Below are 56,827 nucleotides of genomic sequence, written 5' to 3'. Positions count from 1 at the left end.
GAGGTTAGGCAGGATTGATTTCTAATATATTGATTAATATAGGTATATTAACAAAAAGTAACTTTAGCAACAAAATCTTTACATTAAGATATTTTATTGTATACAATGAATGTATGAAGTTGATGTGGCGTAGCCATCACGCCGAGCTTTTTAAGGAGAGCCTGAATGGATAAGGATTATTCACGAGATCTTGTTGGCTATGGGGCAAATCCTCCCCACCCCAAATGGCCGGGCGGTGCTCGTATCGCAGTGTCATTTGTGTTGAATTATGAAGAAGGCGGTGAGCGCTGCCTGTTGCACGGAGATGACGAGTCCGAAGCTTTTCTATCTGAAATTCCAGCAGCTCAGCCGATCAAAGGTGAGCGCCATATCAGTATGGAATCTATCTATGAATATGGTAGTCGTGCTGGCGTATGGCGCGTATTACGCCTGTTTGATGAATACGAAATCCCCTTAACTGTTTTTGCGGTGGCGATGGCGATTGAACGACACCCTGACGTGGCAGAAGCTATGATGCAAGCAGGCCATGAAATTTGCAGCCATGGTTATCGCTGGATTGATTATCAGTATATGGATGAGTCACAAGAGCGTGACCACATGGTAAAAGCGATTGAAATCATCAAAGCAATCACAGGTAGCAGACCACTTGGCTGGTATACAGGTCGAACTGGGCCAAACACCCGTCGTTTAGTGGCGGAAGAAGGCGGATTCTTATACGACTCCGATGCCTATGATGACGATTTGCCGTATTGGCACACCGAAGCGGGTCGTCCGCAACTGGTGATCCCATACACTTTGGATGTCAACGACATGCGTTTTGCTACCGCTCAGGGATTCAACTCTGGCGAGCAATTTTTCCAGTACCTGAAAGACACGTTTGACACTCTCTATGAAGAGGGTGAAGTGGCACCGAAGATGATGTCGGTTGGGTTGCATTGTCGCTTGATTGGCCGACCTGGTCGTCTGGCCTCACTCAAACGCTTTCTTGATTATGTAAAACAGCACGATGATGTGTGGCTATGTCGCCGCATTGATATTGCTCGACACTGGCATGAACACCACCCATACACACCAAAAAAGGAGAAGTAATATGACCGAATTTCGTACCTGTAAACCATCGGAGATGGCTCGCGCGGAATTTGTCTCGCATTTTGGTGATGTCTATGAGCACAGTCCATGGGTCGCTGAAGCTGTATATGACAAAGGGCTGAGCGTCGACGATAACAAGATTGAACATCTGCATCAGCGTATGGCTGAAACTTTACTGGGTGCAGAGAAAGCACAGCAGTTGGATTTAATTAACGCTCACCCGGATCTAGCCGGTCGTGCAGCCGTCAATGGGGAACTGACCGCCGCCTCTACTGCTGAACAAGCAGGGGCGGGCATTGATCAATGCTCTGCGGAAGAGTTCGAGAAATTTACCACTTATAACAACAGCTACAAAAGTCGCTTCAACTTTCCCTTCATCATGGCAGTGAAAGGGGCCAATCGTTACCAAATTCTTGAGTCGTTCGAGATGCGATTAGGAAATGATAGTGAAACTGAGTTTGCTACTGCGATTCAGGAAATCAACAAGATTGCCTTGTTTCGCCTACGAGATATGTAAGTCACTGAGCTGGCGACTATCTCGTAATAACGCTCTTTAGGAGCAGATAACTGACTCACTTAACCTATTTTTGATTAATTGGAAGGATGAAGGAAATGTCCTTAGATTTTGAACAATACATTAACCTTGCTGATGACAAACTGGGCGCACAAGCTATCTACGCGACCGATGATTTCTTTGCGGATAAAAGCCGCCTTTTACGCCGTGAAGCGCCGGAGTGGAAGGAAGGTGTTTATGACGACAATGGAAAATGGATGGATGGCTGGGAAAGCCGCCGTAAGCGTGGCGAAGGCTACGACTATTGTGTGATTCGTCTAGGCTTAGCTGGCACGATTGCAGGCGTTGATATCGATACCTCTTTCTTTACGGGTAACTTCCCACCATCGGCATCCATCGATGCGTGTTATTCACCTGATGGCGACCCAACGGATGCCACTGAGTGGCAAGAAATTCTGCCGTCAATGAGCTTGCAAGGCGACCATCATCACCTTGAGCAAATTGAAAGCGACGAAGTGTTCACTCACTTACGTCTTAACATCTATCCAGATGGCGGTGTTGCACGTCTTCGTGTTTACGGCCGACCAAGCGTGGATTGGGACCGCATTGATGCTCAGCAGAAAGTGGACTTAGCCGCTGTTGAAAATGGTGGTCGTGCGTTGGCATGTAGTGACGAGCACTATGGTAATAAATCAAACATTCTTGGCCCTGGACGAGGCGAAAATATGGGGGATGGCTGGGAAACCGCACGTCGACGTACTCCAGGGAATGACTGGGTGATCGTTGCGCTGGGCCATGCTGGCAATATTGACCGTGTTGTGGTGGATACTGCGCACTTTAAAGGCAACTTCCCAGACAGCTGCTCTATTCAGGCGGCCTACGTTAAAGGTGGCACGGATGACCAAGTAGCGACACAAAGCCTGTTCTGGCGTGAACTTTTGCCTGCGCAGAAGCTCAAGGCACACGACATTCATGAGTTTGTCTCTGAAGTGAATGAACTGGGTGCTGTGACGCACGTTCGTCTGAATATCTTCCCGGATGGTGGTATTAGCCGCCTGCGTTTATTTGGAACTAAAGCGGAATAAGCGAGGGAAGCACAATGAGCAATGGAATTCGCCGATTAAAAATAGAGCCACTCACCAAAGAGACGTTTGCAGAATTTGGAGACGTTATTGAAGTCGAAAACAGCGACTACTTTATGATCAATAACGGCTCAACCCGTCGTTACCACAAGCTGGCGAGCACAGACGTGCAAGATCAAGGTGGTGAAGCCATCATCAGTATCTTTCAGGCCACGCCGCTGAGTTACCCTCTAACGATAAAAATGCTGGAACGTCATCCGCTTGGCTCACAGGCCTTTGTTCCGTTGCTTAGGCAACCTTATTTAATTGTTGTTGCACCGAAAGGAGATGACCCGCAGTTGTCGCAAAGCCGCGCCTTTATCAGCAATGGCCGACAAGGTGTCAATTACCACAAAGGTGTTTGGCACCATCCGGTGTTGGCGCTGACCGAGCGTGATCAGTTTTTGATCGTCGATCGAGGTGGTGAAGGGCATAACTGTGATGAAGTGTTTTTCGACACCGATTTGGTCTCTCTGCATCTGGAAGATATTCCAGGCAACAGCAGCACGGATGAAGAGCAACGCATGGAACAAGCGTTGTAATGCTGGCACTGACCATCAAAAGGTTCCCTTGTGATGGAAAGCGCTGGCAGTAAATAGGAGTTTATTATGGATCCACATATCACGGAGTGGTTGAATCTGGCGATTCGCTGGGTTCACATGATAGTCGGGATCGCCTGGATTGGCGCATCGTTTTACTTTGTTTGGTTGGAGAACAACCTAAACCGCGTTAACCCGAAAACTGGCCTGTCAGGCGATTTGTGGGCAATTCATGGCGGTGGTATCTACCACCTTGAAAAGTACAAGCTTGCGCCACCGGAAATGCCAGAGCACCTGCACTGGTTTAAATGGGAAGCATACTTCACTTGGATTACCGGTGTGTTGCTACTGGCGGTTGTTTATTACCTCAACGCAGAAATCTATCTGATTGCACCAGGCTCTGGCCTGTCATCTACTACTGCTATTGCGATTGGTGTGGGTGCGTTAGTCGCGGGTTGGTTCATTTACGATCTCTTGTGTGATTCGCCTTTAGGCAAAACCCCAATGTTGCTGGGACTGGTTCTGTTTGTGCTGCTTGTTGGTGCGACCTACGGACTGGCTCAGGTCTTCAGTGGTCGTGGTGCTTACATCCACGTTGGTGCCATCATAGGTACGATCATGGTGGGTAACGTTTTCCGCGTTATCATGCCAGCGCAGCGCAATCTGGTGAGTGCGATTGAAGAAAATCGCGAACCGGATCCGGCACTGCCAGCGAAAGGTTTACTGCGTTCTCGCCACAACAACTACCTAACATTGCCTGTACTGTTCATCATGATCAGTAACCACTTCCCGAGCACTTACGGTTCGGAATACAACTGGGCGATTCTAGCGGGTCTGGCGATCTTCAGTATCCTAGTGCGACACTACTTCAACACACGTCATGGCAGTCAGAAATTTGCCTGGACGATCCCTGTGGCGGCTTTGGGTATGATCACGTTGGCATTTGTGACTTCTCCTTATGCGAACCGACCAGCGGCTCCAGTGGCGAAAGCACCGGTCGTACAACAGCAGGCTGCACCTGTTGCTGAAGCCGCAACAACAGAAGCAAGTGAAACCGTATCGGCATCAACCAATGAGCAGGCTCCTCAGGAGCAAGCAGCATCTACAGCAGGTGGTGTCAGCTTTGCCGAAGTGAACAAGGTCATTCAGGAGCGTTGCTCTGTATGTCACTCTGCCACGCCAACGCACGCAGCATTTGCGGTTGCGCCAGCCGGAGTGGTACTGGATACCCCTGAAGAGATCTTAACGAACGTTCCACGCATCATTTCTCAGTCCGTTGCGACTAAAGTAATGCCGCTGGGCAACCTTACTCAGATGACTGATGAGGAACGATCCCTTATCGGAGTTTGGGTGGAACAAGGTGCAGTTATCCAATAACTGTCCTTGCGGGACTGAGTGTCAGCCTGACTTCCTGTCATCCTATGTTCAGGCTGACATAGACTCCTCATTCCCAGCTGTCTCCAGACAGTGTATTTCCCTTTCCCCGGAACGTGTTCCGGGGTTTTTTATAGGTGTTAAGAAGCAAGAAATGCAAGGTTGTTGAAGTTGTGATGTTTATCTTCAATCAACGCATGCAGAAATTTCGGCTGTGCTACGTTTACTATTGATAGGTAACACATTAGTTGTGAATGAAAGGCTGAGAGCGACATTTCTACCTTCTTTCTCTTTTCACGGGCTCATTAGATGGGCCCTACATTGGTCAATTATAAAAGGATTTAGATGTGACGAAATTAGCCATCAGCATCAGACACAAAACCATACTGGCGACAGTATTGGCAGTGGTTCTGGTGATCATCGTACTGATCAGTACCACCGTGAGCCAAGGTCGTAAAATCATTCTCGACCAAACCTATTCGCAGCAGCTTCCGGCTTCGTTGGGAGAAGTGAGTAACAAAATTAAGCTTGAGTTGGAGAAACCGCTGGTTATCGCAGATGTGATGTCAGAGCTTTCCCAACTGACCGAATTTACAGGTGAGGGTAGTGCAGAAATCGTCGGTATCCTTAGCCGCATTAAGCAGCAGTTTGGTGCTCTGACGGCGTTCTACGTTAATACCGTTGACAGTAGCTACTACATTCCGACCGGCAAATTGAAAGACATGTCGGCACAGTCTAACGATGACCAATGGTTTTATGGTTTTTTAGCCAGTGGCAAGAAGGTTGAGCTATCGATTGATGTTGATGACTCTAATGGTGTCGCGACTGTGTTTGTGAATCACGTGGTGATGCATCAGGGCAAGCGTATTGGTGTTACCGGGATTGGCTTGTCGCTACAAAATATGGGGAAAACCGTCGCCAACTACTCTCTGGGTGAGCAAGGTCAACTGATGCTGGTCGACAATCAAGGAGTAGTGAAAATTCACGCAGATGCCAATCTAGTTGGTAAATCACTCAACGACTTACAGCTAAGAGAATTGGCAGCGCAGCTGGGCAAACTCAGTGACACAGACTCACACATTATTGAAGCTGAAGTGAACGGCAGCGCAATGATTGTCGGGTTTATTGCCTTACCAGAGCTCGGTTGGACACTGGTTTCTCTTCAGCCCCAAAGTGAAGTGCTGGCGGAGCTGAATCAGTTTATTCAGACCATGACTTACATCGGTGTGGTGGTGGCCTTACTCTTTATTGTCATCAGTGCTTATATGACCAACACTCTGCTCAAGCCATTGTCGACCACGGCAGATTTGCTGCTGGAAATCGGCGGCGGTGGTGGTGACCTGACGCAAAGGCTGGACGAAAGCCGCAATGATGAAGTCGGCAGCATTGCCCGTGGTTACAACCAGTTTGTTTCTTATATGGGCAATGTCTTGCAAGAGATCGACCGCTCGCGCGCTGATTTGGTGGCAACCATTGATCATATTGATTCTCAAGCCAGTGAGATGAAACATCAGATCCAAGGGCAGGAGCAGAACATTGACCAAGTCGCGACAGCGATCCATGAAATGAGCGCTAGCTCGGAAGAGATCGCCAGCAATGCCAACAATACGTCAGACAATGTGCAGCAGGCGACAGTAGAAGTGAAACATGGTTTGTCATCGGTCAGCGACACATTTTCCCATACCGAAGCGATGAGTCGACAGTTGGATCAGAGTAGTCAGAGTATTGAGAAACTCTCTAATGATATCAACGCCATCGATACGGTACTGGATGTGATCAGTGGCGTGTCGGAGCAAACCAATTTGCTCGCACTCAATGCGGCGATAGAGGCAGCTCGTGCGGGAGATCAGGGGAGAGGGTTTGCTGTGGTAGCGGACGAAGTACGCACATTAGCGTCACGCACGCAGGATTCAGCCAGTGAAATTCGCACCATTATCGAAAATCTTCAGGGCCTCAGCAATACGGTGGTGAAAGAAGTTAGTCAGAGTCACAGTACTGGTAAAGCGTGTTTAACCGCCGCTCAGGCTTCAGAGAAGCATTTAGAGTCTATCAATCAGTTTGTGGACGAGATTCACCAACTGAGTAGCCAGACCGCCACGGCGACCAATGAGCAGTCTCAGGTTATCAATGAGATTGCTCCGCATGTTTCGAGTATTGCTGATGTGGCACGCAGCAACACTGAGATGGTGAATCAAACCTCCCATCATTGTGCCGATCTGAAAGACAATGTGAACTCTCTCAGCCAGCTGGTGGCTAAATTTAAATTCTAACGAGTGGTGCAAAAAAAATGCCCTATGCGTCAGCACAGGGCATTATTATTAGTGAGTAAGAAAATTAAGCGCCTGCTTTTTTCAGATTCACTTCTTCTTCTTTCACGCCGGCCATTGGATCGTTGAAGCGTGACTCATCCAGAGCCCCTTCCGACTTGGCAACAATGACGGTCACTGCACTATCACCTGTGATGTTTACGGCAGTACGGATCATGTCTAGTAGACGGTCAACACCCATGATAAGAGCGATACCTTCCAGTGGAAGGCCGACTTGGTTGAGTACCATCGCCAGCATTACCAGTCCAACACCCGGAACTCCAGCAGTACCAATAGATGCCAGTGTTGCCGTTAGGATCACCATCAGGTAATCACCCATGGTGAGATCAATATTGAAGGCTTGAGCGATAAAGGCGGTTGCGACACCTTGCATGATCGCCGTACCGTCCATGTTCACGGTCGCACCTAGAGGAACGGTGAATGAAGAAACACGGTTCTCTACACCCATGCGATTCTTCGCCGTTTCCATTGTGACAGGAATTGTCGCATTAGAAGACGCGGTGGAGAAAGCGAACATGATGGCATCTTCCATTTTCTTCAGGAAGGTGATTGGGCTAAGACCAGTAAAGCCTTTCAGCATCACACTGTAGGTAACCAGACCGTGAAGCACAAGTGTACCTGCTAGAACAACGAAGTATTCCGCTAGGTTTAGAATTGCACCCAACCCTAGGCCTGTGAATAGCTTCGCCATCAGGAAGAACACACCGTAAGGGGCTAGGTTCATTAGTAGCGCAACCAGCTTCATGATCACTTCGTTAAGGTCTGCAAATACAGCGGCAATACGCTCACCCGGTTTACCCGCAGCACTGATCGCGATGCCAAACAGCACGGCAAATACGATAACCTGAAGTGTTTTCCCTTCGGCCATTGCGCTGATTGGGTTGGTTGGGAACATGTCGATGATGACCTGACCCAAAGAAGGGGCTTCTGCCGATTTAAACGAGCTAGCGGCAGTGAGATCGGCACCAGCACCTGGTTGGAATAGGTTACCCATCGTTAAAGCAAGTGTGATCGCAACAGCAGTTGTCGCAATATAGAAAGCGAGTGTTTTACCACCCATTCGACCTAAAGTGGAGAGGTCTTTTAGTGAGCTTGTTCCGCAAACCAGTGAAACAAACACCAGTGGAACAACAAGCATTTTTAAGCTGGCGACAAATATCTGGCCACCCACTTCAAACAGTCCATTGACGATGTATGTGTCGACAAATCCGTTGTCGGCAAAGAGGCTGCGAATCGCAAACCCTGTCAAGATACCTGCTAACATGCCGAGAATAACGCGGCTGGTTAGCGACATCGGTTTCTTGGTATTCATAGTGAACACTCCTTATAGTTATGCACCTTGAGTTCACTTCAAGGCGTGCAGGAGGTTATCAGCCGAAGTGAAAAAAAAGAAAATAAAATGCGCTGATAGATTTGTAGATGTGATCTTTATCACTGGATCATATTGATGTTTAACCCTGTGGTAACAAAATTGGCAGGTTGTTTTATCTGAATGTTTTCAAATTTAACGTTTGAAGTGTTGGGTGTTAAAAAATAGGTCATTCTCATTACTTGAGAAATTAGATGCATATAGAGGTCGGATGACTCTATCTTTGCATAGATAATCAATGTTTATGCACTATCGAAGTTGTCACACTGGCCACAGCTCTCATCATTTTTCGACAATAATCCCAGTTTTTTTGCCGCTATCTACTCCCTGCTTGTCAGGCATTGATTACCCCTGTTAACGCATTCACTATGCCTTTGTAAATGCTAGCTACCTCATATTCAACGAGTTTCTCATTGCTTTGGCCGCGAATTTAGCTAATAACACCAATTTACCTAGGAGGGTTCCCCTTAGCATAGAAGCTCGACGTCTGAGACTACATTTAAATAAAGGAATAATTACAATGTCAGAGCTGAGCTATGCCAATACAGGTACGGTTTTAAAAGGCCATCCTGCGGTACTTAATAACTACAATTCATTTTCACATCATTCTGTAAATAGAAGTGGAGCAGATTACCCTCTGCTAGGCTTATCCCCTTCAATACAGAGAATTCAAAGTCAGATTGAGTTTGCTGCGCGAACCAGCTATCCAGTGTTTATTAGCGGAGAAAGTGGTACCGAAAAGCGTTCCATTGCTTCTCTTATCCATCTCAATAGACCGGAAGGTAAAGGGCGCTTCATTCTTATTCCGCCGACTATCCACAATCAATCGCAGTTTAAAGCGTATCTGGAAAGTAGCCTGAATCAAGCGAAACAAGGCACTTTATATTTGTCAGAAGTGGATGTTCTACCACAAGAGAAGAAAGACTACTTGACCACTTTATTCAGCCAAGAGGAGTTTCAACGCAGTTTGGCCGAAAAAAAAGTCCAGTTGATCATTTCCTGTACAGAATCACTGAATAGTGCTGGAGGGAATCGGCAATTTCTCGCCAAATTACTCGGTACAGAAATTCCTCATTTAGAACTCCATATCCCCCCTGTTAGAGAACGGAAGCAAGACCTTTCTAATCATATTGATCACATCCTCAACAAGATCCAGTCTTTCACTACAACCCGTTTTACTCCTGAAGCGATTCAACTGCTGCATAAATATCACTGGCCGGGGAATGTTGAGCAGTTACAGCGCGTTGTTGTGACGTTGGCTTCCTGCTGTGGTAACGACATTGATGTCACAGATATTCAAAATCTCGATCTTTTTCCAGAAAGTGAAACCTTCGACATTGTCGAAGCTGTGCTAAGCCAAGAGTTTAGTGGTTTTCGCCACCTCCATCCTGGGTTACTTAAAGCGCTCAATTATATGAGTAACAACTTCACTGAAGAGCTGACTCTCGCTGATCTCTCCAATTCGGCGTATACCAGCCAATCTCACCTGTCTTATCTATTCCGACAGCACATTGGATTTTCGTTCAAGTCGCTATTGGTGAAAGTTCGTATCCGCTATGCCAAGCAGATGATTGATGAATCACCAATGATGAAAGTGACAGAAGTGTGTTTGCAATCTGGGTTCGGTGATCTGAGCCACTTCGAGAAAATGTTCAAGCGTAATGTTGGCTGCACACCTCGCCAGTACCGTCAAAAAGAAAGAGACAAAGTACGCTTTTCTAACGCGACCTAAGTTGGTGAAAAGGCCGCAATTCTTGAGGGATTTGACCAAGTTATACAGCGGACTTCTTCCTAATATGGAAAGCATAGAGACGAACTTCAAGAGCCTCTGCAATGGAAATCAACATCGAGAAAATGCTGAGTCAATTTACCCCGACTACATCGCGCAATATGTATCTCAATATGGTGGCCGATTCGTTAGGGAAAGCTTCACAAAATGCCACACACGCTCAGCAGCAAATTCAGACCATAGTGGTCACTAATACGGCGTTAGGTTCCGGGTTGATTTATTCCATTGCAGCAAAAGGATCTTAGTCAGTTTTGAAGTGCAATGCTGCGCTTCTTAACCAGCAAAGGAGCATTTGATATGCCAGTAAATGATGCGGTCACTGATTCTGTGACGCAAGTAAACACCGAAGTAGTGGGCGACACCCCTGCTGTTGCGGGTGGAAACCTGTTGCTTTCAACCAGTCAGGCAATGGGCATCTCTGCTCTCAACAGTACAGGGGCAAACCAGCAAGCCACTTTGGTCCATCAGTCTTCGACAGTGCAGGGAGTGAATTCTTTACTCGCTACAGGTACCGCGGTTATTGGCCGTAGTGTCGAACTCATCCTAGAACCTAGCGCAAGCTAATTAACTGAAATTAGGAGCAAATTATGCCAGTTAATGAACAAGTAACAGACTCAGTAACACAGGTGAACACGAAAGTGGTTGGTGAAACACCCGCTATGGCCATGGGCAACCTGTTGATGTCTACCAGCCACGCTTTGAGTAATGCTGCTCACAACGCGACGGCTGCACAGCAGCAAGCACAAATCACTATGCAGGCTGCAACAGTACAAGGTGTGAACTCTTTGATGGCAATCGGTTCTTCGGTCATTGGCCGTGGTGCTGAAGGCATCATCGAAAAAGGCTAATTGATAGCCAAGTTGGAAAAACTAATTGTTAACAACAAATAAGGAACGAAACAATGCCAGTTAATGAACAAGTAACAGACTCAGTAACACAGGTGAACACAAAAGTGGTTGGTGAAACTCCGGCAATGGCAATGGGTAACTTGCTAATGTCTACCAGCCAAGCGTTAGGCACTGCTGCTCATAACGCGACAAGCGGTCAGCAACAAGCACAAATCACAATGCAGGCTGCGACTGTCCAAGGCGTTAACTCGCTTATGTCAATCGGCTCTTCGGTTGTTGGCCGAAGCGCAGAAGGCATCATCGAAAAAGACTCGTAATGCCGTACGCACCTTTGTCAGTCTAGTGGCTGGCAAAGGTGTCTTTGAAGGAGATGTGAATGAAAACGGTAAACACACCCCCTGAGCAGGCAGAGTCTGCATTCCATGCTGCGAATCAATCTGTGGCGCAATCCACTGCCATGGCACTTGCGGACGCAACAGATAATCTGCGCAACCTGAACACATTGAGCACCACGGCCATTGGTACAGCACTCAGTCAGCTATTGGAAACTGGGGATCCCAAATACATGGACATCATCAACCAAGCGCAAAAAGTGGTGACAAATGGCGCCGAGAACTTTGGTGTGGTAGGCGAAAAAGTCGCAACAGTGCTGCACGACCGCTCTCAGTAGATATCGCTGTTCTTCTCATTTCCATTTCAGGTTTGTGAGTTCAGCATCCGTTTCAGCGCCTGTTGAAGGCATCGCAAGGAGTGAACATGAAAGAGCAGGATACAAGATTCGAAAATGAGTTCGAACAAGAGCTCTCGCAAAATACGATTGACCAATTTAATACGCTGCAGGGGTTTTCGTCACAGCCAACCAGCCTGTTGGAAACCACCTTGGCTGATACGCTGGGTTTGTCTATGCATAACGCGGTTAGCACCCAACAGCAATCACAAATGACCACCGCGGCATCGGTAACCAACGCCTGTGCCCGATTGCTCCAGACTCAGACTCGACCGACGGTTGAGGCGAAAGTGGAGCCTAAAACCGAGCCCGCCATTTTTGTTGATGCCAGTCAACGACTGGGTAGAGAAGAAGGTGGCTCGGAAGACATTCAAGAAGGCGATGAAGAGAAGAAGCGTTCATTCAGTTTGCTGCGCTTTCTGAAGAGAGATAAAGGGGCGAGTGATGGCCAGCAATGATCCAATCAAGTTTGATGTCAATGAACAGCTTAAACAGATTGAGTCCTTTACCGCGCAGCAACAGCAGGATGTTCAGAAGCTTATTGCTGACTCGCAGAAGCGCTTTGGCTCCGGTCAGGTAAAAGAGTCTATCGATGAAGTGGAAAATGCAGTCACAGGCATGCTGGATAATATTGAGGGTCAACTTGAGCAAGAAATCAGCAAAATCAATCAGCAGCTGCAGGAGCTGCTTCCAAATGAAATTCAATAAGTGAGGTTATCATGCCGAAAAAAGTCAACGAGCAGATCACAGACTCCGTAACTCAAACCAATACTCAAGTACTGGCGGGATCACCGGCTAATGCAATGGGTAATTTGTTTACCTCTATGGGCTTAGCGATGTCGAACCTGAACAATAATGCGACATCAGCACAGCAGCAGGCCAATATTGGTATGCAGGCTGCGACGGTGCAGGGCGTTAACGCACTAACAGCGATTGGAACAGCGGTACTCGGGCGAGCTACAGAAGCAATCGTCGAAAAAGACGAAGAATAACGTTATTGCGCTTTAATTTTCTTGCCAACCGTACCAGTTGACCCAACGGCCAATTCAATTATGACATTGGCCTTTTGTTTTAGGAGTGAATCATGAGTGACAAGAAGGGTGCTGAAGATCTTAAACAAGTATCAGAGATGATCGATCAACTGACGGAGTCAGCCATGTCAGACACTATGGGTCTGCATATGCAAAATGCCGTCACCATACAGCAAGGTATGCAAGCCATCAGTAATGCTTCGACCTCGACGGCATGTGCATTGATCCTCAAAAAAGGCGGCTAACGGATAACCGCCAATGTCGAATGAGAGCACGACTGACAAGGCCAAACAATCGGTCGCTCAATCCACTGCCATTGCCGTGCAAGATGCGGCTGACAACCTGCGCAATCTCAACACCATTAGTACCACCGCTATCGGTGTTGCTTTGTCTGAACTTCTTGCCACTGGTGATCCCAAATACGTGCAGGTGATTGAACAAGCACAGAAAATCATGGAAAAAGGGACCGCCAACTTTGCTGAGCTAGGTAGCAAAGCGGCTGAAGTGGCGAAGAAGTTTGGTTAGTGGATGACACAAAAAATGGTGAGAAAAAACCATTTATTGTACGATTTAACGAAATATTGTGTCACGGAGGACAGCGAAAAAAATTAACTTATTGAATTTTAATTAAAAAATATTTGGTATGACATTTGCTTTAATCCGATATTTTCTTCGTCTGGTGTAAGCATGAGTAACCATAACCCCCTTCCCCCTAAGACATCCATGTTTTGGAATAATCAACCTTTTAGTCATGATGACGCTGTTTCGGCGTACGACCAAGATGGCACATTGGCGTCATTGAACCAGAAATCTGATATCCCCTCGGATGATTTGGCAGGTTCTCCGCCTGAGCACAGCATGTTCTGGGAAGGTGGAACTGAAAAAATTGAGCCACCTGAACAAGACGTGCCCGCAGAAAAGCTCAACCTGAAGAAAAAAGAGGTAGAAGGGGAGACGATCAATATTGTTCCTGTACGTTACGCCATCGACGAAATCGACGATCCAGAGGCAGAGCCCGCAACCAAACCATATGGGCTGCCTGAGGGCTGGAGGGGTAAAGGTTCAACAAAATACAGTTCAGATTCAGGTTTAGGCTATACGCTGAGGCAGCTAAGAGACGGTTGGTTATATGTTTATGACCACATGACTAAAGAGCTCGACGAATACGAGGTTCAAGGGGTGAATTTTACTCAGTATCTGATGAGTGAAAGTGAAGACCCTGAACTAGGCAAAGAGAGTCGTGGTCAGGCACAAGAAGCCAAGCCCTACATTACCTACCCGACAAAAACCGCCATATCATGTGTGTTTTCAAAGCACCGCTGGAGCTGGGAAAGCTATGAAAGAGTTCGTGCTGGCGAAACGAAAAATGGCCAGTTTATGTCGACTCGGGCACTAAAGCTGCCAGAGGCCTCTGATGTTGGTGATATTGAACTGTTATCTCAAGTGGCGGATATAGAAGATAGTGTGATTAATGATCATCGCTTTGCTAACAGCAGTGTCCTCACTTCGCTAGATAGTGAGTATCCAGATCTAGAAGTGAAACCTGTGGCATCCGCTGCGGAGATAAAAAGTACATTACCTCCTGACGAAGCTGCTTGCATTATGGCAATTGACGACTATTTGGCTGAAGGGCGTGATGTCTCAGCGTATTTTGTTGGGGTAGCTTCGCCATACCGATTATTCGAAGAGCAATACACTAGCCAGTGGGCCTTGATGCAAACTGCTATGCAGCTTTGTATGTTCGGTTCAAAAGATGATCTTGATATGCCATCTATCGTCAAACGCAGAGGCCAGGAGCTTGAGTTCTATAAAGATCTCTCAAGCTATTATTCTAGTCGAAGTCTTGTGGATATGGCGAAGCGAAATGAAGCTTATCCTGGGCAGTTTAATGAAGCTTATCCTGGGCAGTTTAATGAAGTTAACAAAGAACTTAACAAGCTATATGGCTCAAACATGTCCTCAACAATGGAGTCTAGAGAAGCGTATTTCCAAGAAAAATACTGTGTTTCACCTACCCGATTAAAAAGTTACGAGACATGGGCGGCGACGGATAAATGGAGAAAAATGCTCGACTGGCAGCGTATGTTCTCTGAAATGGAAGAGTTGACCAACAAGCGCGAGGAATTATTCGAACCTGTAACAAAGGTGAGGGAAGATTTTCGAAAGACGTTAGAGAAATTGTCTCCGCGCCGTATTGAGTGGTTAATGGACTTATGGGATAGGGAAACTCAGGAAGAGTTACTCCACTATCACATGCAAATAGTCGAGGCCGTCACTTTTATCCAACATGAGGAGGATCAAGCATTTATCGCGGCAGAGTTCAGTAAACCGACGACGATCATTCCGCTCAATACGAGCGGTTTCAGTCGAGAACTTTTCAACATTCTAGGCTCTGCGATTCCAATGAGTATTGATGACGCTGCTACGGTTTCAGCGCAGCAACAAACAGAACCCAGCATTCAGGACAAATTTGCGTCGGCAGCTTCAAATTGGGGAAGCGCTACAGGCATTTTCAGCAAGCTGGTGGATTTTCTCACCAACGAAGATGTTTATGGCAGCGAACTGCTTAAACCTCTAAGTGACGGAGCCAAGAATATTCATCTGCTTATCAACGAATTTGTCGAAGCGCTGTCACTTGCCGCGCCAAAAACGAGTGCCAGCTTCATCGCTCAGTCATCCGTACTGGTTCTGTCTGCAGTTGCCCCGACTGCCACTGCGAATACGACTTACATGAGAATGGCTATGGCTGAACGCCTTGCTCTCAAGATGGGGCTGGAAGTGCCGACTGACTACTCGACCAAATTTGTCGAGTGGCGAGATAAGATCAAACGCAATGAGGCGATCTTAAAAGAATCCAAAGCTATAGTTGATGCGTTTAATCGTAATGATAAATCAGTATCCAAGAGTGCTTTCAAGACGGCTCGGGAAAAATACACCAACGCTAAAAAAGTGCTTAGAGCCAGCATGCTGGAATACCCACAAAAGATTGTTCTACCGAAAGATTTTGCATCTGCGATGGCGAACGTGCGTCTGGATATTCTCAAGGGAAAAATTGATAGGCTCGGAGATTACTATAAGTCGGTAGGCGGGCTCGGCTTTATCGGTTTGTTGTTCAACCTTATCTCATTTCATGACGCCCTAGATGATGCATTTGAGGATGATTTTGTTCAGACAGATGAGTACCTGGCAATTATTCAAACAGGGATGTACTCGCTTTCTGCAGTTGTTGGTATTCGCACAGGTCAGGTGTGGACAGCGGTATTAAGTAATGATCTAGTTCGAAAGAATTCTCTAAGGGTTTTGATGAATAATAGAGATTTTTTTGATATTAGGCCGGGGATGTTGAGAGCACTTAATGTCTTTAACAAGTGGCTTGGTATGACTGCTGCTCTTGGCCTTCTTGCAACTGGTACGGAGATGTTTAGAGTCTATAAAAAATTAACCAAGAGCAAAGGACAAGAACAAGTTCTTTATAGTGCTCAAATGGGTTCTCTCCTTGCTACAAGTTTTGTGTTGGGAATTCAAACTGTTGGCTTTACGGGAGTTTTACCACTATCACTGACATTGGGGATGTTTTCTACAGGTGTGTTAGCCATAGCTGCTGTTATCTATATCGGAACTAGCCTTTTACTAGAAGCTGAAAAGAAAGATTCTTACCAGAAGTGGTTGTCTGAACTGCCTTGGGGTACTTCACCAAATAGAAAACACTGGAGTTATCAGAACAAATATAACTTTACGTCTCAAGATGATATTCAGCTAGTCATTGATGCTTTGTGTGAACTTGAGAAAGTAATTGAGCAACCTGTTATATCACAGTATCCGATAAATAAAATCGAGCCTAACTCGCAAGGTCCAGCAGCTGCAATAGTGACTCAAACAGGTGTGAAAGTTGAGGTGAACCTGCCAAGGCTTCCAAGAGTTGATGCCATTAAGTTGTATTTAGAACCTGAACCTTTAACAGACGAAGACATTAAAGTGATTATTCCAGATGATGCAGATGATGCAGATGATGCAGGTGATACAGATGGTACAGGTGAGACGAAGGAAAGTTATACTCATCTTCAAATCGTGTTACCTGTAGAGGGGCAAAAGTACCTAACAATTAAAATTGAATATGTGACTCTAGCAGCGGACGCCGATAAAGAAAAAATACATAACAGCTATTTGTATCAACATGCCATTAAAGATAAAGCAATATATACAGCAGAGTTTGATAGGGATAAAGTAACATTGTATGACTCTAAATTGTCTCCCAATTATCAAGTTGTTCCTTTGAGAGGTTAAAAACAGTGGCTAGTTTCCCGTTTTATATAACACCTAATGAATTTTCTGAATTACAACAAGAATTGAAGCAAGATATTGCTACAAGTTCTGATAGCTTGTCTTGGTCGACTTACAACTTGGAAGAAGAAAATAGGTGGCTTAGAAAACAACTTTGGTTAGCTGCTTCAACAGCAGTTACTGTATTCCTTGTCGGCATAGGAATGGTAGCTAATTTTTCAGACTTCACTTATTTGAGTAGTATTGTTTGGATATACATCATCAGCTTATCTATTGGTGCTTTTGCAACTTATGTGAGCTTTGCAGTGGATGACTTTTTTGATTACCACTTGTCTTCCAAAGGCATTTCTATCTCAAAATGCGTTGGCGAGCCCAAATGGGTGCCTATAGCCACAAAAGCAATGGGAGTTATTGGTAGTGTGAGCTGTGTTGCTTTGGTCGCAGTTATGGGACCCAGCGCTTTAGTTGGTGCTGGAGGCTTTATATTGCTTTCATTTACTTTATTGAATAGAAAGCCCAATGAGCCGGACCTAAAAGTTGTTCCCGCTGAAGATTTTATGTGTGCACGTTATGATAAAAAAAGAAATATAGTGTGCATATTTTCCAAGATAGATGTTTGTCGCCCATCAGAATCAGAGAAGCATGAAGGAAAGATACTGAGATCACTTGCAAAGACACGACTTTATATATTCCCTGAAAGTGCAGAGCGGTACGAGCAAGTTTTGTCATTAGTTGAAAATGAATTGGACCTAGAGTGTAAACCTGAAAACGACCTTGGCGTTATGTTCGACTGGAAAAAAGCACCCCAAGAGTTCAAAGCCTTCCGCCATCAACGCGAACATTATTCTATGGAAGATGCGGTGGCGAAAAGAGATCATCCAGCGCCACCACCCAAAAAACCAAGATAAAGCATGACTTAATGCCAAAGCCAAAAAGATGCCTCGGTTAAGCTGGGAATGACTTGAGAATACCCTGTAGAGTTTGGATTTAAACTCGAAAGGTAGGAAAGTGAATGAGAATATTAGACTTAGTGTTCATCATTTGGTTAAGCTTTTTAACGCTTTATCAGTTCAATATGTTATTCCGGCTAATGGTTGATGGTTGGTTTTAGAGAAAACCCATAGAGATAAAGCTCTATGGGTTTTTTACTTTATAATCAGCCTGTTAGATTTGGGCTGCCATCAAGCTAAGCTCTCAGCTTATCTGCTATAGTGCTGATGGCTGCATCGGTTCGACACGTCATGACCTCGACAAACTTGTGTGGCTTTTGTTCGACTAAGTGAAAAATGGTCATCAATGCTAAACGCACTTGGTGGTCATTATGGTGGTTACTGTCGTGAATCAGGTCGGCAACCTCAAGCAGCTTTTGTGCTTGAGTTTTATCACCATCACTCATTCCGGTTTTTCTCGCCACCCATTGAAATCCGCTGTAAGCAGAAATCAGCAAGCCAAATGGTGTAACTTTGAAAGAATAACGCACCGCTGCCCAATCAATATTGTCGATGGCTAAGATAATGGATGCCATAACAGGATCGTCATTCTTAAGTTTTAATGTCTCTTTACCATGTTGTTTGAGATCGTAAAGAAGCAGTTGTTTGGCCATATACGTATTGAAATCAACGGTTGCGGTTAACGGAGTCAGCAAGTTTCCGCCGAAATGGAGCCCTAATGCGGTTCCACCTCTACTGGCTATTTGACCAAGCGTAAACCATAAAATACTACGAGCATTTTCACGCAAAGTGGTAGGTATGCCGGTGATTTGTTTTTTGAACCATTGAAGCCATGGCTCTTCACTGGTTTGCCGTTGAGTTGCCTTAATCAAATCAAGCATTGGGTTGACTTGAGTAATGAGTGTGTCAATCGAATGGAAGCCTGCGAGTGGCATTTTCTCAAATGGAATTGAGACAAAATGAATCGATTCTGGTTTTTCGATTTCAGGTGTTGGGAAATCAAGCTTCTTGGTGATGACGTCAAGTTGCTTGTCAAAGAACTGAACGAAATCATCTTTGTCTGCGGGAGTGTCGCTGCCAAATAATCCGCTACATACCACATAAGGTGCTTCCGCAGTGCTGGTGACATCATGTGTGTCATATTTGATCTTCTGCCACAAAAAGTTCATCGCTGTGATGGTTTGCGGAGAGTATTCGTTGCAGAACAGATTAAAGGAATCTGAGCTGATTAGCTGCATTAACCAATCGGCATAGTTTGTCGAAGCGGGGTTAGTATCAAGGATATCTCTCGGGAGTCTTTTGGGGTATTCAGATATCTCGGCTTTAATGCCATTGAAGCTAGCTTTGAGATCGGCATATAAAGTGCGAGCCATTGAGGCAGCATTGGATTTCTCTAAAACAAGAGGGGACACAAGGCTGGGGCATTGTGTACTTACTTCGGCGAGGTGAACTTGAGCACCACTCAGGCTTTTAACGGATTCTTTCGAGCTTGAGTTGATAAGCGAATCCAAGAAGGAGGAGTGTGTACTCACATTTTTGTCGGCGTATAAATCTGATAGCACAGTCTGCATATGAGCTAAAACACTCGGAAAGTCCTGATATAGGAAGTACACGAAGTCGCCGCTATTGAGCAGTAAATACGTCCAATCTCGATAATCGACTTTTTCAGGTATCGTGCCTACGCTCATGTTCCTCATCTCATTTTCCCAATCCCCTCGGCTTTTGAGGATTGAGGCCAAATGCTTGCATGCTCTATTTCTGATGGTCATCACGGGCTCCTTACTGTTCTTCAGAGTTAACGTTTTCTAACTCTGTGAGTTGCTGCCACAGATACTCATCCATAGCTTGCTGTTGGCTGGTTGTGAGAGGGGCACTCTCGTTTTCAGTTGAGCTGCCTGAAGCCCCCTGTCTTAACGGGTTAGTGTTGGTTGGCATTGTTGTCACTCCAATTAGGTTGAATGGCTGGACGAAGCGTCCAAGGCGTGGAATTTCAAAAACGTCAGCACGTTGTGCTGACGAATCACACATGAAGTGGTTCAACTATATGAATCTACCGGTGGATTCACTCAGGCTTAGCTGTGATCTTCTCGGGGGATGTAATGCGGAGTTGAGAAATGGAAGCGATTCGCTGACTTATGAAACCAACAAAACTCGTCATTGGTTCGCCTAGGTTTCACATCGGTTCGCCAAAGTATTGGAGCCATAGCGTCGCTAGAGTGGAGGAAGCCGTGCGTCTTCATTACTGCTTAGCTTTTTGAGTTGTGATTTGCCAAAAAACTTCATGTAAAGGCGCGCTTCCAACCTTTAGTTCAGTAAACAGGAATCTAAGATGCCAATTAATGCCATTCAACAAAAAGCGCGTGAAATAAAGCGTCGTGTCGATAGTGAAATTACCGAGAAGTTTCTTGAAGTTGTTGCCGTGCCCACGGAAGCTGCGGCGTTAAGGGCCGATGCAGCGCTGCGTACGAAAGCGGGGCTCAACACCAATAATATTTATTACCACTATTTAAAGGGCGGGGCTGCGTTAACCAAGTTAAATACTGGTGGACACCCGACGAGTGATTGGGATTTTCAGGTGATGCCTGACTTGGCCACCTACACCAAGTGGGCGACGGGTGCTAATCCAAACGCAGAGTTGGATACCGTCCACAATGCGATGGTGGAAGTCCTTGAGGATGCTGCGCAAGCTCTGAGAGCGGGTGTCGGTCCAAATGATGTCACTGTGGGCATGAACACCACGATGAACAACTGGTTAACTGGTGAGTTATTGGGGGTCATAGAAAAGGTGGTCAGAGAAGAGACTGGGCTCGTCGGGCCAATAACCGTGGCGTATCAGAATAACCAAAGCCGATGTTACCAAGTCGGTCGCGAGATGCGCTACTTGCCTGAATGGGAGATGCGCAACCATCGTTTGTTTAATAATAACAGCCAGAGAATTGAATTTGGCCCTCTTGATACGGTCTCACACACGATGACCGATAATATCAGTGGGTTAGGTTATCAGGCACAATGTACTCCAACCATCTATGTTAACCATACGATTCCTGGCTTCTTGCTCTATCGTCTAGCTATAGTGTATGACTTCAGGATCACCCATGGCGGTAATACGGAAGATATCAGATTTAAGTCGGAAGTGGTTGACTTGTCGACACCGCGTATGGGCAACCCTGAATCTTATATTTCAGTCAAAGATGAAGTCACCGTCTTGAGCGATGACCAAAATAATGAGTTTAAGATCCCTGGTTGGCGTTATATGTTGTTTGAAAACTTGCTGCTGATTGGTGAGATCGAGCTAGGTGTTAGTGGCAGCCCACATAAAGAGGCAAAGAGAAAGGAACGGGCAGCCGCCGCTTTTTATGCCATTGCCGGTTTGAACAACAACCGAGCGAACCTGAAAGCCCTTGGAAACGCAGCAACCATTCAAGAAATTCCCAACCAGCAAAACGGTACACATCGAAGAGGTATCATCCCGCAGGTAAAATATGATCTGCTCGGTAAAGTGAATCACTTTGCAGCTTCCGTCAATGAGCAAGGACCGACCGATGACGTGATTGATTACATCAATAAAGCAGTAGAAGGCAACTATGACTTAGCGATTACAGGTTCCGGATTGCTGCTCACATCGGCTTGTGATCAAAGTAATGTCAATAAGCTAATGAAGAACCTACCTAACCTCAAAGCCTGCATTCTTAACCCTTTAACTTTCTCTCAAGTCAACACCGCACTATCTATACTACTCAAACCAAACTCTACAAAGGTCAATCCAAACGACAAATTCAAAGTGGTTAACGATGCTTTGTTGAGTACTTGGTTGCAACTTGACAGCAAGGACTGCTTTAAGAATATGGATTTCCCTCTGGGGCTAGTCAAGCTTACCGTCAATACCAATGCGTATAACGACATCAAAGGCCGAGCCGTTTATCTTAAGAGCAAAAAGTTTGGTACTACTAATATTCATAATGTTCGAGTGATTGAAACAGTGAACTCGAAAGAGATTCTGGTGAGTTTTAATAGCCAGATACAACAAGGTATGAACCAACGAGTATTGAACCAGAATAACCGGGCTCACACGACATATATCTGCTTCACTCTTGATGCGAATTTAGATGGTAACAACCCTTCTAACGTTTATTACGAAGCGGTAGGTGACCAGAATAACGGGCCGTGGGCGGCGTTGGATTCTTGTGTGCCGTATAAACTCAAATCTTCCAATTGTGAAGATTTGCTGGGTATCTATCTGCAAACGATCATGTTGGTGCAAGTGCGATATCCACTGATGGAGTTATATCGTCAATTGAAAGCTAGAACCTAGTCGATTAAGGAAACAAAAATCCGCCATTAACGGCGGATTTTTTGTGGCTGTCTCTGCAAATCTAGTTAGAAAGCCGCGAGCAGAAAACGAGGTTCGCCCTCTTTTTTCATTTGACTCAGTCTCGCAATCTGGGTACTGCCCGTTAAGCTGGTATCGAGAACATAAGCGCACTGCCTATTGTTATCAAGTGGCTCGAAGTGCTTAATGTCTTCGCCACTGAAACTACCCCACAATCCGACCAACAACATCACTTCATCTCCGGGTAAGGCGTCACGCAATGCGGTGACTCGTTTGACATCATCATAGAGTTTATTGCGATCTTTTTTGGATGCCAGTTCGTCCTGATGTAGAACATGAAACTCAAACCAGAGGTTTTTTCCCGGAGTGACGATATGCAGATCCGCCTTTGACGCGTAGCGTTTGTCACAAGGTTTCACAGTATTCGGTTTGGTCACAAACTTAAGGTACTCATCGCCACTGAAATATGGTGACGCGAAATGGATGTCATCCATGTCTGAAGATTGTGTCAAAGAGAGGCTAAGATCGAGAGTTAACCACGAATGCACAAAAGGTTTGGCTTGAGACATAGCGATGACTTGGTTTGCCCGACTAAAATTGTGCTGGCTAGCGAGGTGGCTAAGTAGGGATTGCTGAATCATAAAGTTTCTCCGAATGCATTATGATGTCAGGGTATCAATCAGGGGGAGTAGAAACTCGGGATAAGCCAGCATAGAGTAGGGGATGCTGGCGTTAGGTTGGGGTCACGAGTTGTCCAGCCATTGCTGGGCATCATCCAGTTCATGTAAGAACAGTCGGCTTTGGCTTGCATGATTGGCTAGGTTGTAATCATTCAACAGATCAGGGCGAAAGGCGGTGCCCAGCGACAGACATTGAACTTGCTGAGATGGTGAAAAATAACTCAGTTGCTCAGACAGAATATCTGAAAGTTCTGGTTCTTCAATCCCCGCTTCAAAGCATGACCATAGCGCTTTTATCACTGGATACATGGGCTTGCTCTGCTGTCTTACGTCTGTGCTTTTGGCATATTCAGGTTGCCATTGAAATGTAGTGCCAAACAAAAAACAGCGAATCGTGTGCATCAGCAACCAGTAGTTGTGCTGAACGTCTGCCTTTTTTGCGTTGATTGACTTGAGGTATTGATACAACGCGGCCACAAACTTGCTGGTGGCAAGGCTATCGGCATTTGTCATGGCCAGTAGGATAGCGCGGTTAATCTTACCAGCGTATTTCTGCTCAGGTGAGGGGGGGCGATTGACTTCTCTCGCTTCATGAGAGTAGTGATATCGGCCAGTGATTCCGTGCTGCCCAAGTTTTGAACCTCGCTCATTGAGCGCCCCGCCATTGAGCCAGTCAACGTGACTTAACGGGTTAATAGGGCGCATCGACATCGGTCCCCCTGCTCGAGAGTGTTCTGACCATTCCTGCAGTTCCGGTGATGCCTCAGGTGCTGGCTGTGCTTCATGGATCGGAGAAGAAAGCGCCAGATAAGCCAGTTGGTATGCCAGCCGTTGGGCGAGGCCGGGTTCTGCTCCGGCCATTAATGCGGCGCTGAAGGCCGCATAATACATTTGGTCTGCTCGCATTAAGAGTCCTCCCAGTTGGGATTATTCAGTGGGGGCACTAAGGGCTTTAACGTTGCTGTTAAACTGAGGCAGTGTTTCAACAAAACGATTAATCACTTGCTCCGCAACGGACTCTTTCACAGAGGGTTCACTAATGTAGGTATCGACTTCTGAGCGGATATGACCACCATTCAGCGCATCACGATCTCGTTGGTTAACGATAGCATTCACAGCTTGAGCAAAGGCAAAGCCATCGGTTTTACTGTAGATTCGGTGTTGGCTGCCAGTGTTCCCTGATTCAGGGTAGCGTGGCGCTGCATAAGAGACCATATATGGCTGGGTATTTGGATCGTTGCCAATTAGTTCTTCACATGAGAAGAGAACGAAGTCGGTAGAACGATAAGCATCCATCACTTGGTTACAGATAGGCAGATCCGCTTCGATGGCTAAATTGTAATCACAGAAGAAAACATCGACACCAGGGATCAAGCTGGAGATCATGGTATCAAATGCACTTTGTACCCCTTCTGGAAGTTCGTCTTGTTCTGGGACCTGAGTGTAAGGTTGTGATTTAACAGAATATGAACTTCGCCAGCGGGCCAATAGTTGTTTACCTTTGTGTCCATCTCGGTACTTATAGGCCACCTTGTAGCCGCTATCAAAAAAGTCTTCAACATCTGGCTGATCTGTTAAGAAAGCAAAAGTGCGTCCGTCAGAAGCTTCGCAAAGGCGAAATAGTAGTTGTCTCATTGGTTTCTCCTGTTGAGTAGTTACCTCCGCAGAATAGGGTTTTCAGGGCGTGCATACTTGGTGCAATAGTTCACTCTTCTGGGGTTATTGATGATCCGTTGCTCGCATGCAGGAACGTACGCCTGTCAGCCTACGAAGGTGAGGTTGACGAGGTTGTTCTTTGCCCTTTGAATTGGCAGGATTACATATCACTTTATCTTTATTTTCATCTACTTGAGAAGAACTCTCCTTTTGAGTGTCTACGGCGACTTTACGCTCACTCTTTGAAGATGAGTTGGCCTTAAAATGAAATTGGTAAGTGTAAGTCGCACCGTCCTGATAGCTTGATGATTGAGACCAGTTAATGCCAGTGGATGAAGTGTGACTGGCCGATGCTGCGGTGACTTCGGATTCCATTTTTGGTCTGAGCTTAATCGGTTCTTCACCAGATTCTGGGGGCTCGATCTCGCATGGCTTTTTTGCAGGGGTCTCCTGCTCTTCGGCAGAGTCGGCCTTTTCAGTGCACACGGCTTCCTCTTGAGGGTGAGTGCTAAACACGCTTTTTGGCATACTCGTTAGGCAGCGGGCAAGATCTTGGACATAACTTTGATACGGGTTAAAGTGGGTATCAAATTCGGCGAGCTTAGTGTTGGCATTACTCGTGGCTTTGTCCGCCTCTTGTACGAGTGACTCACTTGTTGAAAGAGCCTCCTGGCTTGTCTGCGAAGTTGATGGAGGGTTTGCCGCTTCTGCGGTAGGAGAAACGGACGCTTCCTGCGGTTGTGCTTCTGCTTGCGAAGCCTGACTTAGTGTGCGATAGCGGGATTTGAGTCGGTAGCCACGAGGAACCCATATGACTCGACGGCGTCGGTATTTGCCCATTCTTCCCCCTTATGAGTAAAGTGGCGAGAGTTCTCCCGCCAGAAACCGTTACACTAGCGTGTTCACCAGTGCGCTAAATGTTTTATTGACGATCTTTTGTACTTCCGACTTGGCACTGATCTGCCAAGTAAGCATTTCAGCCTCGGCGATTTGTTTTTCACGCGTGATTTCTAACTCAAACTCTTCATCGGTTAAGTCGCCATTGTTTCTTGCGGCAATCAGCTCTTCCAGCGTGGACTTCTGTTTATCAAGTGTGACTGTCAGTGCACTGGCCAGCAGGTTTTTAATCGGTGAATCTTCAATTTGACTGGTGATCTGTTCAATGATGCTGTCTATATTTTCCGTCATTTTCTGTTCCTTAAAATTATTGTTTGGCGAGTTCACCACGGATTAACGCATCAATAAGCCGCTGGTATTGGTCTAATCGACGCTTGATGAGAAAGTTTGACAGGGTGTGTTTTTGTTGGTGTGTTTTCATGTCTTGTTGCCAGAACTGAACTAAGGTTTGCGCTTGTTTTAAAGTTTCTTGATTTTGCTCTCGTCTTGCTTGTCGGCGTTCTAGCCCACGAATGTTGACGTCTATCTTGAGGTATTGGTCGGCGAATCTAGAATAGAGGCGCTCATTTTCCGGTAGTGCCTGCAGACTGAGGTAAAGGAATTCAATATCGCGCTCGATACTTTGTGCTTGCTGAACGGTTTGAAGATCGTAGGGGGCGACCAAGCGTAGCGTGCAACCAGTCAGTAATAGTAAACAGGCGGCGAGCCAGCCGAGGTAATGTTTCTTCATTGTCTATCCTTATTTTTCGGGTTTCACGCCATGATGACGTGAAAGGGAGGAGTTCGCTCAGACTAATTGGCTGAATAATTGGGTTATTTGACCGTGTTTATTGCTTGTTGAGTGATAAGTTAAAAGTAGGGCATGAAAGCGAGGAAGGTTATGTCAGATTTGATTAATGCACTCAAAATTGTCAAGAAAGCGTACAAACCCAAATTGCAAAAGCTGAAGATGACACCCGAGCAAGTAAAGCAAAAGGTCAAGGTCTATCAGAAAGTTATCAGTGTGCTGCAAGGTGTGGATAGGCTGGAATCGTTACAGAAAGAATCTTTGGAGATGGTGGCCAAATTGGTGAAAACCTTTGTTGAACAAGCTCCGGCAATGGCTAATCAGGCGCTCGACCCGCTGAAGAAGATTCAGGAGGCGGCTCAGGCTGACGACGAATCCCATCGATCAGGCGATCAAGCAAAGTAAACAGTACTTCGATGCTATAACCGGCGATAAAGGCCAGCGCCATAGGGGAAAGTGTCATATCACCCATCTCGGGCTTGAGTAACCAGCCAGTGATCATTCCGGCTAGGCAGCCAAGCGTGAGCCTTAGTCGATAGCCTACCTCACGACTCGCGGTATAGGTGAGGGTTCGGACTTGTTGCAGCAAGCTACGTAGAACGAAAATGAATGCCCCAAGTAGGCCATACATCAGTGGTAAAATGTAGTTTTGCAGCATTTGCAATACGGATTGGGCGGCGATCAGGTTTGCGGAGTACTCGACTGGTGAATCTTCATTGACGGTTCTCTCGGCATCCAAAGGAATATTGCGTCCACCTAGCCAGATGTGGTTCCAGTTCCTAAGCAGTTGGTAGTTGGCTTCCATATCGGGTGGCATAGGTGAACCGAGTGTGTCTGAAGCACCGACTGAGGTCAGGAGGTTTTGTGTCAGAGCGTAACCAAACAAATAGTACATCTGAACAAGCAACAGGAAAATTAGCGTGAAAACCGTGTAGCGTCGATACCAAGTGATGACTCTCGACGCACCTGGTAATTCCAGCTTGCCATCTTTGGCGTCAGGGACGACAGCTTTAATACTCTCAACCGTCACTGGGTAGACCTGCTTGGCTAAACGGTCATAACATTGCAACAGCAAGGTTTCATCCTCAACACTCCAATGCCGAGTATCGATCCTATATTTGGCGCGGTAGATACCTTCAGCAATCCCTGGATCAATGGTGAGATCACCGTGACGAGCAACGTATTGCAGCAGTTGAATACCTTCGCGGATCAACTGCTGTAGATCAGACTCAGGGACCGATTCATGAGTCCGTGATCTTACTGGTGAGTCACTCGTCAACGGCTATCCCCTTTTGATTAATAGTTATAGCTGGACACTTCTCTGTCCTGATAATCGATCAGCGCGCAGCTACCGCCATTGTTGTTCCACAGGGCGGTAGGGCTATTAAAGCTGAACTCGTTACGCTCAAGCGAAGCTTTGTTGGTAAAGATGCGCAGCGATGTTAGTGGCGCAAGCTGAGTGTTTTCAGGAAACACAAAACAACGCTCATTGCGTAGTGCTTCTAAGCGCCAGTTGCTGAGGTCAACGATATGCTCAGAGGTATTGTGAATTTCAACATACTCATCCCCTTCACTGCGAAACTCTTCACCGTCATAGTTAATATGACTGATGATGGTATGGGGGTGGGCCTTATCACCATAAATGAAGCTGGACACCGTTTGTCCATTTTGGTTAACCAGCGTGCCAAGATCGCCTCGGTTATTCCACACTGGTTGATTAGAGCCGAAGCTGTGCTCAGATTTGCCAGAAGTGTCAATTTTGATGCTTTCAGACGGCGATAAGTAGGTATGCTCAGGGAAGATATACTGCTGATCAGGCGACCCGGCCTGAATGTGCCAGCCACTGATGTCAACGGTCAGATTGCCACGATTTCGTATCGTGATCGACTCATCTAATGGGGAGCTGCTTCCTTTAAAATCCAGTGCAGAAATTTCAACTTGATTGAGCACTTGCAGTTGATTGAGCTTTTGCCAGCACTCATCCATATTGTCTTGAGATAGCTTTTCTGGCATCGACAGTTGATCGAGAATTTTAAGTACTTCTTGTTGAATGTATTGGGTATTCACTGACACGAGTCACTCCTTGTTTTTTAGGGCATTGAACGTGTCTAATGTAGCGAAATCCCCGAAAAATACTCGGGGATTTTCAACTAGAATTGCCGTGAATCGATGCTCGGCTATTTTTCGATAAACAATAAAGTAATTATCAATGACAGCATCAGCAGTAATGGCCAATACCATTGTTTGACTCGCAGCCCTTGTTGGTACTCTAGTGCATGAATTTTCATCTCAGTGGTGTACGCCAGAGCGCCAATCGAGGTGAAAATGATTTGCAGATAAGCGAGAAAATAGAAATATTCGATGAAGATAACCCCTTGGGCGTTCAATTCTTCACGTAGGGCAACATGCGCAATGACTAAGATGAAAAACAATGACGCGCAGTATTGGAGAACGGTGGCAGTGTTGAAACCCCATAGTGCTTGCTGTTTTTCATCTTTTGTCCATAGAAGCAACATACAGTAAGTGAGAAAGCTCACGACCAACAGCGGCATGATATGGCTAATCAGTGGACCAGTGATGCTGCGTTGGATCACCATATTGTACTTAAGGTTGATGGTGCGATGGCCGTTGTAAAGCTGGTCAGTCTGATAACTAAAGTAACTTTGCAGCAGCTTCCAGCTACCAAAATCGTGCTCGGCCATCCTAATTCCGGGCAGGTCTTCGGGTCGCATTGACGGATAGCTGTCGAATTCTGGAACCAACATCAGGTAGCCAGATTCTGGCCTCGGAATCATAGTCAATTCAATGACTTCACGGTCAAACGGAAAAGACTCGTAATCAAAAGGCTGTTTGATGAGGGCGACAAACTGCCAGAGCTGAAACTCTTCACTTTCTCGAATCAAAGACCAAGAGGTATCCAGTGAATTATTGATATGCAGGGGGGGCTCATCGGTGGTTTGCTCTGTGGTGATGATTTTCCCCACAATGCTGACTTGATCGGCTTCAACAAGATCTAAGGACTCTACGGTTAAGTTGATAGGGTGAATGTGCTCTGAGGACGTTTTCCCCCCTAGAGGGTAATGAGCCTGCGAAGCCAGATAGGCGCTTTCTTCGTTGACTAATAATGCTTCTCCTTTACTCAACGGTTTTGGTGCAAGGGCTTGATACCAAAGCAGTAAAAGATAAGAAAGAAGGCACAAGGATAGAACAGTGAATAGGCGTCTTAATCGGTATCTCGAGGCGTTGGGAAAACGCAAGGAAGCAATAAAAATAATCAAGCCTGCGATGAGCAGAAACCAAACCAAATCATGATACCAAGCGTGAGAGGCGGTAGATTTTCGTAGCTCATCAGCATCAATGATGAGCCCAAGTTGAGCATCTAGGCCAGCGATGTTGCTCAGCACCATCCATTCTTCTCGACCTGTCACAGGATGAGAAAAGGTAGACAAGTTGCCTTTAGAAAGTTGCTCTGAGATCGATGCAAGAAGCGGATATTCGTTGCGATCTAAGCGATAAATATCCTTGCCTAGCACAGACTTATTAGGGTAGGCCAATATCTGCCCAGTATGTGAAATCAGCATGCCAAAGCCTTGGCTTCCAAGGTCAAGGTTAAGAACTTGTTTGGTCAGGCTGTTGAGGGAAAAATTGAGAAAGACAATGCCATCAAAGCCGTTATTGATCTGCCCATCGTAGCTGGACTCAAACGGTACAATATATTCAGCCAGCCAGGTATTGGCGTTAGTACCGAAATACGGCTCCATCCACATACTGCCTTTTTCCATCGGTTGGTGAAACCAGAATGTGCGTGGGCCGTTGTTCATTCGGTCTGGCAAGGTGTAGTCGTAACGCTCTGAAATAAACTGGTTTGGACGATTCTCACCATTTTTTTGAAAGTAGGGCGAATACAAAGGGTTGGTTGACAGCGGATAGCGATTTTTGTGAAAGGCGATCCCTCCACGATGTGCGCCTTTGGTGGTCATCACGGATTGAGTGATCAAATCACGCAGCTCTTGATCATTATGTTGCTTCTGATTGATGGCAGATGCGAGCAGTTCTGTCTTGTGTGATAACTCAGACAAGCGTTTATTAATGGCTTGAGTGGCGGTTTGGCTCTGCTGCACCAGATGATGACGGATTTCAGTATCGATATCTGCGTGCCACTGGTAAATACTGATGGTGATGAAGGCCGCGGCTGACCAAATGAGCGCGGTAATCCAGCGTAAATGGTAGTACTGCAATTCGGAAGGTTTGATCATGATTGGTCTCCCGATTCAACATGCCGATGTTGACGCTTTTCAGCGAGTGCGATGAAAGTCTTCAAAAAGCTTTGGCACAAGGCGCCACTGACAATAAAGAAACACGCCACCATGGTGTAAATAGGCAGTATCGCGTCGGCTTTTCCTGATGAAGCAATGTAGGAGTTTGATGTAGCCAGAATCTCGTCCACCCCTATAGCCGAGGCAGTTGTGGAGGCCATCAAGATGACTAGGAAAAATTGATTGACGGCCGATAACGAGAAGGACCTACCGCTGGTACGCTTTTGTGTGGCTAGGTCACAGCTGTAGCCCATGACAGGGATAGCCAAAGCGATGATAGCTTTACCTAAAGCTGGGACATACATCTCGAACCCCATCATTTCCCAGCGTGAGGGGACGATTAACGCCAAGTAGAACAGCATGACAAAACTGGGTACGTTGCAGAGCAAAGATTGAACGCCTTTTGCCAACCATTTTACGGGCGCTTGGCTGTGATTCGCTCCACGGCTTAAGAGAGCCCCTAGTGGGAAGCCGATGGTCATTGCTGATATGGCAATTAGGATATTGAGACTAAACGCGTAAGTGAGCGACAGCCATAAAGCCATGTCTGATAGAATCATTGCAATGCTCCTTTGTTGTTGATATCGGCCGAAGTTTGTCGTTTCAGATAATCGGAATAGCGTGTGAATAGCTTGCCGACAAGGTAAGCAAACAGCAGGACTTCGAGATAATAAAACAGAGCCAGAAGAGTCATGAGTAGGACGGGGTAGCCAGAACTCGAGACTAAGGTGTTAACGACAAGCACGGCATTGGGGGAAGCAATAACACTGGCCATGCCGGCTGCTTTGGCGAGATTGACTAAATTGGCTTTGACTCCTGCACTATGATGAAGGTATCGCTGAGTTAAGGAAAGTGGTGATGCCACTTCTGCCGTGACTAGGTTGTTGATTCCTGATGCTGTGTACAGTGCCAGTACCAACCACGCGACACTGGCTCCACTTAATAACCAATGCTGGCCGTGCTCATTCCAGAAAGATAAAGCGCCAAAATAGATCAGGTAAAGCATCAAAATCGGAGGGATTGAGCTTTGTAGGTGAGTCAGAAAGGCGATGGGTTTGGATACCCAGATTTTTGAACTCAGGGTCATTTGGGTAAAGCATAATGCCAGTGCTACCGCTGTAAAGATAGACACCAAAGTGAAGAGAGCGGTATGGAGCATTGACTGGATAAGCCGTTCGGTATCGAATCGGTCAAAAGGCCACAGTTTTTTATCACCCTGCTGACCAAGCGATATGACAGTATCAAAGCAGAGTTTCTGCCGGCTTATTTCCTGGCTATTGGCTTGACACAAGGCATCACCATTTTCATCTACTGAGTTCCAGTTTTTGTGTTGCTGAGTGAGATAGTCCTGTTCAGGCAGCTGCCATTGTTGAGCGAGGCTCTTTAGTCGACCATCTCTGATGCGGCTGGCAATAAAGCGAGACAACCAGTCTGCGAAAGACTGTGATGCGGTATCCTTGCGAGTGACCATTGACCAGTGAATGGGCATGATGGTTTCTACATCAACACTATAGTCACTCCACTCTTTTTGATTCGACAAGTGGAATAGGATGCCGCTGTCATAAGCCCATGCCTGACATTTATTCGTCAGCAGAGCCAGCTTGGCATCTCGGTTGCTCATTAAAATGATTGGTTTGATCCGATAATTTTGTACCAAAGACTTATTAAAGTATGCCCCAGCCGTCAGGCAGACGGGCTTTCCGATTAAGTCTGTCCACTGTGCAACAAGGTTGGATTTGTGGGCCAGTGCAGTGACACCACTGCGGAAATAGTGAGGCGTGATCATACGGACGCGCTGTCGACGTTGCATCGAATCGCCAACGGTAGCAATCAGCATATCGACTTGCCCTTCATTAAGTTTTTGGAATCGGTTAGCACTAGTGACTGTTTTGAATTCGACCTTGGCGTTGAGCGCTTGGCCAATCATTTTTGCCAAGTCGGGTTCAAAACCTGCCGGTTGACTATTACTGTCCAGCATTCCCCAAGGTGGGTAATCGGCTTTGACACCAATAACAATACGACCAGATTGTTTAATTTTGCTCAGTAAGTCTTGCGCTTGAAGATGTCCAGGGAGCAGCATGTAGCAGCACAAGAAGAGGGTAAACAAACGAATCATGCGCGCCTCCTTGCCACTACTAATAAGCCATAACCCAGTGATGCTGGTAGAAGGTTACACAGCAAATTATCTAAAAAGGCCATTACAGAACTCTGAATCACAAAACGCTCTGGAAAAATACTTTCTGCGGTGATTGTCTCGATTTCAAACCCAGCTTCAAGGAGCTCTGATTTAATCTCGTTTACAGTGTAAAGATGATAAAAAAGAGGGATTTTTCGGCCCGACTGGTAACGCTCGTATTGAATATCTCCCGGAAGTTGTTGCTGATTTCTTTGTTGCCATTGCCGTTTGAAAAAACGCCGTCGTCGATTAGGTACGGATAAGATCAGTGAGCCATCGGGTTGCATGTTTGTATAAAACCACTTTAAGAGTTTGATGCGTTCCGTTTGCTCTCGAATATGGCTCATGACACCAAAAAGAAGTAAACCTAACTGGAAGTTTACCTTGTGACTATCGATGTGTTGGGTCAGCTGTGTTTGGTCGTTGAACCACTCCACGCGCTCGGAGTAGTGCTGCGTTGCTTGCTTGGCTTGTTGAACCGCTATTTCACTGATATCAAAGCCATACAGATGTAAGTTTGTTTGTTTGAGCAGTGGGTAGCTATATCGCCCGTTACCACATCCATAGTCCAGTGCTATTGCATCTTGATCGAGAAACTGAGCGTGATGAAAAAGGGTATTCAAGACCCGGATATTGGCTTTTGGATAGCGAGAGGTGTACAAGCCGATGCGATAATAATCATCGTAGGATTGTGCGATGGTTGTTGATTGGGAATTGTTCATGAATAGACTCCTTTCTGCGCCTAAGTGAAATTTGCGCAGGTTACCCTGCGCAAGCTGTTACGCTGAATGAGTCTGGTAAGCGGACTCCAATTTCTCGTCATAGCGGTTCTCTGCATAGCCAGGACCATTGTAGTAACGAGCAAAAGTTGGCCAGTCGAGAGCTTGTATTGCTTCGTGTAGCTTAGAATTTGACTTAATAAAGTTGACGAAGGCCATCAGGTGATGACGCTCAGCAACGAACATGTCGTGAACGAACGTTTCGACATCGTCATAACCTGCAGCCTGATGGTTAAAGCCCATGATTTGATAACGGCCGAAAGAGGCTGATTTCAGAGCGGCAGTTCTATCCAAGTCGATGGCTTGCTTCAGGCGGTCATACTCTTTTTCACCACCCACATAGAGTGAACGATCCCATTTTCGAGATGAGAGGTTCGGATGAGATTCATCAAAGCGACGATCACTGTATTTAGAGAACTGATGGGCTTCAAACAAAATGCAAGGTAAGCCAGACTCGAAGAAACCACTACCGGAAGATTCAACCTCTGAGACCGCTTTAATCGCGGCGACTTCACAACCCAGAGATTCGGCTGCATCATGATAGTCTTCGTCAGTCAGCCCTTTGACGGGGTCAATCGCTGGCAAGAATAAGGAACTAAGAGTTCTTTGCCCTGTCCCCAGAACTTTATTGAGTGTGCGGTGGCTTTTGCCATTCGCATCGATACGGCTATCAGGGTGATGAAAGCCAAGAATGGTTTTTTGCATTGCGGCGATCGCTAGGCACGTTGGTGATTGGTCAGTCTCTGAATGAATAACACCATCTTCTTGCAGTGGGGCTGTTAAGCCAATTTTATCACTCAACTGGTTCAAAGCTTTTTGTACGTTGAGTACGTCATCTGGTGTGTTGTCTGCGCCAATTCCAACCGACGAGGTTAAAGTGAGTTCTCTCATGTTTGACTCCATGTATTCTGGTTTGATTGATCCCTACAAACGCTACTGGAATTGAGAAATCACTAATTGGGCGGAGCCAGTGAATTTTCGGTGCTACCGATGAACTAAGGTTTTCAGAAGGAAAAGTTAAGATTTGGTCAAAAATAGAGTCCCGAGTGAAGTTGTCGATTGAGATCGCAACGATGGGTAATTAAGGGTGCTATGTTTGTATAAAAAACAACCTAACCAAATCGACTAAGATAAGCAAAGGAGCCGTTATGCTAGGTGAAGACCACTCTCTACTCAATGAGTTTCCACAGTATAAAGAAACCATTCGAGCATTAGCTAAAATGGATGAAAATTTTCTCTCTGCAATGAAGTCCTACGATTCACTAGATAAGGAAATCCGCAAATTGGAGATGATGGACTCTCCTGTTAGTGATGAAGAAATGCACAAAATGAAACATGATCGGGCAGTGATGAAAGATCAGCTCCATAAGCGATTGATTAGTGCGCATCGATAATATTCACAATAAGGTCGGAAAGCACCGGACTAGGGGAGCGCCCTTCCCCTAGTCTCATCATTCAACATATATAAGGTACTGTTCTAGAATTATCGTAAGACGAGGTAATTCCGAATTAGGCCTTCAGTTATGGGCATATTTACTTGCAATAAGTGCTATAAGTTTGTCGCCCCCAATGCATTAGCCTCTAGAGGCGGAATTTGCCACGCGTGTTTCCAGTTTCTCATGGCATCAAAGATGCCTACAAAGCTTGTAGACCTCGTTTACAAGGAGATAGAAGAAGGAAATCAAATCAAGAATTTCTGTATTATTAAAACCGAATGCGACAGTTGGATCACTGTTGACCTTAAATACCCATTTTCACAGATATACGATTTGAGTGGGGTAACTTATGTCGAAAGCTCAAACAATGCAACATACACAGATGTAGAACATCACTCTTCCCAAGGTGGCACCGAAACGGTCAAAATTCAGTCAGTGTTGAGGCTCATTGATGAGCCTCAAACTGCTGCAAGTGTGCATGACTTGTCTTACTACGCACGTTATGTTGTGCGTCTTATTATTCTTTGTCTATTAATTTTGATTGCTTTGATCTATTTCTTTCCTAAGCCTATCTTATTATTCATTCAAGTTGTCCCACCCGTTGTCTTCTTTAGTTGGGTTGTTAGGCAGTTTTTTAAAGATAGATAAAGCCTAGGTCGATTGGTCTACGTTGGATTAGTACCTTCCATGGTAAAAGCTGAATATCCTGGGCATGAACAGGTTGCACTTTAGGGCTAAATACTTAACTGCTTACTGAGTATTGAGTGCTAGCAACTTTTCAGTAAACTGCGCAAAACCGTAGCCGCCTGGCTCCGTCATTAGGACCGAAGGATGAAACGCCAATCGATCCCAATAGTGTTTAATATTCGCGACCCCAACACTGTTTGGCATAATTTCAAACATGTGCTGGTCGTTCATTGAGTCACCGACATAACAGGCGCGCGTTGTGATCTCTTGGTTAGATAGACCTTTCTCGGTAAGGAATGCTGTGGCTGTCGCCTTTTTCGAGTGCTCGCCATACCATGCATTAATGTGAATCGAGCTGGCGGTGGCGTGGGCACCCAAAGCATGAATCTTAGCGACAATTTCTTCGATCACGGCTTCGTCTACACGAGGGCGGTTCTGGCCGATATCAATCGCCACTTCACACAAGCGATAGGATTGATCCAGTGTCAATGACAAATCTGGGTAGTCACGTAGGATGTCTTCAACCTGCGCTTTTAGCTTTGTCTGGTCGTCGCGGATAGCTTCAAGAGGAACACCAGAGCGTAAGGTAAGATATCCATCCTTCTTTTCCATAATAAACGCGCCGTTTTCACCTAATACGGCATCCACAGGCCAAAGCTGGGCAATATGGTCACACCAACCCGCACAAGCGCCAGTTACAGCGACTACCTTCTTGCCTGAGTCTCTTAATTCTTGTAGCGCGATTAAGGTCTCTGGCGGTAAACGGCCTTCCCAAGTCAGGGTGTCATCGACATCCGTCAGTACCCAGTCGACCTGTTTCCAGTTTTGGTTTAAATCATTCGTTACCGAATTCATTTCTACACCTCAAAATTCTTTCAATACATCGTGTTAAAGTAAATTCGGCAAAAACATTACTAAGCTTTCTGAGAAAGTCAGCAGCATCAACACCGTCAGTAGCGCCAACAGTAGTGGCGCCACTTCTCGTACAAAATCAACCATACGTACCTTTAGGATGGAACATACGGTGAACATCATTGAACCAAATGGCGGTGTCACACCCCCAATCATGATATTTACAATGACAATGATGCCGAAGTGAACTGGGTTGACGCCCAAGTTCAGTACGGCTGGCAGTAGCAATGGCGTGAGGATGATCATCGCCGCGCCACCTTCAATAAACATCCCTACGACCAACAGCAGAGCGTTAATGAGTAGCAGCAATACCAGTTTGTTGTCTGTCAGTTCAATCAGCGCTGAGGCCACATTGTGTGGGATTTGCTCCAGCGTCATGTAGTAACCAAACACCATGGCACCAATAATGATGAACATGACGCTACTGGTACCTTGAACCGTTTCACGCATGATCATTGGAATGTGTTTGAAGCCAAGCTCACGATAGACAAATGCGCCAATGATGATGCAGAGTAGAACCGCAATCGCACCTGCCTCAGTCGGTGTAAACAAACCAAAGCGCATCCCCAAAATGATGCCGAAAGGAATCAGCAATGCAGGCACGGCTTTCAGTAAGTAATGGAAACGCTCTTTCGCTGTTGCAGGCTCCGAACGAGACGGCTTGTACTTACGTTTGCGGGCGATAAACGCGATGGTCAGCATCAGGGAAGCCGCCATCAGGAGCGCAGGTACATAACCCGCAATAAACATCTGGTGAACAGAAACGTTGGCGAGCAACGCAAAAATGATTAGGTTGATGCCTGGCGGAATCACTGGGCTGATGCTTGAAGAAGCTGCGGTTACCGCTGCGGTAAAGGGTAGGTCATAACCGCGTTTGGTCATTTCTGGCGCCAGTATTTTCGACTGCATCGCAGCGTCAGCGTTAGCAGAGCCTGAAATGCCGCCCATCAATGTGCTTAATGCCACGTTAACCTGTGCCAGACCACCTGTTTTGTGACCAATCATAGAGTCAGCAAAGGCCAGCAAGCTTCGGCTGATCCCAGCGTAATTCATGACCGAGCCGACCATAATGAAAAACGGTATCGCTAATAGCGGAAAAGATTCAGCGGAGCTGATGAAGCGCTGCATAACCAAGCTCACGGGAATCGAATCATTGATGAATAAGAAGTAGACCATCGATGATGCGATCAGTGAAAAAGCAATGGGAATATTGAGCAGAAAAAGGACAAATAGAATGATGATTGGCAGATAGCTTTCCATCGACAGAACCTATTTTTGTGAACGCTTAAGTAACGCGACGCCATCCACAATGAACTTCACTGTGTGAATAGCCATAAGAACAAAACAAAGTAACAGTACGCCATTAATGGCGAAGTACGACAGGCCCATTACAGGCGTGACTTTGTTAGAAAGCATCAGGTATTGATAGCTCAGAATCGCCATCAAGATATTGAGGGCCAGTAAGAACACGGACACACCGAGCCTAAATGCAGGTTTCGCTTTGCTTGGCAGCATAGCGACTATGACGTCGACGCCCATATGCAGCTTATGCTTGTAACAAGAGCTAATACCTAAGTAGACCGCCCAGATAAAGCAGATCACAGACAGCTCTTCGCTCCAAGGGACGACAAAGCCAAACCCGTAACGTAAAACAACGTTCACAATCACAACCAAGACCGTGATTGAAATAGCAATCGAAGCGAGGATCTCTTCAATATTTCTTAGTAAAAACAAAAAATCTTCTCCGGTAAATTACCTACTAACCATAGATAATTTACGAACAATGCGGCCTGAAAAACATCAAGCCGCATCTAGGTTAGTTAGTGTTTTGTGAGTTATTGAGCTGCACGAATCGTTTCTAGCTCTTGCATGATCTTAGCGTGGATGCCTTCGCTCCATTCAGGGAACTGGTTGTAGACATCAGCCGTTAGCTGGTTAAACTCTTCAGAGTTGACTTCGTTAAACGTTACGCCAAGTTCTTCCAGTTTCTGGGTGTATTCCGTATCTAGCTTGACCAACTCAGAGGTGTTTGAAATCGCGCCCGCTTCCAGCTCTTCGTTAATGATTTGCTGCTGCTCTGGAGTGAACTTGTCCCACAACTTAGGAGAAATATAGATGCCGACTGTGCCAAGGAAGTGCTTGGTGAGTGACATGTTCTTCGCGACTTCATAGATCTTAGTCGAGTACATCGTCAGAATAGAACCTTCCAGACCGTCAACCACACCTTGCTGAACACCTGCGTAGGTTTCTGGGAATGGCAGAGAAGCTGGTGCCGCGCCCATCGCAGATAGCGTGCTAATGAACAGTTGGCTTTGTGGCACGCGAATACGCATGCCTTTCATATCTGCAGAGTTCACGATCTCTTTGTTGGTGATCATGTGGCGGAAGCCGAACATGTAATCTGCATTCAGTACTTTAATACCTTTCTCTTCTGCTTTCGCTTTTAGCCCAGCGACAAACTCTGTGTCCATCATTGCTAGGTATTCATCGTACGTGTTGTAAAGCATTGGTCCAGCAAGCGCCGCGAAGTCTGGTACGTAGTCACCTAGGTAGGTTAAATCTTCGACCGCGATCCAGTTTGCACCGTTCACAACCTGCTCTAGGTTGTCTTTGTATACAGGTAGCTGCCCGCCCGGGAATACTTTGATGTTCACTGAACCGTCAGTACGTTCACGGATTTTGTCTGTCGCCTTAATGAGCTCCTTGGTCAGTAACTCATTTTGCGTAAATACCAGGCTCATGTTGATATCGATTGGATCAGCAGTTGCCTCAGCTTCAGGCTTTTTCGATTCACCACAACCTACTAAAAGTAGCGCTGCCGCTGTAATTACCGCACCTAATAGCTTTTTCATTTGTCAGTACCTTATTGATGGCTGTTTTATAAAAATTAGAGAGTGATATGTAATATTTGTAGAGTATGCGAGTGAATTATTACACTCATATGAACATTTTTATTGTTAATATGAACATATTTTGAATGAGCTCTCACAATTGTTTAGTAACATCGACCATTGCCGCTGATGTCGTTTTTCAGCTAAATTAAAGGCTAGAACGTTATAGATAATAAAACTGTAATAAAACCAATCTATTGTCGCTTGGTTTTCAAATGAACATTGAGAGTACACTATGATTACAGGCCATCGCGGTGCGGCATCGTTAGCACCAGAGAATACTTTGGTGAGCATTGAACACGCTGCTAAGTCAGGTGCCCTATGGGTAGAAATCGACACCCAACTCAGCGCCGACAACGTTCCAGTTATCATTCACGATAAGACGGTTGATCGTTGTACCAACGGCAAAGGTAAAGTATCAGACCTTGATACTAAGGCGCTGAAAGCACTCGATGCAGGGAGTTGGTTCGGTGCATCGTTCGAAGGAGTATCCATTCCCACTCTCGAAGAGGCGTTGGATAAATGTGTCGAACTCGGGCTCACGCTGAATCTGGAGTTGAAAACTTACGATGACAAAACCATCGACACCCTGGTCGAGCAAGTGGTTAAGGTAGTGAAGCAGAAAAACTACCCGCTGGATAAGCTGCTTTTATCAAGTTTTAGCAAAGAGGCACTGGCCATTTGCCAAGCGCAGATACCGGAAGTAAGACGTGGGTTCATCTGCGAAGTGTGGAATGATTTTAGCCTAGAGTCGTTGCAAGACTTGGACTTGTTCAGCATCCACATTGATCACAAAATTCTTGATGCTAAGATTGCGAAGTCGATTAAAAACGCGGGTTTGGTGTTAAAGATCTGGACGTTGAATGCGCCAGACAAAGCACAAGCGTTTTACGATTTGGGTGTGGATTACATCATCACGGATAAGCCAAACGAATTTTAGTAGGAACTATGGAACTGAACCAACGCCAAAAACAGATTCTCGCGACCCTTAAAGCAGATCAAGATGTTCAGATTGATCAGTTGGCTGAGCTGTTTTCGGTGACTACGCAAACCATTCGACGCGATGTAAACAACTTGTGTGAACAAGGGCTCGCGCGTCGAGTTCATGGTGGGGTCAGTTTGCCTGCTACCTTAACAAACACCAGTTATCGTTTTCGTTCAGAAGTGGAATCGACCAGCAAAGATGGCATCGCAATGGCGGTCGCTGAAGCCATTCCAGACGGTGCGACCGTGATGATGGGTATTGGTACTACGGTTACACGCATTGCTCAGTTTCTATTGGGGAAAACCGCCTTACGTGTGGTCACCAATAACCTACAAGTCGCAAAAATTTTAGAAGCCAACCAAAGCATCGAAGTCTACCTTGCAGGCGGCTTGTTTCGTCGCGAGCATCAAGATCTGGTGGGGAGCAGTGTGGTCAACTTCTTCGAGGGCTTTGAAGCCGATATCGGCCTATGCGGTTGCGCGTCAGTGACAAGTAGCCATTATGCGATGGAGCATGAACAGTTAGAATCGGACTTATCTCAATCCATCATGCGCAACAGTCGCCAAACCTGGTTGGTGGCGGATGCTACCAAATGGAAGCGTACCACTGCGATCAAGGTTGCGCCCCTTGCTCACTTTGAGCGTATTTACACCAATAAAGATCATCTACCCAAAGAACTGAATATCACAGTAATTCCAAGTGTTCTAGAACCAAGCATCGAATAAGAACTTTTCCAGTATTTCAACAACGTACTCTTAAATGCTAGCCCTGTTTATCGACTATTATTAATAGATATAACTATAGATGGAAGGGAAGCGACTTTAGTTTACTTCTGCGCCCTGACATGTTGCTTCACGCTTATCGAGCAAACCGCTGAATTGGGTGAGAAGTAGGGCAATGATGACAATCAAAGCGCCGACCCAAGGTGTATTCATTAGGCCATGCTGTGCAACGATTAATCCTCCTCCCCATGAGCCTAAAGCGATGCCGACGTTAAACGCCGCTATGTTAAGCCCAGAGGCGACATCAACCGCATCAGGCGTATGTTTTTCTGCCAGATTAACCACGTAAACTTGCAACCCAGGGACGTTACCAAAGGCGAATGCCCCCCAGATTAGAATCGTAATAACAGCACTAACAGGATGATAAGCCGCAAGGTTGAAGACAAACAGTATAATCGTAAGACCAATAAAAATGGCGGTCAGTGCTTTAACAGGGCCAAGTTTATCGGCCATTTTGCCTCCCCAGATATTGCCAATGGCAACGGAAACACCATACACCAACATGATTAACCCTATGGTCCCAGAGCTAAATCCAGAAACGTTTTCCAGTATAGGGGCGAGATAAGTGAAAGCAGTAAAAGTTCCTCCATATCCAAGTGCCGTAATCGCATAAACCAGTAGCAACCTAGGTTCGGTAAGAACCTTTAGCTGGGCTGAAATTTTGGTTGCTGGTGGCTGTTTGAGATTGGCAGGAATTAACAGGGCACTGCCAAGCAAGGCAATGACGCCAAGAATAGCCACGGTGAGAAATGTCGCCTGCCATCCAAATGCTTGCCCGATATAGGTGCCAAGAGGAACACCGGTGACCAAAGCAACGGTAAGGCCTGTAAACATGATCGCGATAGCGCTGGCGGCTTTTTCTTTGCCGACCAGTCCTGTAGCAACAGTAGAGCCGATGGAAAAGAAAACACCATGAGCCAGTCCGGTCAGGATGCGAGCGATGATCAGAGTTTCATAACTCGGAGCTTGCCACGCGAGAACATTTCCTAAAACAAACAAGCTCATTACGGACAATAAGACCTTTTTTCTTGGCCAGTTGCCAGTAAGCGCAGTTATGACGGGAGCTCCAATTGCCACGCCAAGCGCATATAAGCTAACCAATAAGCCAGCGGAAGGTAGGGATACTGCAAGGTCGCTTGCCATAGTCGGAATCAATCCGACGATAACAAACTCAGTAGTGCCGATAGCAAAGGCACTGAGGGTTAAAGCAAAAAGTGCAATTGGCATAATAAATTCCAATAATGATGTCGTGGCTGCCATTATTGAAAATCTTTTATTTGTTAAAAATGGTAATTTTATCAAATTACTTTTGCTATAAATAAAGGTAATTGAATTTAATGGACGAAGACATGCGCACACGTTCAGATGAGTTAGAAATGCTACTCGCGGTTGTCGATAGCGGCGGGTTTTCAGCGGCAGCTGAAATGTTAAACATACAAGTTGCCAGAATTTCACGTGCGGTAAGCAAGGTGGAGAAACAGCTGGGTGTTTCAATATTGAACCGAACAACAAGGCGGGTAGAGTTAACCCAAGAAGGTAGGTCTTTTGTTGACTCTGTGCGTAAGGGCCTTCACATTATTCATCAGGCTGAAGAAGATCTGATTTCTGGAAGCGAACGTCCTAGAGGTAAGTTACGAGTGGATGCAGCCAGTCCATTTGTTTTCCATCAGCTTGTACCGCTGATACAGTCATTCAAAGATACTTATCCAGAGATTGAGTTGGAAATAACCTCTAACGAAGGTTTTGTTGATTTGCTCGAGCAGCGCACCGATGTCGCTATCCGTATCGGACAACTAAAAGATTCAACACTGCATGCACGTCCACTAGGTAAAAGTGAGCTCTTCATCGTTGCTTCTCCCCAGTATCTGGAATCTGCTGGTGCGCCCCGCACAACGTCAGAACTACCGTCGCATCAATTGATAGGTTTTACATCACCTAAAGTGCTTAACCAATGGCCGCTAAAAGGCGTTGATGTCATAGAGCCAGATATCACGTCGAGTAATGGTGAAACGGTTCGGCAGTTGGCATTGGCATCTAATGGTATTGCCTGTTTGTCTGGCTTTATGGTTCGCGAAGATATTAAACAAGGTAGGCTGGTATCTTTGCTTGATGATGTCAAACGTCTTGATACCGGTCGAGAGCAGGTGAGTGCTGTGTACTACAAATCTTCAGCAGTAGCACGGCGAATCTCCTCGTTTATCGACTTTATTCAGCCGAAGTTAACCTTGTAGCAAGATTAGTTTGTGAGCGCAGTGTTTGACTAAACCCACTGCTAATATGGATAACAGTGATTCAAAAGGAGAAAGATTATGATTAAAACAACGACTTCAGTAGTTGAAGGCCGACCTGTACAAGATTATTTGGGCGTTGTGGTCGGTGAAGCTATCTTAGGGGCAAACATTTTTAAAGATATGTTCGGCGCAATTCGAGATGTCGTCGGTGGCCGCTCTGGCGCCTATGAAAGAGAGATGGGCCGAGCTCGTGAGATAGCCTTTGCTGAAATGGAAGAGCGAGCACGTGAGCTGGGTGCCGATGGCATCGTCGGCATCGACATTGATTACGAAGTCATTGGCAGTGGCGGCAGCATGATGATGGTGAGCGTCAGTGGTACCGCGGTGAAATTCAAATAAGGCTATTCAGCAAGGCGCTTTTGCGGTGTAATGGCGCCAATTGCAGATTTAGGAAAGTAATAGATGAAAATTTGGGTTGATGCAGACGCGTGTCCGGTAGTTATCAGAGACATTCTTTTTCGAGCCTCTGAGCGCACTGGCGTGGAAGTCACTCTAGTGGCTAACCAGTTTATCCGTACTCCTGCTTCTCCAAAAGTCACCATGCTACAAGTTCAGGCTGGCTTTGACGTCGCAGATAATGAGATTGTTCAGCGCTGTGAAGCCGGCGATCTGGTGATCACCAGCGATATCCCATTGGCCGATGAGATCATCACCAAAGGCGGCCACGTGTTGAGTTCTCGTGGGGAGCAGTTCACCAAAGAGAATATAAAATCACGCCTTAATATTCGTGATTTTATGGAAACCATGCGCAGTAGTGGTGTCCAAACAGGCGGCCCAGCACCGCTAAACCAAGCGGATCGACAGCAATTTGCTAACCATTTAGACAAATGGTTAGTGCAGTGGCAAAGGGCGCAAAAATAGGAGGGGTGGATGTCCTTGGTTAACCAGTTAGCGCTGTTTATTGATGTGGTGCAGCAAGGCTCTTTTACTAAAGCTGCGACCTTGCACAATATGGACAACTCATCGTTGTCAAAACAGATCAAAAAACTGGAAGTAGAACTAGGCGTGCAGCTTCTTAATCGCTCAACGCGCTCCTTTTCCCTAACGCCAGCGGGTGAAGAAATTCTCGAGCAGGCACATAATCTGGTTGGGACTTTAGGGCATGTTCACTCCATCGCAGACTCTTATCAGGCAAGGCCGAAAGGACGCATACGCATCACCGCACCTTTGCATATTGGCCAGCACTACCTTCAGCCCGTGATTACGCAATTTATGCGCAGTTATCCTGAAGTGGAAATTAACCTGCAAATGGATGATAAGCGTTCAGATATTATTTCTGATCACTTTGATGTCGCATTTCGTCTTGGTCGGCTAGAAGATTCGAGTTTGATTGCAAAGAAAATCGCTGACATCAGGCCGGTGATTTTGGCGTCTGAAAGCTTTATCGAGCAGCACGGAGAACCTCAGACTCCTGAGGAGCTAATGAGCTTGCCTTCTGTCGTCTATAGTAATGGGCCATTAACCGTAGATACGGCACGTATTAGTGAAGCACCGGGTGGCAGTACGTTCATAAATCACAAAATGACGGGTAAATACAAGGTCAATGATGTGCTGACTTTGTTAGCGGCCGTCCAAGATGGGCTTGGCTATGCCATGATTTCCTCTTCCAACCTATACCGCCCAGTTGCCGACATGAATCTAAAGCCGCTCCTGACGCATTACACTCTATGTAATCGCGGCCTCGCCCTGTATGCCTTGTACCCGCATCGTAAACAAACGGCGCTGGTTAGAGAGTTTATTTCTGCGGTGCAGGCGTATATTGGTACACCACCAATCTGGGAAAAGCAGGTGGACAACTTTGCTCAGCTCTATCCAACTCGCTAAAGCGTAGGTAATAAAAAGCCCAGCGAAGGCCGGGCTAATCAACAAAACTTAGTGATGATGTTTGTGGTTCATTCCACTCATGACCTTCTTGATAGGTGCTGAGACGGTCTGTTCTTCACCGTTTGCAAAGGTCAGTTTCACATCAATGCTCTCACCTTCGACCAGCGGCTTTTTCAAGTCAAATAGCATAATGTGCAGGCTACCTGGTTTTAGCTCAACCATGCCATTTGCCGGCACAGTAATTTGTTCGATTTGACGCATTTTCATTACATCACCCTCTTTAATCACATCATGCAGCTCAACTTTGCCTGCAGCGTCTGTACTGGCTGATACGATAACGCGGTCTTTTGCGCTGTGGTTCATGATTTCAGTGAATACCGCACTAGTGGCTGCACTCGGTGGTGTCGCACGCGCATAGGCATGGGATAGCATGATGTCTGAAGCCGCGTGAGCAAGTGGGCTAAGTGCGATAGACGCTAAAATAAGGGCTTTTAACTTCATTAGGAGTTTCCTTGTGACGTAATTGTTTTCATCGCTTCAACCAAAGGAGCCGGTGTCAGCGTGTGTGGCACTTTAGTAATTAATGTGCCATCTGGTTTTAGGAAGTAGAAATAGGAGCTGTGGTCGAGCGTATACTTAAGCTCTGAGTTTTCTAATTGGGTCTTGCGGAAAATGACGCCATATTTATGTGCCAAAGGCGTTGTGATATCGAGCGGAGCTGATAGTCCTTCAATCATTGGATGAAAATATTGTGCGTACTTGTAAGAATCTGCTGCCGCGTCACGCTCTGGGTCGAGTGAGACAAACATAGGTCTGAATTTAGACTTAACACTTTCGTCCACCTGATTCAGTGCACCAGCTAGCATGGCTAATGATGTTGGGCAGACATCTGGGCAACGTGTGAAGCCAAAGTAAACGATGCGTACGCGAGAGTCTTGTTGATCGAAGATTTTGACCGGTTTGTCATTTTCACCGAACAGGACGACTTCTTTACTGGCTGCAGCAGGAACCTCGATCGTTGGCTGTGAATCCAGATACGCTTTCACGCCAAAGCCAAGTGCAAACGCGGCAACTAAAATTAAAGACCAGTTCTTACTCATTGTTCCATCCTAATCGAGGTGCTCACACTGTGTTGGCCATCAGTGAGTTTGCCAACCCAAGTCATGGCATCAGTCGTACATACCGGCAGAATAACCTGGCCTGTAAACTGGCCTGTTGAGCTTTTATTGAGTTTAAATACGGCGGTACCCATTTCCATCTCGTAGCCTTCCAAAGTTAGCAACAGGCTTTCTTGTTGAGCTTCGGGCCAGTCGACGACGATTTCGGTAGGTACCAGTGGTTGACTGATGTCGCGATCAACTTTTATACGAACATTATCGCTTTCACAAGCTTCAGTAGTGAGTAAGCAGTATTCTGACAAAGGTTTGACTTGAGAACGGCTTTGAAACCATTGGTATAGGTCACCGGCGAAGAAGCCTGCACCCAGCGTTACAACGACTAAGAGCAGCTTTAGCAATGAAGACACGGTGTTCTCTCTTTGGTTTTAAAGCCGCAATCCTATCACCAAGCGAGACTAAATACCTCAGTCAACCAATAAATCTGTGCTTGGAATCAATCTACTCAATGATGAACATTGTGGCGGTGAATCCCATAAATGGCATGATCCAGAATTCGATCTCCAACTTTTTCCTTATTGGTGATGATACCCTCTAGGGTCATACCTACTCGCTCGGCGACTCGTCGGCTCGGTAGGTTGTCTTTGGCGGCAGATAGCTGGACTTTCTCCATCTGGTACTCATTAAATGCAATATCAATCAGTTTGTTCACAACGCGCGTAATGATGCCTTTGCCTTGCTGGTGTTGCGATAGCCAGTAACCAATTTCGACGATTTTAGTATCGTGATTAATGGTGTTAAAACTGCAGTTACCCACAATTTCATGATTGTAGAGAATTGCGCACGTCATTGATTTCCCTTCTGCATATTCATGTAATACACGCTGAACGAACATGCGGAAGTCCTGCTCAGACTGGTAGTAGGGAGGCCAAGCTAACCATTGTGATAAGTATTCTGTTTGACTGGATACTAATTCGCTGTACTGAGTGGCAAATGATTCCTGGACAAGAGCGAGTTCGAGTTCAGAGTCGATAGAGATTGTGAACATAAGGAACCTAAACAAGTTGAATATGAAAGGTTAACTTAACAGAGAATGACTGGTATGACCATAAACACTTGTTGCAAAAACATTTTTCATGTAGCACGAAGTTCGCCCAAGACGTTATACAAATCACAATTATATAAATAGTCTTAATGAATTTATGGTTTTTATGAAACGAAATCGTTTAGCCTTATAAATCTAAAATAAGAAAAATTAGTCAGTTAGGTTAATACGAATGGATGAATCGCTTGATAACGTAAGCGTAGATTTACGTCAGGTGCTATTTGAAATCGCTTCAGCCCTCGATGACGTTGGAATTGATGATATCAACCATGGTTACCGAGTTGGGTACATTGCTTATCAATGTGCTAAACGAATGGGGTGGGAGGAAGAGCTATCTCAACTCGCTTTTTCTCTGGGGTTGATTCATGACTGTGGTGTTTCACAGTCTGATGAATTGACCTATCTGTTCGAGTCAATGGCTCCGAAGAACACAAAGAAGCACTGTATTAAAGGACATGGGTTGCTGAGTGTTTGCCCGCCTTTAGCTGCTTTTGCTCTGCCGGTTTTGTATCACCATACTCAATGGCAACATCTGAGCTGTGAAGACAGATTGTCTGAAACGGATAAACAGCTTGCTGGGCTGCTATTTATTTCCGATCGAGTCGACTATCTCTACTCGCGTTTTTACCCGGATCAATACGGCAATATCACTGAAAATAATAAACGGTCTATTATTGGTGAACTCACCGCAAATGTTGGTACTTTATTTGAGCCGAATATGGTTCAGCATATGTGTGAATTGATCGATAATGACGACTTCTGGTTTTCTATGGAATCTCGTTATATAGAAACCATGGCAAGCCGCTTTCCTTCCATACCTTTCTTTTCATCGTGTTTGGGGTTGGAAGACACGATTGCGGTGGCAGAATTTTTTGCCCAGATTGTCGATGCCAAAAGTACTTTCACATTCCAACATTCTCGACATGTTGCAGAGTTAACCTCATTTCTAGGTAAACAATTGGGGTATTCGACGAAAGCGCAACGTATGTTGTATTTGGCTGGTTTAGTGCATGATATTGGCAAGCTGAAAACTCCAGTGGCTATTTTGCATAAACCAGCAGAGTTGACCGATGAAGAATACGCCTGTATCAAGCGTCATGCGACGGATACCCGCCATGCATTAACGAACATGTTTCGTTCCAGTCAAGTGATTGATTGGGCTTCAAACCATCATGAAAGGCTTGATGGTTCTGGGTATCCTTTAGGGAAGACGGCCAAAGAGTTGGATCAACCCAGCCGTATTGTTGCTATTGCCGATGTATTTCAGGCTTTGACGCAATCTCGCCCCTATCGACAAGGGGTCTTGCTTAATGAAACAATGCAAATTCTTCAGGGGTTGGTGGATGACGGTAAACTTGATGCGGTAGTGTTTGAATGCTTGATGGAGAATGAACTGGAGTGTTATCAGATTTCTACAGGTCACCCTGCCATAGAAAAAGCCAGCGCTTAATGCGCAGGCTTTTGGCTTATTGAGCTTGATTACTTTTCCAGCAAGAACTGTTTGAAGCGTGCTTGTGTTTCTGCATCGGCTTTGTTGTACCAGAAATGCAGCATCTCTTCCGCTGTGGAATCGCCTTTGACGCCTTCCTTCGTCACTTGAGCGGGTAGATGAACTGGTTGGACTGTTGCGCCTATTGCGGCGGCTGAAACCGCAGCCACACCACCACGGCGGTTGTAATCAGCTAGCTCAATTTGGAAGTTACGCCCTATTTGCATTCCATCTTTTATAAGCTTGTCCTGAGTGACGGCAAGCGGGTTGCCGTTTTCTGTCGTCAGTTGCCAGTCTACATCTTTAATTTTCTTCTCACCTTCGTGGTGATCACGGTATTTCGGCATGTCGAACGTCAGCTCTGTATCACTGGTATTAAAAGTGGCAATGATAGGGTCGCTTTCAAGAATAATTCGGTCATTACCTTGAGTGAAGTACGGTTGATAGCGGAATAAGATTTGGTTCTCACCATTTGGCAGAGTCAGTGTTTTATTCGCCGAAAAGAAACCGCCAGACAATTCTGGTTTGGCATCATTTGCAACCAAGACGTCCACTGTCTCAGGGACGGTAATCGTGACTTCGGCCGCTGCCATCGCACTGAGGCTCAGTGCTGTTGCAGCCAATAATGTTGTACTGATTTTCATGACTTGATCCATTTGGTTTGGTTACCAATACTTTGCCTAGCAAGTTAATAGGTTTCAATTAGATGAATGTCAAAGTGATAAGATTTCACGGAAACTTAACTTTTAATGATGATAAATGTCTTAGTTATTCGAACTAGAGTGTGAGAGGTGCCCGTGACGAACTTTAAATAAGGCCTTTTAGGTTTATGAATGTTCGGCTTTCATTTCTATAACGGATGTTTTTTGAGTGGCGTTTCACGGTAAATAGATAACAACACGACTATATTGATTGATGTGTCTGTAACCAAAGTAAAGGATAACGCTATGAAATGCATTTGGATGCACGACAGCCGCTTAGTGTTGTCGCCATGGTATAACTTAGACTTCTGCTTGTCCCTGCTGAATAAAGAATCAGCACTTATTTAATTTCCTCAGGCGCATACGCGCCGCTCTTATTTGTCATTTTATTTTTGAATCCAATGCAGTTTTCTGCAGGGATAGATCTATCTATAGGAAATTAAACATGAAACGTATACCAGAGCCTTTTCGTATTAAAATGGTTGAACCGATCAAAGTGACCACATACCAAGATCGAGTCATCGCGTTGAATGAAGCTGGTCTCAACCCCTTCTTACTAAAGAGTGATGATGTGTACATCGACCTTCTAACAGATTCAGGGACAGGTGCGATGAGCGACAACCAATGGGCAGGCATAATGATGGGAGATGAGTCCTATGCTGGAAGTCGCAACTACTACAATTTGTGTCAGGCAGTGGAACATTTCTTTGGTTATAAGCTTACAGTGCCTGCTCACCAAGGACGTGGGGCAGAACAAATTCTGTTTCCAGCGCTGATTGAGCGAATGCGTAGCGTTCGCGGTGGGACGGAGCCGGTTTTCATCTCCAATTATCACTTTGATACAACCGCTGGACATATCGAACTGAATGGTGGTAAGGCAATCAATGTGGTGGATAGACATGCCTTTGATACAACGACGCCTTATGACTGGAAGGGGAACTTTGATCTCGATAAGTTGGAAGCCACGATAGAACAGTATGGCGCTCATAATGTCTGTGCGATTATCACCACCGTCACTTGTAACAGTTCAGGAGGTCAGCCCGTTTCGATGGAAAATATGCGTGCTGTCTATGAGTTAGCGAGTAAAAATGATATTCCAGTCGTGATTGATTCTGCCCGTTACTGTGAAAATGCCTACTTTATAAAACAGCGTGAAGAAGGGTATCAGGATAAGTCCATCTTAGAGATCATTCGTGAAATGTATCAATATGGCGATATGCTCACCATGTCAGCCAAAAAAGATCCAATGGTTAACATCGGTGGCTTGTGCTGTATTAGAGATCATGAGGAGCTTTTTCAAGCGGTGCGAACTCGCTGTGTTCCGATGGAAGGTTTTGTGACCTATGGCGGTATGGCGGGTCGAGATATGGAAGCGTTGGCTCGTGGTTTGTATGAGGGAGCAGACGAAGATTTTCTCCACTACCGGATCAGCCAAGTTCAGTACCTAGGTGATCGCTTACGTGAAGGTGGTATTCCTATTCAGTATCCCACTGGTGGTCATGCCGTTTTTGTCGATGCAGCGAAGATACTGCCACACATTCCACCTGAGGAGTTCCCTGCGCATGTTTTATGTAATGCCCTATATCTTAAATCTGGTGTGCGCGCCGTAGAAATAGGTTCACTTCTTTTAGGGCGTGATCCCGAAACAGGTAAACAAAAGCCATCAGAGCTGGAGCTGATGCGTTTGACTATACCCCGTCGTGTGTACACCAACGATCACATGGATTACATCGCTGATGCGATCATTGCGCTCAAAGAGCGTGCTCATGAGCTTAAAGGCTTAACGTTTGAGTACGAACCACCTGTACTGCGTCATTTCACGGCGCGATTTAAGTCCAAATAATCCTTGATTAAAACCTACCTCCTAACCCCTTTAGGAGGCAGGTTTTCTATACGTTTTTGTTACTATATTTGGTATATCCCCCGTTAAATTATTGACAAATAAGTATGTTTTTCTATGTCTGATATTTTATAAAATATGGGCAGGTATCCTCATTTGTGATGTAACAAGTCTAAGATATACAATTATTTTCTGATCTTGCCTCGAAAAGAGTCTTTATTTTTTTTATCAAAAAAAAAGTCTCTCGAATACTGAAAGTGATGTTCTTCGTGATGTAGCAAAGAACAGCGAATACCGATCCTCGATAAGTTTTTCGGCTCACTACTTGGCCAGCTAAGCATTTAAGGCAACTTACGACGATAGGTATCACTTCCCAACTTTCGGGTAAATGTACAAGGAATGAGAGAAATAGGTATGAATCGTATAACTTTGTGCGCCGCTAGTATCGCTTTGGCGCTATCCGGCACTGCGATGGCTGCACCAACAGCCCCAAGTATTGATGTCTACGGCTCGAACAATCTTCAGTTCTCGAAGATTGAATTAGCAATGGAAACCACCGCTGGTTACAACCAAATGGTGAAATATTTTGATGAAGCTGATATCGCTATTAAGTTTAATCAGTGGAGTGGCACAACAGGGGACACATACAAGGTTTACTTTGATGGTGTTGAGGTAGCTACTGGTCCAATTTCGGGTAGCCAAACAACAGCCAACTTCAAGTATGCGACAGGTGGTCGTTATCAAATGACCATTGAAGCTTGTGAGGAAAGTGGCTGTAGCACGAGTGCGCCTGCTGAGATCGTGGTCGCAGATACCGATGGTGCTCATTTAGCACCACTGGCGATGAACGTCGATCCCAATAACAAGAGCTACAACACCGACCCGAGCACAGTCGTTGGTACTTACTTTGTCGAGTGGGGGATTTATGGACGTGAATTTACCGTTGATAATATTCCTGCCGATAATCTGACTCATATCCTTTATGGCTTCATTCCTATTTGTGGTCCGAATGAGTCTGTGAAATCTGTTGGTGGTAACAGCTACAATGCGTTGATGACCGCCTGTACTGGTGTTCCTGATTACGAAGTTGTAATTCATGATCCTTGGGCAGCTTATCAGAAAAGTTTCCCTCAAGCTGGCCATGAATACAGCTCTCCTATCAAAGGTAACTACGCGATGCTGATGGCGCTTAAGCAGCGTAATCCAGATCTAAAAATTATCCCTTCTATTGGTGGTTGGACGTTATCAGGCCCATTCTTTGACTTTACTACCAAAGCGAACCGAGACACTTTTGTCGCTTCTGTTAAGCGCTTCCTGACGACGTGGAAATTTTATGATGGCGTCGATATTGACTGGGAATTCCCAGGTGGCGGCGGTGCGGCTCCAGATCTGGGCGACCCGGTGAATGACGGCCCGGCTTATGTCGCGTTGATGCAAGAACTACGTGCAATGCTAGATCAGCTGGAAGCCGATACGGGGCGCACCTACGAGCTGACTTCCGCGATCGGGGTTGGCTATGACAAGATAGAAGACGTGAATTATGCCGATGCGGTTCAGTATATGGATTACATCTTTGCGATGACATATGACTTCTACGGTGGTTGGAATAATGTACCGGGCCATCAGACCGCCCTTTATTGCGGAACGTTTATGCGTCCTGGCCAATGTGACGGCTCTGGCGTAGATGAAAATGGTGAACCGTACAAAGGGCCTGCTTACACAACAGACAATGGTATTCAGCTCTTGTTAGCGCAGGGCGTCCCTGCGAACAAACTGGTTGTTGGTACTGCAATGTATGGTCGTGGTTGGGAAGGCGTGACACCTGATACGCTTACCGATCCTAATGACCCAATGACAGGGACAGGGACTGGTAAGCTGAAAGGCAGCACAGCACAAGGTGTTTGGGAAGATGGTGTAATTGACTATAAAGGTGTGAAGTCCTTTATGCTTGGCGCGGATAATACTGGCATCAACGGTTTTGAATACGGATACGATGCGCAGGCTGAAGCTCCTTGGGTCTGGAATCGTTCTACAGGTCAGTTGATTACGTTTGATGATGACCGCTCTGTGAAAGCGAAGGGCGCCTATGTACGTAGCTTAGGTCTTGCTGGCTTGTTCTCTTGGGAAATCGATGCCGACAACGGTGATATTCTCAATGCGATGCATGAAGGGCTTGCTGGTGGAACTCCGGCTAATCGAGCTCCTGTTGCTGTAGCTGGCGCTGATATAACTGTGACAGGTCCTGCATCGGTTGTATTGGATGGCAGCAGCTCAAGCGATTCTGATGGCAGTGTTGCAAGCTATGCGTGGGAACAACTCTCAGGTACTAGTGTTTCACTAACGGGTGCAGACACCGCACAAGCAAGTTTTGATGTGGCAGAAGTTGCGCAAACTGAAACGCTTACTTTCAAACTGACAGTGACGGATAATGAAGGAGCTACGGGGACTGACACTGTGGTTGTGACAGTGCAGGCGAAAGACACTGGTCCTGTGAACACTGCGCCAGTTGCTGTAGTGTCAGCTCCTGCTACAGTGAATGCTGGAGACGTAGTGGTGGTTGACGCCTCAGGTTCTAGTGATGCCGATAATGATACATTAACGTACAGCTGGGATGTGCCTGCCGGACTTAATGCGACCATTAATGGTGCAACGGTGACGTTTACCGCAGCGGAATATACGCAAGATACTTCATTACTCTTTACGGTTACAGTGAGTGACGCTCAAGCGACCTCTTCTGCTTTGGCGACTGTCGTTGTTGCGAAGAAAGATACAGGTGGCGGTACTTGTACCAACGCTTGGGATTCTAGCGCAGTATACAATGGCGGTGACCAAGTGACTTGGGATGGGAAAGTCTGGGAAGCCAAGTGGTGGACACAAGGTGATGACCCATCTCAATCGGGCCAGTGGGGGGTATGGAAAGAAGTCGGCCCTGCAGACTGCTAATCTAGACAGCTCTTCTTATCGTAGGTAAAGAGAAGCCGCTCAATATTGAGCGGCTTTATTGTTTTTGTCAGTTTAGTTAGCGGCTCTCACTTTACCTTGCTTGAGATTGTTAAGTACCTCAGTTTTAGGTCCATCAGCAATCACACAACCTTTTTCCATGACGATGACTCGATCAACCACATCGAGCATGGATGTTTTATGCGTAATTAAGATCAGCGTTTCCGATGGCTTTAGTTGCGCTAATTGTTGCTTGATGTGCATCTCAGAGCGGTTATCCATAGCACTGGTTGGTTCATCCATTAACAGCACTGGTGGGCGACCGAGGAAGGCTCGTGCAATAGTCACGGCTTGACGCTGTCCTCCTGAGAGTAACAAGCCGCCTTCGCCAACCTGACGTTCTAAACCAGCGGGGTCTTGCTGTGTAAATACGGTTACGCCAGCACGATTGGCGGCATCCATCACATCACGATCATCGGCTAGTGGGCGGCCAAGGGTAATGTTGTCGCGAATCGAACCATAGAACAGTTGGCTATCTTGAGGTACACAGCCGATGTTACGCCGAATATCAATGTGATGCAGTTGTTCAATATCGGTATCATCGATGCGTACATGGCCTTCGGTTGGCTTAAATAGACCCAGTATCAAACGTTCCAGTGTTGTCTTACCTGAGCCAATTCGACCAATGATTGCCACTTTCTCACCCGGATTAATCGTGATGCTTAGATCGCGAATAGATGCAATGGGTGAATCAGGATAGTGGAAAGTCACTTTATCTAGTTCAATCTTACCTTGAACAATAGGGCGGTGGATGTAGCGCTTCCCTTCTTCCTGTTCATCTGGCATTTCCATGACTTGCTCGATAATAGTCATAGACGATTTGGCTTGATTGTAGCGTGTAGAGAGTAAGGAAAGTTGGACCATAGGGCCAATGGCTCGGCCGCTAAGCATGGTGGCGGCAATCAAGCCACCCATGGTGAGTTCGCCTTCTGCTATCAAATACACACCAAGGATGATCATACCAACGTTAGATGCTTGTTGAACAAAACCAGCGGTATTTTGGATACCATCTGTGATGCGACGGCTCTTGATATTCCAGTTGGCCATATGAGCAACGGCTTCTTCCCAGCGGAACTGAAATTGGCTCTGTGCACCAAATAATTTTACGGTTTCAAGCCCTGACAAACTCTCAATCAAGTTAGCGTATTTCTGTGAAGCAAGACGTGAGCCTTCTTCAATGGTACGGCGCAATGGGCCCTGAATCAGCGCCGAGTAAACAATCAGAATCACGACGCCAGCAATGGGAACCAAGACTAGATTGCCAGCCATTAACCAAATCAAGACAAGGAAGAGTAAGGAGAACGGCAGGTCAATCAAAGAGCCAATGGTTGCTGAAGTAAAAAACTCCCGAATGGACTCAAATTCTTGTAAGTGGCGGGCGAAAGCCCCAACAGAGGGGGGCCTTGATTCCATGCGAATACCAAGTACTTTGCTGAACAGTTTGGATGAAATTAATATGTCCGACTTCTTGCCTGCCACATCAATGAAGTAGCTGCGCATGATCTTGAGTGTCAGGTCAAACAGGAAGATGACGAAAATACCACTTGCCAGTACCCATAAGGTTTCAAACGCAAGATTGGGCACCACTTTGTCATAAACTAGGCGGGTAAACATCGGTGCAGCAACGGCAAACAAGTTAATCAGAATAGAAGCGATTAAGACATCGCGGTAGATGTTCTTTGACTGCCAGATAGTGCTCCAGAACCAGTGACCTTCACGGGTTTTGAGGACTTCCGGAGAGCGCTCATCGTAACGAAACTGTTTCTTAACCAGAAAATAGCGGCCAATGTAGAGCTCTTCCAGCTCATCCAATGGGATAGAGATTGGTACTAAACCGGATTCGCCCGTAACGATTTCAGCTTCCTGCTTGTCGCTGTTGATGGCGTTCAGCACACATGCATCGCCGCTTTTGAGTAACAAAACGACAGGTAAGACTAAATCTGAAATATCTTCGAGCTTGGAACGATTTTCTTTTGCAACTAGTCCAGCACGCTCTGCAGAGCGCGGAAATAGGAATGGCGTGAGCTTACCCTCTGTTAAAGGTAAGCCGTTAATCAATGCTTCCGGTGAATTGGCCAGCCCGAAGTAACGGCTGACGTAAATCAGCGAATTGAGTAAAGGATCCTGCATTTAAAACCTTTTTACTTATCGACAATGAAGCCTTGGAAGACATCAATAAAGTGTTCAGA

Annotated in this window: 60 protein-coding genes (1 of these 60 only partly in view); 32 read left to right on the top strand and 28 right to left on the bottom strand. The window is 45.9% G+C overall.

The features are described 5' to 3' along the window. Positions 1-165: 165 nt before the first annotated feature. From puuE to L1D23_RS05740, 6 genes are all read left to right on the top strand, one after another. Positions 166-1,089: an allantoinase PuuE gene (gene puuE / locus L1D23_RS05765; protein WP_239864785.1), complete on the top strand. Its 924-nt coding sequence runs from the start codon at positions 166-168 to the stop codon at positions 1,087-1,089. A 1-nt stretch (position 1,090) separates the two neighbouring features. Further along, a complete protein-coding gene (gene uraD / locus L1D23_RS05760; RefSeq protein ID WP_239864782.1) occupies positions 1,091-1,606 on the top strand; it encodes a 2-oxo-4-hydroxy-4-carboxy-5-ureidoimidazoline decarboxylase in 516 nt (171 codons plus the stop codon). A 95-nt stretch (positions 1,607-1,701) separates the two neighbouring features. Then, entirely contained in the window at positions 1,702-2,688 is a 987-nt protein-coding gene (alc, locus tag L1D23_RS05755) for an allantoicase (protein ID WP_021455252.1), read from the top strand. 14 nt (positions 2,689-2,702) lie between these two features. Continuing rightward, positions 2,703-3,266, top strand: coding sequence for an ureidoglycolate lyase (locus L1D23_RS05750; protein WP_239864780.1), 564 nt, complete (start codon positions 2,703-2,705; stop codon positions 3,264-3,266). A 66-nt stretch (positions 3,267-3,332) separates the two neighbouring features. Next, a complete protein-coding gene (locus L1D23_RS05745; protein WP_239864778.1) occupies positions 3,333-4,640 on the top strand; it encodes a urate hydroxylase PuuD in 1,308 nt (435 codons plus the stop codon). Positions 4,641-4,984: 344 nt separating this feature from the next. Next, positions 4,985-6,907, top strand: a complete 1,923-nt coding sequence (locus L1D23_RS05740) for a methyl-accepting chemotaxis protein (protein ID WP_239864775.1) — start codon at positions 4,985-4,987, stop codon at positions 6,905-6,907. 64 nt (positions 6,908-6,971) lie between these two features. On the opposite strand, the gene L1D23_RS05735 is transcribed toward L1D23_RS05740, so the two are convergent. Beyond that, positions 6,972-8,276, bottom strand: a complete 1,305-nt coding sequence (locus L1D23_RS05735; protein ID WP_239835649.1) for a dicarboxylate/amino acid:cation symporter — start codon at positions 8,274-8,276, stop codon at positions 6,972-6,974. Positions 8,277-8,853: 577 nt separating this feature from the next. On the opposite strand from L1D23_RS05735, the gene L1D23_RS05730 reads away from it, so the two are divergent. The 13 genes from L1D23_RS05730 (at position 8,854) to L1D23_RS05670 (ending at position 17,917) form a co-directional block, all read left to right on the top strand. After that, on the top strand, positions 8,854-10,065 hold the full coding sequence (locus L1D23_RS05730; RefSeq protein WP_239864773.1) for an AraC family transcriptional regulator: 1,212 nt from the start codon (positions 8,854-8,856) through the stop codon (positions 10,063-10,065). 101 nt (positions 10,066-10,166) lie between these two features. Then, entirely contained in the window at positions 10,167-10,367 is a 201-nt protein-coding gene (locus tag L1D23_RS05725; RefSeq protein WP_006960107.1) for a RebB family R body protein, read from the top strand. A 52-nt stretch (positions 10,368-10,419) separates the two neighbouring features. Further along, positions 10,420-10,686: a RebB family R body protein gene (locus L1D23_RS05720; RefSeq protein WP_239864771.1), complete on the top strand. Its 267-nt coding sequence runs from the start codon at positions 10,420-10,422 to the stop codon at positions 10,684-10,686. A gap of 23 nt (positions 10,687-10,709) precedes the next feature. Beyond that, the gene (locus L1D23_RS05715) at positions 10,710-10,970 is read left to right on the top strand and encodes a RebB family R body protein (protein ID WP_006960109.1); all 261 of its coding nucleotides are present in this window, start codon (positions 10,710-10,712) and stop codon (positions 10,968-10,970) included. A 53-nt stretch (positions 10,971-11,023) separates the two neighbouring features. Next, positions 11,024-11,287 (top strand): RebB family R body protein, encoded by a 264-nt coding sequence (locus L1D23_RS05710; RefSeq protein ID WP_006960110.1) that lies wholly within the window; start codon positions 11,024-11,026, stop codon positions 11,285-11,287. A 59-nt stretch (positions 11,288-11,346) separates the two neighbouring features. Then, positions 11,347-11,640: a hypothetical protein gene (locus L1D23_RS05705; RefSeq protein ID WP_239835646.1), complete on the top strand. Its 294-nt coding sequence runs from the start codon at positions 11,347-11,349 to the stop codon at positions 11,638-11,640. 86 nt (positions 11,641-11,726) lie between these two features. Next, positions 11,727-12,155 (top strand): RebB family R body protein, encoded by a 429-nt coding sequence (locus L1D23_RS05700; RefSeq protein ID WP_239864769.1) that lies wholly within the window; start codon positions 11,727-11,729, stop codon positions 12,153-12,155. Continuing rightward, complete coding sequence (locus L1D23_RS05695) at positions 12,142-12,405, top strand: hypothetical protein (protein WP_239864767.1); 264 nt, start codon at positions 12,142-12,144, stop codon at positions 12,403-12,405. The genes L1D23_RS05700 and L1D23_RS05695 overlap by 14 nt, the downstream gene beginning before the upstream one ends. Before the next feature lie 11 nt (positions 12,406-12,416). Continuing rightward, positions 12,417-12,689 carry a RebB family R body protein gene (locus L1D23_RS05690; protein WP_019277222.1) on the top strand — a complete coding sequence of 91 codons (273 nt, stop codon included), beginning with the start codon at positions 12,417-12,419 and terminating at the stop codon, positions 12,687-12,689. Between the two features lie 92 nt (positions 12,690-12,781). Beyond that, positions 12,782-12,973 (top strand): RebB family R body protein, encoded by a 192-nt coding sequence (locus tag L1D23_RS05685; protein WP_099608220.1) that lies wholly within the window; start codon positions 12,782-12,784, stop codon positions 12,971-12,973. A gap of 13 nt (positions 12,974-12,986) precedes the next feature. Then, complete coding sequence (locus tag L1D23_RS05680; protein ID WP_239835643.1) at positions 12,987-13,253, top strand: hypothetical protein; 267 nt, start codon at positions 12,987-12,989, stop codon at positions 13,251-13,253. Positions 13,254-13,415: 162 nt separating this feature from the next. After that, positions 13,416-17,012: a toxin VasX gene (locus tag L1D23_RS05675; RefSeq protein ID WP_239864765.1), complete on the top strand. Its 3,597-nt coding sequence runs from the start codon at positions 13,416-13,418 to the stop codon at positions 17,010-17,012. 5 nt (positions 17,013-17,017) lie between these two features. Continuing rightward, positions 17,018-17,917: a hypothetical protein gene (locus L1D23_RS05670; RefSeq protein WP_239864763.1), complete on the top strand. Its 900-nt coding sequence runs from the start codon at positions 17,018-17,020 to the stop codon at positions 17,915-17,917. Between the two features lie 278 nt (positions 17,918-18,195). Here the strand turns inward: L1D23_RS05670 and L1D23_RS05665 are convergent, their stop codons facing one another. Further along, entirely contained in the window at positions 18,196-19,728 is a 1,533-nt protein-coding gene (locus L1D23_RS05665; protein ID WP_239864762.1) for a hypothetical protein, read from the bottom strand. Between the two features lie 10 nt (positions 19,729-19,738). Beyond that, positions 19,739-19,987 (bottom strand): hypothetical protein, encoded by a 249-nt coding sequence (locus L1D23_RS05660; protein WP_239864759.1) that lies wholly within the window; start codon positions 19,985-19,987, stop codon positions 19,739-19,741. Positions 19,988-20,288: 301 nt separating this feature from the next. On the opposite strand from L1D23_RS05660, the gene L1D23_RS05655 reads away from it, so the two are divergent. After that, a complete protein-coding gene (locus tag L1D23_RS05655) occupies positions 20,289-22,271 on the top strand; it encodes a hypothetical protein (RefSeq protein ID WP_239864757.1) in 1,983 nt (660 codons plus the stop codon). Positions 22,272-22,336: 65 nt separating this feature from the next. On the opposite strand, the gene L1D23_RS05650 is transcribed toward L1D23_RS05655, so the two are convergent. The 6 genes from L1D23_RS05650 to L1D23_RS05625 all read right to left on the bottom strand — a co-directional run bounded on the left by L1D23_RS05650 (position 22,337) and on the right by L1D23_RS05625 (position 26,252). Continuing rightward, positions 22,337-22,930 carry a hypothetical protein gene (locus tag L1D23_RS05650; RefSeq protein WP_239864755.1) on the bottom strand — a complete coding sequence of 198 codons (594 nt, stop codon included), beginning with the start codon at positions 22,928-22,930 and terminating at the stop codon, positions 22,337-22,339. Between the two features lie 102 nt (positions 22,931-23,032). Then, positions 23,033-23,875 carry a hypothetical protein gene (locus L1D23_RS05645; protein WP_239864754.1) on the bottom strand — a complete coding sequence of 281 codons (843 nt, stop codon included), beginning with the start codon at positions 23,873-23,875 and terminating at the stop codon, positions 23,033-23,035. A gap of 21 nt (positions 23,876-23,896) precedes the next feature. Then, a complete protein-coding gene (locus tag L1D23_RS05640) occupies positions 23,897-24,604 on the bottom strand; it encodes a hypothetical protein (RefSeq protein ID WP_239835635.1) in 708 nt (235 codons plus the stop codon). A gap of 84 nt (positions 24,605-24,688) precedes the next feature. Continuing rightward, positions 24,689-25,465, bottom strand: a complete 777-nt coding sequence (locus L1D23_RS05635) for a hypothetical protein (RefSeq protein ID WP_239864752.1) — start codon at positions 25,463-25,465, stop codon at positions 24,689-24,691. A gap of 48 nt (positions 25,466-25,513) precedes the next feature. After that, on the bottom strand, positions 25,514-25,813 hold the full coding sequence (locus L1D23_RS05630) for a hypothetical protein (protein ID WP_239835633.1): 300 nt from the start codon (positions 25,811-25,813) through the stop codon (positions 25,514-25,516). A 16-nt stretch (positions 25,814-25,829) separates the two neighbouring features. Beyond that, positions 25,830-26,252 carry a hypothetical protein gene (locus tag L1D23_RS05625; protein WP_239864751.1) on the bottom strand — a complete coding sequence of 141 codons (423 nt, stop codon included), beginning with the start codon at positions 26,250-26,252 and terminating at the stop codon, positions 25,830-25,832. Positions 26,253-26,402: 150 nt separating this feature from the next. Here L1D23_RS05625 and L1D23_RS05620 point away from each other — a divergent pair, with 150 nt between their 5' ends. After that, positions 26,403-26,714 (top strand): hypothetical protein, encoded by a 312-nt coding sequence (locus tag L1D23_RS05620; RefSeq protein ID WP_239864750.1) that lies wholly within the window; start codon positions 26,403-26,405, stop codon positions 26,712-26,714. On the opposite strand, the gene L1D23_RS05615 is transcribed toward L1D23_RS05620, so the two are convergent. The 7 genes from L1D23_RS05615 to L1D23_RS05585 all read right to left on the bottom strand — a co-directional run bounded on the left by L1D23_RS05615 (position 26,626) and on the right by L1D23_RS05585 (position 34,471). Then, positions 26,626-27,588: a hypothetical protein gene (locus L1D23_RS05615; protein WP_239864749.1), complete on the bottom strand. Its 963-nt coding sequence runs from the start codon at positions 27,586-27,588 to the stop codon at positions 26,626-26,628. The two genes, L1D23_RS05620 and L1D23_RS05615, sit on opposite strands and share 89 nt — an antisense overlap. 17 nt (positions 27,589-27,605) lie before the next feature. Further along, complete coding sequence (locus tag L1D23_RS05610; protein WP_239864748.1) at positions 27,606-28,382, bottom strand: lamin tail domain-containing protein; 777 nt, start codon at positions 28,380-28,382, stop codon at positions 27,606-27,608. 104 nt (positions 28,383-28,486) lie between these two features. After that, positions 28,487-30,565, bottom strand: coding sequence for a hypothetical protein (locus L1D23_RS05605; RefSeq protein ID WP_239864747.1), 2,079 nt, complete (start codon positions 30,563-30,565; stop codon positions 28,487-28,489). Then, complete coding sequence (locus L1D23_RS05600; protein ID WP_239864746.1) at positions 30,562-31,185, bottom strand: hypothetical protein; 624 nt, start codon at positions 31,183-31,185, stop codon at positions 30,562-30,564. Before L1D23_RS05600 ends, L1D23_RS05605 begins: the two co-directional genes overlap by 4 nt. Then, on the bottom strand, positions 31,182-32,741 hold the full coding sequence (locus L1D23_RS05595; RefSeq protein ID WP_239864745.1) for a transporter substrate-binding domain-containing protein: 1,560 nt from the start codon (positions 32,739-32,741) through the stop codon (positions 31,182-31,184). Before L1D23_RS05595 ends, L1D23_RS05600 begins: the two co-directional genes overlap by 4 nt. Continuing rightward, entirely contained in the window at positions 32,738-33,523 is a 786-nt protein-coding gene (locus L1D23_RS05590; RefSeq protein ID WP_239864744.1) for a methyltransferase domain-containing protein, read from the bottom strand. The genes L1D23_RS05595 and L1D23_RS05590 overlap by 4 nt, the downstream gene beginning before the upstream one ends. Positions 33,524-33,580: 57 nt before the next feature. Next, entirely contained in the window at positions 33,581-34,471 is an 891-nt protein-coding gene (locus L1D23_RS05585; protein ID WP_239835624.1) for an N-acetylmuramidase family protein, read from the bottom strand. A 257-nt stretch (positions 34,472-34,728) separates the two neighbouring features. On the opposite strand from L1D23_RS05585, the gene L1D23_RS05580 reads away from it, so the two are divergent. Together L1D23_RS05580 and L1D23_RS05575 are read left to right on the top strand one after the other, a co-directional pair. Further along, positions 34,729-34,974: a DUF465 domain-containing protein gene (locus L1D23_RS05580; RefSeq protein WP_239864742.1), complete on the top strand. Its 246-nt coding sequence runs from the start codon at positions 34,729-34,731 to the stop codon at positions 34,972-34,974. A gap of 237 nt (positions 34,975-35,211) precedes the next feature. Next, positions 35,212-35,664: a hypothetical protein gene (locus L1D23_RS05575; RefSeq protein ID WP_239864740.1), complete on the top strand. Its 453-nt coding sequence runs from the start codon at positions 35,212-35,214 to the stop codon at positions 35,662-35,664. A gap of 102 nt (positions 35,665-35,766) precedes the next feature. Here L1D23_RS05575 and L1D23_RS05570 read toward each other — a convergent pair whose 3' ends face one another. The 4 genes from L1D23_RS05570 to L1D23_RS05555 all read right to left on the bottom strand — a co-directional run bounded on the left by L1D23_RS05570 (position 35,767) and on the right by L1D23_RS05555 (position 39,467). Beyond that, positions 35,767-36,558 (bottom strand): HAD-IIB family hydrolase, encoded by a 792-nt coding sequence (locus L1D23_RS05570; protein ID WP_239864738.1) that lies wholly within the window; start codon positions 36,556-36,558, stop codon positions 35,767-35,769. Between the two features lie 33 nt (positions 36,559-36,591). Beyond that, positions 36,592-37,875 carry a TRAP transporter large permease gene (locus L1D23_RS05565; RefSeq protein WP_239864736.1) on the bottom strand — a complete coding sequence of 428 codons (1,284 nt, stop codon included), beginning with the start codon at positions 37,873-37,875 and terminating at the stop codon, positions 36,592-36,594. A 9-nt stretch (positions 37,876-37,884) separates the two neighbouring features. Continuing rightward, positions 37,885-38,349, bottom strand: a complete 465-nt coding sequence (locus L1D23_RS05560) for a TRAP transporter small permease (RefSeq protein WP_239864734.1) — start codon at positions 38,347-38,349, stop codon at positions 37,885-37,887. Between the two features lie 101 nt (positions 38,350-38,450). Continuing rightward, positions 38,451-39,467 carry a C4-dicarboxylate TRAP transporter substrate-binding protein gene (locus L1D23_RS05555; protein WP_172851481.1) on the bottom strand — a complete coding sequence of 339 codons (1,017 nt, stop codon included), beginning with the start codon at positions 39,465-39,467 and terminating at the stop codon, positions 38,451-38,453. A 274-nt stretch (positions 39,468-39,741) separates the two neighbouring features. Between L1D23_RS05555 and L1D23_RS05550 the strand changes: the two genes are divergently transcribed. Together L1D23_RS05550 and L1D23_RS05545 are read left to right on the top strand one after the other, a co-directional pair. Further along, the gene (locus tag L1D23_RS05550; protein WP_064486950.1) at positions 39,742-40,446 is read left to right on the top strand and encodes a glycerophosphodiester phosphodiesterase family protein; all 705 of its coding nucleotides are present in this window, start codon (positions 39,742-39,744) and stop codon (positions 40,444-40,446) included. A gap of 8 nt (positions 40,447-40,454) precedes the next feature. Continuing rightward, positions 40,455-41,216, top strand: a complete 762-nt coding sequence (locus L1D23_RS05545; RefSeq protein WP_239864732.1) for a DeoR/GlpR family DNA-binding transcription regulator — start codon at positions 40,455-40,457, stop codon at positions 41,214-41,216. 96 nt (positions 41,217-41,312) lie between these two features. Here L1D23_RS05545 and L1D23_RS05540 read toward each other — a convergent pair whose 3' ends face one another. Beyond that, the gene (locus L1D23_RS05540) at positions 41,313-42,500 is read right to left on the bottom strand and encodes an MFS transporter (RefSeq protein WP_239864730.1); all 1,188 of its coding nucleotides are present in this window, start codon (positions 42,498-42,500) and stop codon (positions 41,313-41,315) included. A 122-nt stretch (positions 42,501-42,622) separates the two neighbouring features. Here L1D23_RS05540 and L1D23_RS05535 point away from each other — a divergent pair, with 122 nt between their 5' ends. The 4 genes from L1D23_RS05535 to L1D23_RS05520 all read left to right on the top strand — a co-directional run bounded on the left by L1D23_RS05535 (position 42,623) and on the right by L1D23_RS05520 (position 45,388). Further along, positions 42,623-43,504, top strand: coding sequence for a LysR family transcriptional regulator (locus L1D23_RS05535; protein WP_239864728.1), 882 nt, complete (start codon positions 42,623-42,625; stop codon positions 43,502-43,504). Between the two features lie 78 nt (positions 43,505-43,582). Next, on the top strand, positions 43,583-43,903 hold the full coding sequence (locus tag L1D23_RS05530; protein WP_019276990.1) for a heavy metal-binding domain-containing protein: 321 nt from the start codon (positions 43,583-43,585) through the stop codon (positions 43,901-43,903). A gap of 63 nt (positions 43,904-43,966) precedes the next feature. After that, the gene (locus tag L1D23_RS05525; RefSeq protein ID WP_006960182.1) at positions 43,967-44,425 is read left to right on the top strand and encodes a YaiI/YqxD family protein; all 459 of its coding nucleotides are present in this window, start codon (positions 43,967-43,969) and stop codon (positions 44,423-44,425) included. Positions 44,426-44,434: 9 nt separating this feature from the next. Beyond that, the gene (locus tag L1D23_RS05520; protein ID WP_239864726.1) at positions 44,435-45,388 is read left to right on the top strand and encodes a LysR family transcriptional regulator; all 954 of its coding nucleotides are present in this window, start codon (positions 44,435-44,437) and stop codon (positions 45,386-45,388) included. 48 nt (positions 45,389-45,436) lie between these two features. Here the strand turns inward: L1D23_RS05520 and L1D23_RS05515 are convergent, their stop codons facing one another. From L1D23_RS05515 to L1D23_RS05500, 4 genes are all read right to left on the bottom strand, one after another. Beyond that, positions 45,437-45,889, bottom strand: coding sequence for a copper chaperone PCu(A)C (locus L1D23_RS05515; protein WP_239864724.1), 453 nt, complete (start codon positions 45,887-45,889; stop codon positions 45,437-45,439). Further along, on the bottom strand, positions 45,889-46,488 hold the full coding sequence (locus L1D23_RS05510; protein WP_239864723.1) for an SCO family protein: 600 nt from the start codon (positions 46,486-46,488) through the stop codon (positions 45,889-45,891). The genes L1D23_RS05515 and L1D23_RS05510 overlap by 1 nt, the downstream gene beginning before the upstream one ends. Continuing rightward, a complete protein-coding gene (locus L1D23_RS05505; protein WP_239864722.1) occupies positions 46,485-46,913 on the bottom strand; it encodes a hypothetical protein in 429 nt (142 codons plus the stop codon). Before L1D23_RS05505 ends, L1D23_RS05510 begins: the two co-directional genes overlap by 4 nt. Before the next feature lie 95 nt (positions 46,914-47,008). Continuing rightward, the gene (locus L1D23_RS05500) at positions 47,009-47,551 is read right to left on the bottom strand and encodes a GNAT family protein (RefSeq protein ID WP_239864721.1); all 543 of its coding nucleotides are present in this window, start codon (positions 47,549-47,551) and stop codon (positions 47,009-47,011) included. 229 nt (positions 47,552-47,780) lie between these two features. On the opposite strand from L1D23_RS05500, the gene L1D23_RS05495 reads away from it, so the two are divergent. Continuing rightward, positions 47,781-49,058 (top strand): HD domain-containing protein, encoded by a 1,278-nt coding sequence (locus tag L1D23_RS05495; protein WP_239864720.1) that lies wholly within the window; start codon positions 47,781-47,783, stop codon positions 49,056-49,058. A gap of 29 nt (positions 49,059-49,087) precedes the next feature. On the opposite strand, the gene L1D23_RS05490 is transcribed toward L1D23_RS05495, so the two are convergent. Continuing rightward, positions 49,088-49,741 carry a DUF2057 family protein gene (locus tag L1D23_RS05490; RefSeq protein WP_239864719.1) on the bottom strand — a complete coding sequence of 218 codons (654 nt, stop codon included), beginning with the start codon at positions 49,739-49,741 and terminating at the stop codon, positions 49,088-49,090. A 502-nt stretch (positions 49,742-50,243) separates the two neighbouring features. On the opposite strand from L1D23_RS05490, the gene L1D23_RS05485 reads away from it, so the two are divergent. Both L1D23_RS05485 and L1D23_RS05480 read left to right on the top strand, forming a co-directional pair. Next, positions 50,244-51,641: a tryptophanase gene (locus L1D23_RS05485; RefSeq protein WP_239864718.1), complete on the top strand. Its 1,398-nt coding sequence runs from the start codon at positions 50,244-50,246 to the stop codon at positions 51,639-51,641. A gap of 411 nt (positions 51,642-52,052) precedes the next feature. Further along, positions 52,053-54,581 (top strand): glycosyl hydrolase family 18 protein, encoded by a 2,529-nt coding sequence (locus tag L1D23_RS05480; RefSeq protein ID WP_239864717.1) that lies wholly within the window; start codon positions 52,053-52,055, stop codon positions 54,579-54,581. Between the two features lie 72 nt (positions 54,582-54,653). Here L1D23_RS05480 and L1D23_RS05475 read toward each other — a convergent pair whose 3' ends face one another. Continuing rightward, the gene (locus tag L1D23_RS05475) at positions 54,654-56,768 is read right to left on the bottom strand and encodes a type I secretion system permease/ATPase (protein WP_239864715.1); all 2,115 of its coding nucleotides are present in this window, start codon (positions 56,766-56,768) and stop codon (positions 54,654-54,656) included. Positions 56,769-56,779: 11 nt separating this feature from the next. Further along, positions 56,780-56,827, bottom strand: the 3' end of a protein-coding gene (locus L1D23_RS05470; protein WP_239864714.1) for an EAL domain-containing protein. Its footprint extends 1,863 nt past the window's final position; only the last 48 of its 1,911 coding nucleotides appear in the window; its start codon lies off the right edge, out of view — the gene reads right to left on this strand; the stop codon is at positions 56,780-56,782.

This window comes from Vibrio sp. Isolate24 (assembly GCF_022398215.1).
Taxonomy (GTDB): Bacteria; Pseudomonadota; Gammaproteobacteria; order Enterobacterales; family Vibrionaceae; genus Vibrio; species Vibrio coralliilyticus_A.
Note: the sequence above shows the minus strand (reverse complement) of the source record. Positions and strands in the feature narration are given on the sequence as shown.

Excerpts from the sequence above, each read along its gene's own strand:
- puuE (WP_239864785.1), top strand. The coding sequence starts at position 166 with ATGGATAAGGATTATTCACGAGATCTTGTTGGCTATGGGGCAAATCCT.
- uraD (WP_239864782.1), top strand. The coding sequence starts at position 1,091 with ATGACCGAATTTCGTACCTGTAAACCATCGGAGATGGCTCGCGCGGAA.
- alc (WP_021455252.1), top strand. The coding sequence starts at position 1,702 with ATGTCCTTAGATTTTGAACAATACATTAACCTTGCTGATGACAAACTG.
- L1D23_RS05750 (WP_239864780.1), top strand. The coding sequence starts at position 2,703 with ATGAGCAATGGAATTCGCCGATTAAAAATAGAGCCACTCACCAAAGAG.
- L1D23_RS05745 (WP_239864778.1), top strand. The coding sequence starts at position 3,333 with ATGGATCCACATATCACGGAGTGGTTGAATCTGGCGATTCGCTGGGTT.
- L1D23_RS05735 (WP_239835649.1), bottom strand. The coding sequence starts at position 8,276 with ATGAATACCAAGAAACCGATGTCGCTAACCAGCCGCGTTATTCTCGGC.
- L1D23_RS05730 (WP_239864773.1), top strand. The coding sequence starts at position 8,854 with ATGTCAGAGCTGAGCTATGCCAATACAGGTACGGTTTTAAAAGGCCAT.
- L1D23_RS05725 (WP_006960107.1), top strand. The coding sequence starts at position 10,167 with ATGGAAATCAACATCGAGAAAATGCTGAGTCAATTTACCCCGACTACA.
- L1D23_RS05720 (WP_239864771.1), top strand. The coding sequence starts at position 10,420 with ATGCCAGTAAATGATGCGGTCACTGATTCTGTGACGCAAGTAAACACC.
- L1D23_RS05715 (WP_006960109.1), top strand. The coding sequence starts at position 10,710 with ATGCCAGTTAATGAACAAGTAACAGACTCAGTAACACAGGTGAACACG.
- L1D23_RS05710 (WP_006960110.1), top strand. The coding sequence starts at position 11,024 with ATGCCAGTTAATGAACAAGTAACAGACTCAGTAACACAGGTGAACACA.
- L1D23_RS05705 (WP_239835646.1), top strand. The coding sequence starts at position 11,347 with ATGAAAACGGTAAACACACCCCCTGAGCAGGCAGAGTCTGCATTCCAT.
- L1D23_RS05700 (WP_239864769.1), top strand. The coding sequence starts at position 11,727 with ATGAAAGAGCAGGATACAAGATTCGAAAATGAGTTCGAACAAGAGCTC.
- L1D23_RS05695 (WP_239864767.1), top strand. The coding sequence starts at position 12,142 with ATGGCCAGCAATGATCCAATCAAGTTTGATGTCAATGAACAGCTTAAA.
- L1D23_RS05690 (WP_019277222.1), top strand. The coding sequence starts at position 12,417 with ATGCCGAAAAAAGTCAACGAGCAGATCACAGACTCCGTAACTCAAACC.
- L1D23_RS05685 (WP_099608220.1), top strand. The coding sequence starts at position 12,782 with ATGAGTGACAAGAAGGGTGCTGAAGATCTTAAACAAGTATCAGAGATG.
- L1D23_RS05680 (WP_239835643.1), top strand. The coding sequence starts at position 12,987 with ATGTCGAATGAGAGCACGACTGACAAGGCCAAACAATCGGTCGCTCAA.
- L1D23_RS05675 (WP_239864765.1), top strand. The coding sequence starts at position 13,416 with ATGAGTAACCATAACCCCCTTCCCCCTAAGACATCCATGTTTTGGAAT.
- L1D23_RS05665 (WP_239864762.1), bottom strand. The coding sequence starts at position 19,728 with ATGACCATCAGAAATAGAGCATGCAAGCATTTGGCCTCAATCCTCAAA.
- L1D23_RS05660 (WP_239864759.1), bottom strand. The coding sequence starts at position 19,987 with ATGTGTGATTCGTCAGCACAACGTGCTGACGTTTTTGAAATTCCACGC.
- L1D23_RS05655 (WP_239864757.1), top strand. The coding sequence starts at position 20,289 with ATGCCAATTAATGCCATTCAACAAAAAGCGCGTGAAATAAAGCGTCGT.
- L1D23_RS05650 (WP_239864755.1), bottom strand. The coding sequence starts at position 22,930 with ATGATTCAGCAATCCCTACTTAGCCACCTCGCTAGCCAGCACAATTTT.
- L1D23_RS05645 (WP_239864754.1), bottom strand. The coding sequence starts at position 23,875 with ATGCGAGCAGACCAAATGTATTATGCGGCCTTCAGCGCCGCATTAATG.
- L1D23_RS05640 (WP_239835635.1), bottom strand. The coding sequence starts at position 24,604 with ATGAGACAACTACTATTTCGCCTTTGCGAAGCTTCTGACGGACGCACT.
- L1D23_RS05635 (WP_239864752.1), bottom strand. The coding sequence starts at position 25,465 with ATGGGCAAATACCGACGCCGTCGAGTCATATGGGTTCCTCGTGGCTAC.
- L1D23_RS05630 (WP_239835633.1), bottom strand. The coding sequence starts at position 25,813 with ATGACGGAAAATATAGACAGCATCATTGAACAGATCACCAGTCAAATT.
- L1D23_RS05625 (WP_239864751.1), bottom strand. The coding sequence starts at position 26,252 with ATGAAGAAACATTACCTCGGCTGGCTCGCCGCCTGTTTACTATTACTG.
- L1D23_RS05620 (WP_239864750.1), top strand. The coding sequence starts at position 26,403 with ATGTCAGATTTGATTAATGCACTCAAAATTGTCAAGAAAGCGTACAAA.
- L1D23_RS05605 (WP_239864747.1), bottom strand. The coding sequence starts at position 30,565 with ATGATCAAACCTTCCGAATTGCAGTACTACCATTTACGCTGGATTACC.
- L1D23_RS05600 (WP_239864746.1), bottom strand. The coding sequence starts at position 31,185 with ATGATTCTATCAGACATGGCTTTATGGCTGTCGCTCACTTACGCGTTT.
- L1D23_RS05595 (WP_239864745.1), bottom strand. The coding sequence starts at position 32,741 with ATGATTCGTTTGTTTACCCTCTTCTTGTGCTGCTACATGCTGCTCCCT.
- L1D23_RS05590 (WP_239864744.1), bottom strand. The coding sequence starts at position 33,523 with ATGAACAATTCCCAATCAACAACCATCGCACAATCCTACGATGATTAT.
- L1D23_RS05585 (WP_239835624.1), bottom strand. The coding sequence starts at position 34,471 with ATGAGAGAACTCACTTTAACCTCGTCGGTTGGAATTGGCGCAGACAAC.
- L1D23_RS05580 (WP_239864742.1), top strand. The coding sequence starts at position 34,729 with ATGCTAGGTGAAGACCACTCTCTACTCAATGAGTTTCCACAGTATAAA.
- L1D23_RS05575 (WP_239864740.1), top strand. The coding sequence starts at position 35,212 with ATGCCTACAAAGCTTGTAGACCTCGTTTACAAGGAGATAGAAGAAGGA.
- L1D23_RS05570 (WP_239864738.1), bottom strand. The coding sequence starts at position 36,558 with ATGAATTCGGTAACGAATGATTTAAACCAAAACTGGAAACAGGTCGAC.
- L1D23_RS05565 (WP_239864736.1), bottom strand. The coding sequence starts at position 37,875 with ATGGAAAGCTATCTGCCAATCATCATTCTATTTGTCCTTTTTCTGCTC.
- L1D23_RS05555 (WP_172851481.1), bottom strand. The coding sequence starts at position 39,467 with ATGAAAAAGCTATTAGGTGCGGTAATTACAGCGGCAGCGCTACTTTTA.
- L1D23_RS05550 (WP_064486950.1), top strand. The coding sequence starts at position 39,742 with ATGATTACAGGCCATCGCGGTGCGGCATCGTTAGCACCAGAGAATACT.
- L1D23_RS05545 (WP_239864732.1), top strand. The coding sequence starts at position 40,455 with ATGGAACTGAACCAACGCCAAAAACAGATTCTCGCGACCCTTAAAGCA.
- L1D23_RS05540 (WP_239864730.1), bottom strand. The coding sequence starts at position 42,500 with ATGCCAATTGCACTTTTTGCTTTAACCCTCAGTGCCTTTGCTATCGGC.
- L1D23_RS05535 (WP_239864728.1), top strand. The coding sequence starts at position 42,623 with ATGCGCACACGTTCAGATGAGTTAGAAATGCTACTCGCGGTTGTCGAT.
- L1D23_RS05530 (WP_019276990.1), top strand. The coding sequence starts at position 43,583 with ATGATTAAAACAACGACTTCAGTAGTTGAAGGCCGACCTGTACAAGAT.
- L1D23_RS05525 (WP_006960182.1), top strand. The coding sequence starts at position 43,967 with ATGAAAATTTGGGTTGATGCAGACGCGTGTCCGGTAGTTATCAGAGAC.
- L1D23_RS05520 (WP_239864726.1), top strand. The coding sequence starts at position 44,435 with ATGTCCTTGGTTAACCAGTTAGCGCTGTTTATTGATGTGGTGCAGCAA.
- L1D23_RS05515 (WP_239864724.1), bottom strand. The coding sequence starts at position 45,889 with ATGAAGTTAAAAGCCCTTATTTTAGCGTCTATCGCACTTAGCCCACTT.
- L1D23_RS05510 (WP_239864723.1), bottom strand. The coding sequence starts at position 46,488 with ATGAGTAAGAACTGGTCTTTAATTTTAGTTGCCGCGTTTGCACTTGGC.
- L1D23_RS05500 (WP_239864721.1), bottom strand. The coding sequence starts at position 47,551 with ATGTTCACAATCTCTATCGACTCTGAACTCGAACTCGCTCTTGTCCAG.
- L1D23_RS05495 (WP_239864720.1), top strand. The coding sequence starts at position 47,781 with ATGGATGAATCGCTTGATAACGTAAGCGTAGATTTACGTCAGGTGCTA.
- L1D23_RS05490 (WP_239864719.1), bottom strand. The coding sequence starts at position 49,741 with ATGAAAATCAGTACAACATTATTGGCTGCAACAGCACTGAGCCTCAGT.
- L1D23_RS05485 (WP_239864718.1), top strand. The coding sequence starts at position 50,244 with ATGAAACGTATACCAGAGCCTTTTCGTATTAAAATGGTTGAACCGATC.
- L1D23_RS05480 (WP_239864717.1), top strand. The coding sequence starts at position 52,053 with ATGAATCGTATAACTTTGTGCGCCGCTAGTATCGCTTTGGCGCTATCC.
- L1D23_RS05475 (WP_239864715.1), bottom strand. The coding sequence starts at position 56,768 with ATGCAGGATCCTTTACTCAATTCGCTGATTTACGTCAGCCGTTACTTC.